Source organism: Acidovorax sp. KNOB132 (assembly GCF_057541515.1).
The window spans coordinates 1-54095 of record NZ_BAAJYT010000009.1 but is presented as its reverse complement, the minus strand read 5'-3'; the positions used below and the strand labels follow the sequence as shown (position 1 = coordinate 54095).

The 54095-nt window shown below is 68.6% G+C and carries 56 protein-coding genes, 4 pseudogenes and 1 riboswitch (1 of these 61 running past the window's edge); of the genes and pseudogenes, 35 read left to right on the top strand and 25 right to left on the bottom strand.

Annotation, left to right across the window (positions count from 1 at the left end; genetic code table 11):
- From trmB to AC27IO_RS03080, 4 genes are all read right to left on the bottom strand, one after another.
- On the bottom strand, positions 1–732 hold the 5' portion of the coding sequence (gene trmB, locus AC27IO_RS03095; protein WP_498737229.1) for a tRNA (guanosine(46)-N7)-methyltransferase TrmB. The gene continues 63 nt to the left of window position 1, outside the view; the window shows 732 of its 795 coding nt (coding positions 1–732); its start codon is at positions 730–732; its stop codon lies off the left edge, out of view.
- Entirely contained in the window at positions 702–1685 is a 984-nt protein-coding gene (gene gluQRS / locus AC27IO_RS03090) for a tRNA glutamyl-Q(34) synthetase GluQRS (RefSeq protein ID WP_498737227.1), read from the bottom strand. Before gluQRS ends, trmB begins: the two co-directional genes overlap by 31 nt.
- Positions 1682–2827 (bottom strand): NAD(P)/FAD-dependent oxidoreductase, encoded by a 1146-nt coding sequence (locus AC27IO_RS03085; protein ID WP_498737225.1) that lies wholly within the window; start codon positions 2825–2827, stop codon positions 1682–1684. The genes gluQRS and AC27IO_RS03085 overlap by 4 nt, the downstream gene beginning before the upstream one ends.
- An 88-nt stretch (positions 2828–2915) precedes the next feature.
- Positions 2916–3854 (bottom strand): LysR family transcriptional regulator, encoded by a 939-nt coding sequence (locus AC27IO_RS03080; RefSeq protein ID WP_272569350.1) that lies wholly within the window; start codon positions 3852–3854, stop codon positions 2916–2918.
- A gap of 110 nt (positions 3855–3964) precedes the next feature.
- Here AC27IO_RS03080 and AC27IO_RS03075 point away from each other — a divergent pair, with 110 nt between their 5' ends.
- The 4 genes from AC27IO_RS03075 to AC27IO_RS03060 all read left to right on the top strand — a co-directional run bounded on the left by AC27IO_RS03075 (position 3965) and on the right by AC27IO_RS03060 (position 6646).
- Complete coding sequence (locus tag AC27IO_RS03075) at positions 3965–4666, top strand: pirin family protein (protein WP_284431200.1); 702 nt, start codon at positions 3965–3967, stop codon at positions 4664–4666.
- Between the two features lie 84 nt (positions 4667–4750).
- Positions 4751–5305: a flavodoxin family protein gene (locus tag AC27IO_RS03070; protein WP_272569353.1), complete on the top strand. Its 555-nt coding sequence runs from the start codon at positions 4751–4753 to the stop codon at positions 5303–5305.
- Between the two features lie 52 nt (positions 5306–5357).
- On the top strand, positions 5358–5765 hold the full coding sequence (locus AC27IO_RS03065) for an OsmC family protein (protein ID WP_498737222.1): 408 nt from the start codon (positions 5358–5360) through the stop codon (positions 5763–5765).
- Complete coding sequence (locus tag AC27IO_RS03060) at positions 5762–6646, top strand: pirin family protein (RefSeq protein WP_498737220.1); 885 nt, start codon at positions 5762–5764, stop codon at positions 6644–6646. Before AC27IO_RS03065 ends, AC27IO_RS03060 begins: the two co-directional genes overlap by 4 nt.
- A gap of 55 nt (positions 6647–6701) precedes the next feature.
- On the opposite strand, the gene AC27IO_RS03055 is transcribed toward AC27IO_RS03060, so the two are convergent.
- The 4 genes from AC27IO_RS03055 to AC27IO_RS03040 are packed head-to-tail and all read right to left on the bottom strand — an operon-like array spanning position 6702 to position 10898.
- Positions 6702–7484 (bottom strand): sulfurtransferase, encoded by a 783-nt coding sequence (locus tag AC27IO_RS03055; protein WP_498737218.1) that lies wholly within the window; start codon positions 7482–7484, stop codon positions 6702–6704.
- Between the two features lie 43 nt (positions 7485–7527).
- Positions 7528–8379, bottom strand: coding sequence for a MinD/ParA family protein (locus AC27IO_RS03050; protein WP_272569360.1), 852 nt, complete (start codon positions 8377–8379; stop codon positions 7528–7530).
- 10 nt (positions 8380–8389) lie between these two features.
- A complete protein-coding gene (locus AC27IO_RS03045; RefSeq protein WP_372588176.1) occupies positions 8390–9172 on the bottom strand; it encodes a GGDEF domain-containing protein in 783 nt (260 codons plus the stop codon).
- A 55-nt stretch (positions 9173–9227) separates the two neighbouring features.
- Positions 9228–10898 (bottom strand): SulP family inorganic anion transporter, encoded by a 1671-nt coding sequence (locus tag AC27IO_RS03040; RefSeq protein WP_498737215.1) that lies wholly within the window; start codon positions 10896–10898, stop codon positions 9228–9230.
- Between the two features lie 149 nt (positions 10899–11047).
- Between AC27IO_RS03040 and AC27IO_RS03035 the strand changes: the two genes are divergently transcribed.
- From AC27IO_RS03035 to AC27IO_RS03025, 3 genes are all read left to right on the top strand, one after another.
- Positions 11048–11509 (top strand): BON domain-containing protein, encoded by a 462-nt coding sequence (locus tag AC27IO_RS03035; RefSeq protein ID WP_284431196.1) that lies wholly within the window; start codon positions 11048–11050, stop codon positions 11507–11509.
- Between the two features lie 112 nt (positions 11510–11621).
- On the top strand, positions 11622–12845 hold the full coding sequence (locus AC27IO_RS03030; protein ID WP_498737213.1) for a PLP-dependent transferase: 1224 nt from the start codon (positions 11622–11624) through the stop codon (positions 12843–12845).
- 109 nt (positions 12846–12954) lie between these two features.
- Positions 12955–13131 (top strand): hypothetical protein, encoded by a 177-nt coding sequence (locus tag AC27IO_RS03025; RefSeq protein ID WP_284399897.1) that lies wholly within the window; start codon positions 12955–12957, stop codon positions 13129–13131.
- Positions 13132–13215: 84 nt separating this feature from the next.
- Here AC27IO_RS03025 and AC27IO_RS03020 read toward each other — a convergent pair whose 3' ends face one another.
- Complete coding sequence (locus tag AC27IO_RS03020; RefSeq protein WP_498737210.1) at positions 13216–13875, bottom strand: arylesterase; 660 nt, start codon at positions 13873–13875, stop codon at positions 13216–13218.
- Between the two features lie 15 nt (positions 13876–13890).
- Here AC27IO_RS03020 and AC27IO_RS03015 point away from each other — a divergent pair, with 15 nt between their 5' ends.
- The 4 genes from AC27IO_RS03015 (at position 13891) to ribB (ending at position 17367) form a co-directional block, all read left to right on the top strand.
- Positions 13891–14586 (top strand): ABC transporter ATP-binding protein, encoded by a 696-nt coding sequence (locus AC27IO_RS03015; protein ID WP_272569367.1) that lies wholly within the window; start codon positions 13891–13893, stop codon positions 14584–14586.
- Between the two features lie 114 nt (positions 14587–14700).
- Entirely contained in the window at positions 14701–15450 is a 750-nt protein-coding gene (gene rlmB / locus AC27IO_RS03010; RefSeq protein ID WP_317354365.1) for a 23S rRNA (guanosine(2251)-2'-O)-methyltransferase RlmB, read from the top strand.
- Between the two features lie 15 nt (positions 15451–15465).
- Positions 15466–16284 (top strand): SIR2 family NAD-dependent protein deacylase, encoded by an 819-nt coding sequence (locus AC27IO_RS03005; RefSeq protein ID WP_487089606.1) that lies wholly within the window; start codon positions 15466–15468, stop codon positions 16282–16284.
- Between the two features lie 3 nt (positions 16285–16287).
- Positions 16288–16494, top strand: a riboswitch (FMN riboswitch).
- A gap of 198 nt (positions 16495–16692) precedes the next feature.
- Positions 16693–17367: a 3,4-dihydroxy-2-butanone-4-phosphate synthase gene (gene ribB, locus AC27IO_RS03000; protein WP_498737236.1), complete on the top strand. Its 675-nt coding sequence runs from the start codon at positions 16693–16695 to the stop codon at positions 17365–17367.
- Positions 17368–17383: 16 nt separating this feature from the next.
- Here the strand turns inward: ribB and AC27IO_RS02995 are convergent, their stop codons facing one another.
- From AC27IO_RS02995 to AC27IO_RS02985, 3 genes are all read right to left on the bottom strand, one after another.
- Positions 17384–18343 (bottom strand): aldo/keto reductase, encoded by a 960-nt coding sequence (locus tag AC27IO_RS02995; protein ID WP_498737207.1) that lies wholly within the window; start codon positions 18341–18343, stop codon positions 17384–17386.
- 217 nt (positions 18344–18560) lie between these two features.
- A complete protein-coding gene (locus tag AC27IO_RS02990; protein ID WP_498737205.1) occupies positions 18561–19160 on the bottom strand; it encodes a chromate transporter in 600 nt (199 codons plus the stop codon).
- A complete protein-coding gene (locus AC27IO_RS02985) occupies positions 19157–19765 on the bottom strand; it encodes a chromate transporter (protein ID WP_498737203.1) in 609 nt (202 codons plus the stop codon). Before AC27IO_RS02985 ends, AC27IO_RS02990 begins: the two co-directional genes overlap by 4 nt.
- 208 nt (positions 19766–19973) lie before the next feature.
- Between AC27IO_RS02985 and AC27IO_RS02980 the strand changes: the two are divergent.
- The 4 genes and pseudogenes from AC27IO_RS02980 to AC27IO_RS02965 form a co-directional block, all read left to right on the top strand.
- Positions 19974–20750: pseudogene (locus AC27IO_RS02980) on the top strand (hypothetical protein); the annotation flags it as partial.
- Between the two features lie 34 nt (positions 20751–20784).
- A complete protein-coding gene (locus AC27IO_RS02975; protein ID WP_487089612.1) occupies positions 20785–21210 on the top strand; it encodes a hypothetical protein in 426 nt (141 codons plus the stop codon).
- A 2-nt stretch (positions 21211–21212) separates the two neighbouring features.
- Positions 21213–21509, top strand: a complete 297-nt coding sequence (locus AC27IO_RS02970) for a hypothetical protein (RefSeq protein ID WP_284431188.1) — start codon at positions 21213–21215, stop codon at positions 21507–21509.
- A 63-nt stretch (positions 21510–21572) separates the two neighbouring features.
- Positions 21573–22418, top strand: coding sequence for a fumarylacetoacetate hydrolase family protein (locus tag AC27IO_RS02965; protein ID WP_487089609.1), 846 nt, complete (start codon positions 21573–21575; stop codon positions 22416–22418).
- 33 nt (positions 22419–22451) lie between these two features.
- Here AC27IO_RS02965 and AC27IO_RS02960 read toward each other — a convergent pair whose 3' ends face one another.
- Positions 22452–24551 carry a TonB-dependent receptor family protein gene (locus AC27IO_RS02960; protein WP_498737201.1) on the bottom strand — a complete coding sequence of 700 codons (2100 nt, stop codon included), beginning with the start codon at positions 24549–24551 and terminating at the stop codon, positions 22452–22454.
- A complete protein-coding gene (locus AC27IO_RS02955; RefSeq protein ID WP_498737199.1) occupies positions 24551–25252 on the bottom strand; it encodes a superoxide dismutase family protein in 702 nt (233 codons plus the stop codon). The genes AC27IO_RS02960 and AC27IO_RS02955 overlap by 1 nt, the downstream gene beginning before the upstream one ends.
- A gap of 286 nt (positions 25253–25538) precedes the next feature.
- Here AC27IO_RS02955 and AC27IO_RS02950 point away from each other — a divergent pair, with 286 nt between their 5' ends.
- Entirely contained in the window at positions 25539–26114 is a 576-nt protein-coding gene (locus tag AC27IO_RS02950; RefSeq protein ID WP_498737197.1) for a retropepsin-like aspartic protease family protein, read from the top strand.
- A gap of 37 nt (positions 26115–26151) precedes the next feature.
- On the opposite strand, the pseudogene mmsB reads toward AC27IO_RS02950, so the two are convergent.
- The 4 genes and pseudogenes from mmsB to AC27IO_RS02930 form a co-directional block, all read right to left on the bottom strand.
- A pseudogene (mmsB, locus tag AC27IO_RS02945) lies at positions 26152–27047 on the bottom strand (3-hydroxyisobutyrate dehydrogenase).
- An 88-nt stretch (positions 27048–27135) separates the two neighbouring features.
- Complete coding sequence (locus AC27IO_RS02940) at positions 27136–28302, bottom strand: acyl-CoA dehydrogenase family protein (protein ID WP_498737195.1); 1167 nt, start codon at positions 28300–28302, stop codon at positions 27136–27138.
- Positions 28303–28382: 80 nt separating this feature from the next.
- Positions 28383–28808: a lysozyme inhibitor LprI family protein gene (locus AC27IO_RS02935; protein WP_284425624.1), complete on the bottom strand. Its 426-nt coding sequence runs from the start codon at positions 28806–28808 to the stop codon at positions 28383–28385.
- A 53-nt stretch (positions 28809–28861) separates the two neighbouring features.
- Positions 28862–30400, bottom strand: coding sequence for a CoA-acylating methylmalonate-semialdehyde dehydrogenase (locus AC27IO_RS02930; protein WP_498737193.1), 1539 nt, complete (start codon positions 30398–30400; stop codon positions 28862–28864).
- A gap of 242 nt (positions 30401–30642) precedes the next feature.
- Here AC27IO_RS02930 and AC27IO_RS02925 point away from each other — a divergent pair, with 242 nt between their 5' ends.
- The 3 genes from AC27IO_RS02925 (at position 30643) to cycA (ending at position 34131) form a co-directional block, all read left to right on the top strand.
- On the top strand, positions 30643–31551 hold the full coding sequence (locus AC27IO_RS02925) for a LysR family transcriptional regulator (protein WP_284425623.1): 909 nt from the start codon (positions 30643–30645) through the stop codon (positions 31549–31551).
- Positions 31552–31658: 107 nt separating this feature from the next.
- Positions 31659–32114 (top strand): DUF2846 domain-containing protein, encoded by a 456-nt coding sequence (locus AC27IO_RS02920; RefSeq protein WP_284431181.1) that lies wholly within the window; start codon positions 31659–31661, stop codon positions 32112–32114.
- Between the two features lie 565 nt (positions 32115–32679).
- Complete coding sequence (cycA, locus tag AC27IO_RS02915; RefSeq protein WP_498737190.1) at positions 32680–34131, top strand: D-serine/D-alanine/glycine transporter; 1452 nt, start codon at positions 32680–32682, stop codon at positions 34129–34131.
- 141 nt (positions 34132–34272) lie between these two features.
- Here the strand turns inward: cycA and AC27IO_RS02910 are convergent, their stop codons facing one another.
- The gene (locus AC27IO_RS02910; protein WP_498737188.1) at positions 34273–34488 is read right to left on the bottom strand and encodes a hypothetical protein; all 216 of its coding nucleotides are present in this window, start codon (positions 34486–34488) and stop codon (positions 34273–34275) included.
- Here AC27IO_RS02910 and AC27IO_RS02905 point away from each other — a divergent pair.
- Together AC27IO_RS02905 and AC27IO_RS02900 are read left to right on the top strand one after the other, a co-directional pair.
- Positions 34481–34876 carry an EF-hand domain-containing protein gene (locus AC27IO_RS02905; RefSeq protein ID WP_487088304.1) on the top strand — a complete coding sequence of 132 codons (396 nt, stop codon included), beginning with the start codon at positions 34481–34483 and terminating at the stop codon, positions 34874–34876. The genes AC27IO_RS02910 and AC27IO_RS02905 overlap by 8 nt on opposite strands.
- A gap of 127 nt (positions 34877–35003) precedes the next feature.
- Positions 35004–35267 (top strand): hypothetical protein, encoded by a 264-nt coding sequence (locus AC27IO_RS02900; RefSeq protein ID WP_487088302.1) that lies wholly within the window; start codon positions 35004–35006, stop codon positions 35265–35267.
- Between the two features lie 82 nt (positions 35268–35349).
- Here the strand turns inward: AC27IO_RS02900 and AC27IO_RS02895 are convergent, their stop codons facing one another.
- The gene (locus AC27IO_RS02895) at positions 35350–35508 is read right to left on the bottom strand and encodes a DUF3309 family protein (protein WP_284404388.1); all 159 of its coding nucleotides are present in this window, start codon (positions 35506–35508) and stop codon (positions 35350–35352) included.
- Positions 35509–35722: 214 nt separating this feature from the next.
- Here AC27IO_RS02895 and AC27IO_RS02890 point away from each other — a divergent pair, with 214 nt between their 5' ends.
- The gene (locus AC27IO_RS02890) at positions 35723–36346 is read left to right on the top strand and encodes a hypothetical protein (protein WP_487113982.1); all 624 of its coding nucleotides are present in this window, start codon (positions 35723–35725) and stop codon (positions 36344–36346) included.
- The gene (locus tag AC27IO_RS02885; RefSeq protein WP_487088298.1) at positions 36312–36674 is read left to right on the top strand and encodes a hypothetical protein; all 363 of its coding nucleotides are present in this window, start codon (positions 36312–36314) and stop codon (positions 36672–36674) included. The genes AC27IO_RS02890 and AC27IO_RS02885 overlap by 35 nt, the downstream gene beginning before the upstream one ends.
- Positions 36675–36688: 14 nt before the next feature.
- On the opposite strand, the pseudogene metE reads toward AC27IO_RS02885, so the two are convergent.
- Positions 36689–39080: pseudogene (gene metE / locus AC27IO_RS02880) on the bottom strand (5-methyltetrahydropteroyltriglutamate--homocysteine S-methyltransferase).
- A gap of 108 nt (positions 39081–39188) precedes the next feature.
- Between metE and AC27IO_RS02875 the strand changes: the two are divergent.
- Complete coding sequence (locus AC27IO_RS02875) at positions 39189–40115, top strand: LysR family transcriptional regulator (RefSeq protein ID WP_272563647.1); 927 nt, start codon at positions 39189–39191, stop codon at positions 40113–40115.
- Here the strand turns inward: AC27IO_RS02875 and AC27IO_RS02870 are convergent.
- Complete coding sequence (locus tag AC27IO_RS02870) at positions 40102–40530, bottom strand: nuclear transport factor 2 family protein (RefSeq protein WP_498737184.1); 429 nt, start codon at positions 40528–40530, stop codon at positions 40102–40104. The two genes, AC27IO_RS02875 and AC27IO_RS02870, sit on opposite strands and share 14 nt — an antisense overlap.
- Before the next feature lie 98 nt (positions 40531–40628).
- Here AC27IO_RS02870 and AC27IO_RS02865 point away from each other — a divergent pair, with 98 nt between their 5' ends.
- The 7 genes from AC27IO_RS02865 to AC27IO_RS02835 all read left to right on the top strand — a co-directional run bounded on the left by AC27IO_RS02865 (position 40629) and on the right by AC27IO_RS02835 (position 46851).
- Positions 40629–41516 (top strand): LysR family transcriptional regulator, encoded by an 888-nt coding sequence (locus AC27IO_RS02865; RefSeq protein WP_487088291.1) that lies wholly within the window; start codon positions 40629–40631, stop codon positions 41514–41516.
- A 90-nt stretch (positions 41517–41606) separates the two neighbouring features.
- Complete coding sequence (locus tag AC27IO_RS02860; RefSeq protein WP_487088289.1) at positions 41607–42896, top strand: M20/M25/M40 family metallo-hydrolase; 1290 nt, start codon at positions 41607–41609, stop codon at positions 42894–42896.
- A 114-nt stretch (positions 42897–43010) separates the two neighbouring features.
- Positions 43011–44324: a type II toxin-antitoxin system HipA family toxin gene (locus tag AC27IO_RS02855; RefSeq protein ID WP_487088287.1), complete on the top strand. Its 1314-nt coding sequence runs from the start codon at positions 43011–43013 to the stop codon at positions 44322–44324.
- 31 nt (positions 44325–44355) lie between these two features.
- Positions 44356–44679, top strand: coding sequence for a helix-turn-helix domain-containing protein (locus AC27IO_RS02850; protein ID WP_284399824.1), 324 nt, complete (start codon positions 44356–44358; stop codon positions 44677–44679).
- Positions 44680–44841: 162 nt separating this feature from the next.
- Positions 44842–45402, top strand: coding sequence for a sugar O-acetyltransferase (locus AC27IO_RS02845; protein WP_498737181.1), 561 nt, complete (start codon positions 44842–44844; stop codon positions 45400–45402).
- A 77-nt stretch (positions 45403–45479) separates the two neighbouring features.
- Entirely contained in the window at positions 45480–45941 is a 462-nt protein-coding gene (locus AC27IO_RS02840; RefSeq protein WP_272569551.1) for an Rrf2 family transcriptional regulator, read from the top strand.
- The gene (locus AC27IO_RS02835) at positions 45931–46851 is read left to right on the top strand and encodes an NAD(P)/FAD-dependent oxidoreductase (protein ID WP_498737179.1); all 921 of its coding nucleotides are present in this window, start codon (positions 45931–45933) and stop codon (positions 46849–46851) included. Before AC27IO_RS02840 ends, AC27IO_RS02835 begins: the two co-directional genes overlap by 11 nt.
- Positions 46852–46946: 95 nt before the next feature.
- On the opposite strand, the gene AC27IO_RS02830 is transcribed toward AC27IO_RS02835, so the two are convergent.
- Both AC27IO_RS02830 and AC27IO_RS02825 read right to left on the bottom strand, forming a co-directional pair.
- Positions 46947–47138, bottom strand: coding sequence for a hypothetical protein (locus tag AC27IO_RS02830; RefSeq protein ID WP_498737178.1), 192 nt, complete (start codon positions 47136–47138; stop codon positions 46947–46949).
- Between the two features lie 234 nt (positions 47139–47372).
- Positions 47373–49207 (bottom strand): annotated as a pseudogene (locus AC27IO_RS02825) (ABC transporter ATP-binding protein).
- Positions 49208–49451: 244 nt separating this feature from the next.
- Here AC27IO_RS02825 and AC27IO_RS02820 point away from each other — a divergent pair.
- On the top strand, positions 49452–50717 hold the full coding sequence (locus AC27IO_RS02820) for an SLC13 family permease (RefSeq protein WP_284425607.1): 1266 nt from the start codon (positions 49452–49454) through the stop codon (positions 50715–50717).
- Between the two features lie 41 nt (positions 50718–50758).
- On the opposite strand, the gene AC27IO_RS02815 is transcribed toward AC27IO_RS02820, so the two are convergent.
- Positions 50759–51430, bottom strand: coding sequence for a hypothetical protein (locus AC27IO_RS02815; RefSeq protein WP_284404359.1), 672 nt, complete (start codon positions 51428–51430; stop codon positions 50759–50761).
- Between the two features lie 177 nt (positions 51431–51607).
- Between AC27IO_RS02815 and AC27IO_RS02810 the strand changes: the two genes are divergently transcribed.
- The 3 genes from AC27IO_RS02810 (at position 51608) to AC27IO_RS02800 (ending at position 54010) form a co-directional block, all read left to right on the top strand.
- On the top strand, positions 51608–51907 hold the full coding sequence (locus tag AC27IO_RS02810) for an iron uptake protein (protein ID WP_272569545.1): 300 nt from the start codon (positions 51608–51610) through the stop codon (positions 51905–51907).
- A gap of 88 nt (positions 51908–51995) precedes the next feature.
- A complete protein-coding gene (locus tag AC27IO_RS02805; protein WP_498737174.1) occupies positions 51996–53678 on the top strand; it encodes a PepSY-associated TM helix domain-containing protein in 1683 nt (560 codons plus the stop codon).
- A gap of 125 nt (positions 53679–53803) precedes the next feature.
- A complete protein-coding gene (locus tag AC27IO_RS02800; protein ID WP_498737172.1) occupies positions 53804–54010 on the top strand; it encodes a DUF3325 family protein in 207 nt (68 codons plus the stop codon).
- Positions 54011–54095 lie beyond the last annotated feature (85 nt).

The window sequence follows — 54095 nt, the reverse complement described above, 5'->3', positions numbered from 1 at the left end:
GAACTTGGTGAGGGGGCGGTAGTCGGGCTGCGGCGCGTAGCCGTCAGCGGTATTGGCCAATTGGGGCTCGGCCGACAGCACCTCCAGCATCTGTTCGGCGTACGGCTGCCAGTCCGTCGCGCAATGCAGGTAGCCGCCCGGCTTGAGCCGGGCCGCCAGCTTGGCCACCAGCGGCGGCTGGATCAGGCGGCGCTTGTTGTGCTTTTTCTTGTGCCACGGATCGGGAAAGAAGATGTGGATCCCATCCAGCGTGCTAGGCGGCACCATGTGGTCGATCACCTCGACCGCGTCGTGCTGCAGGATGCGGATGTTGGCCAGGCCCTGCTCGCCAATGCGTTTGAGCAGCGCGCCCACGCCGGGCTCGTGCACCTCGCAGCACAGGAAGTTGTCGTGCGGGCGCACGCCGGCAATGTGCGCGGTGGCCTCGCCCATGCCGAATCCGATTTCCAGCACCAGCGGGGCGCTGCGGCCGAACACGGCGGGTGCGTCGATGGGTTGGGGCGCGTAGTCCAGCACGAAGCGGGGGCCCAGCTCTTCGAAGGCCTTGGCCTGGCCGGTGGTGGTGCGGCCTGCGCGGCGCACATAGCTCTTGATGGTCTTGGGATAGGGGACGTCGGCGGGGGCACCGCCGCCCGCGCGCGCAGGGCGCTGCTCGGGGGGATTCGTCGGGCCGGCATCGGCCAGGGGCAATTGCGTTTCTGTCACGGTGAGCGATTGTAGATTCCGGACCATGCCCGCGCCCAGAGCTCCAGCGCATGGCCGACCGGGGTGTCGTTTGGCCGCACCAGCGGCGGCAGGCCCAACTGGTGCGCGGCGGCAGCCAACGCCTTGACGGGTTCGCGCGTGTCCACCGGCGGCGCGCCGTGCTGCTTGGAGAGCTTGGCACCGTCGGGCGCATACACCAGCGGCGTGTGCAGGTAGCGCGGCGTGGTCAGGCCGAGGGCGTGCTGCAGCAGGATCTGTCTCGGCGTGTTGTCGGCGAGGTCTTCCCCGCGCACGACGTGCGTGATGCCCTGGTCGGCATCGTCCACCACCACGGCGAGCTGGTAGGCCCACAGCCCATCGGCGCGGCGCAGCACGAAGTCGCCGACCGTGCCCGCCACGTCCTGCGATTGCACGCCCAGCCGGCGGTCTTCCCATACCACGCCGTCCCGCGCGACCGAAGGCCCCGCATCGCGCTCGCACGGCCCTGAACGGGGCGGTGATTTTTTCTGAATTTCCGATGCGCGGAACCGCCAGGACCGTGCCGGCCGACCCTGCAGCCCCCCGCGGCAGGTGCCGGGGTAGGGCAATTCCACGTGGGGTTGGCGCACATGGCCGAGCCGGGCCTGGGCCTGCTCGATGTCGCTGCGCGAGCAGGCGCAGGGGTAAGCCTGTCCCTGGGCAAGCAGGCGGTCCAGCGCTTGCTGGTATGGCAGGCCACGCTCCGATTGCCGCATCACCGGACCATCCGGCAGCAGGCCGCAATCGGCCAGCTGGGACAGGATGATGGCGTCGGCCCCGGGCGCGCAGCGCGGGGTGTCGACGTCTTCGATACGCACCAGCCATTGCCCGCCGCGCCCCCCGTGCGCCGAGCGCGCGTCCAGCCAACTGGCCAGCGCCGCCACCAGCGAGCCCGCATGCAGCGGGCCTGTGGGCGACGGCGCGAAACGGCCGATGTAGCGGGAGAGGGCGCCCAGCGTCATGCCACCGCGAGGGCGAGTTCCAGTCCCGAGACGAACGCATCTTCCAGGCGATGGCCCAGGCACCAGTCGCCGCACAGGCCGATGCCGGCCTTGGCATCCCACAGGTGCGAGCGGCCCAGCGGCGCGAGCGTTTGCGCATAGCGCCAGCGGCAGACCTCGGCGTGCGCGGGCTCGGCGCGGATGCCGGTCACTTCGGAGAACGCTTTGGTGAGCTTGGCCTGCACCCGGGCTTCTCCGTCCTCCAGGTGCTCCCGCGACCACGCGGGGCTGGCCTGCACGGTCCAGCGCTCCACCGGGCCGCGCCCGGGCTTGGAGGACTCGCGCGCCAGCCAGGCGATGCGGTGGTGGGTGCTGCGCGCCGCGTTCCACTGCGGTCCCAGCGTGGTCAGGCCCGGCCGCACCGCCTGGGGAAACGCCATCATGAGGGTCCAGCAGGGGGCGATGGTGACCTGGGCCAGCGGTGCGTGCAGCGACGGCGCAACGGTCGTGCCCGACGCGGTGCCGGAGGCCTGCAGCAGCGCCAGCGCCGGCACCGAGGGTTGCGCGAGCAGCACCGCGTCGAACCCCGCGTGCACCTGCGCCGCGCCATCGGGCGACTCGGTGCGCAGTTGCCAGCGCTTGCCGTCCATGGGGTCGCGTTCGATGCGGGTCACGCGGCAGCCGGTGAGCAGGCGGCCGGCCTGCGACAGCGGCCGCGACCACGCATCCATCAGCGATTGCATGCCAGGGCTGGCAACCCAGTGCGGCTCACCGGGCGGGGGTGCTGCGGCGGCCACGCGGCCAGCCGCGTCGAGCACGCGCACGGTGTTGGCGCTCCAGGGCCGGCACAGGCCGGGCACGGTTTCCAGGGCCCGTTCGAAGCGCGAGTCGCGCACGGTGAAATACTGCGCGCCGGCATCGAAGCTGCCGAAGGCCGTATCCAGCGTGGTGGTGCGTCCACCGGCATGGGGGGCCTTCTCGAACACCGTGACCTCATGGCCTGCCTGGACCAGCGTGCGGGCGCACACGATGCCCGCCATGCCGGCACCGATGACGGCGAAGCGGCGGGCCTGCGCCGAGGGCGGCGTCTGGGGGGATGGGGTCTCCGTGGAGGGGCTGCGTCGCAGCCGTTGCTTGGATCGTTGGGCAGGTGCTGGGGGCATGGGGCCGAGCCTTTCGGAAGCGAAGTTCAGGAGCAGTGAAACAAGGCCCACTCTACACGCGCCGCCCTTGGCCGCGCGGCTTCGTGCGCTAGAAATGATGATGGTTTTCGAGCAGTGCCTTGCGCGTGGCGGGGCTTTGCAGTTGGGACAGCCACCACTGCAGCGCCCGGCCCGGCGCGCTGTGGCCCGGTCCGCCCCAGGCGTAGTGCAGCTGCACGTTGCGCCGTGCGCGGGCCACCCGGCGTGTCACGAGGCGCCCCGCCTCCAGATAGGGCCGGGCCATGGGCTCTGGGATGAACCCGCCGCCCAGCCCGCGCAGCTGCGCCTGCAGCTTGGCCTGCATGCTGTCCACGGTGAAGACATCCTGCCCCCCGAGCAGGCCCATGGTCACGCTGCCGCGCTGCGCGGAATCGGCCACGGCCACGGCGCGGTGCATGCGCAGCACGGTGTCGGTGATGGGCTCCTGCGCAGCGGCCAGTGGGTGGTGGGGCGCGATGGCGTAGAGAAACTCCACCTCTCCCATCGTCTCCTGCTGCAGGCCGGAGACGGTGGAGGCGTTGACCGCCACGCCGATGGCAAGGTCGGCCCGGCCCGAGGTGAGCATCTCCAGCGTGCCCGACAGGATGCCGGTGCGCAGCTTGAGCCGCGTGGGCGGCTCCATGGCGTAGAACGCCTCGGTCAGCTCCAGCAGCGTGGTGGGCGAGATGATGCCGTCCACGCTGATGGTCAGCTGCGGCTCCCACCCCGTGGCGACGCGGCGAACGCGGTGCGCCACCGCGTCCACTTCTTCGAGCAGCCGAGCGCCTTCGCGTAGCAGTTCGGTACCGGCCTCCGTCGGGCGCGCCTGCCGCGCGCTGCGGTCGAACAGCAGCACGTCGAGGGCGTCCTCGATCTGGCGCACGCGGTAGGTGAGGGCGCTGGGCACCAGCCCCAGCCGACGCGCCGCCGCGGCGAAGCTGCCGGTGTCGGCAATGACCTGCAGCATCGCCAGGCTGTCGGGGGTCAGGGCATCGCGGGCGTTTTGCATGTTGGGTGCGGCTGGGCTTCAAAGATTTTGAATGATGCCTTCAATCCGCTTGGGCTTGCAAGCCGCACCCTGCTCCTAAAGTCGCTGCACCGAATGAACACCTGCTGCCCATGCTGACCGTCCGAAAATCCCAAGACCGGGGCCATGCCGACCATGGCTGGCTGCAGTCGTACCACAGCTTTTCGTTCGCCGGCTACTACGACCCCCGCTACATGGGCTATGGCAGCCTGCGCGTCGTCAACGAAGACCGCATCGCGCCGGGCACCGGCTTCGGCACCCACGGCCACCGCGACATGGAAATCCTGAGCTACGTGCTGTGCGGCGAACTGGCGCACAAGGACAGCCTGGGCAACGTGCGGGGCATTCCCCAGGGCGACGTGCAGCGCATGAGCGCCGGCACCGGCGTGACGCACAGCGAGTTCAATCATGCCCCCGGGCGCTCCACCCATTTCCTGCAGATCTGGTTGGAGCCCGATGCCCGCGGCATCGCCCCCGAATACGAGCAAAAGACCTTCGCCGATGCGGACAAGCGCGGCGTGCTCCGGCTGCTGGCCTCGCCCGATGGCGCGTGCGGCTCGCTCACCGTCCACGCGGATGCCCGCCTGTACGCCGGCCTGTTCGATGGGTCGGAGGCCGCCACGCTGGCGCTACCACCCGGCCGCAAGGGCTACGTGCAACTGGTGCGCGGGGCGCTGCAGGTCAACGGGCTTGACCTGGCGGCCGGCGACGCGGCCTTTGCCGAGCAAGAGCCCCTGCTGGCGTTCGGGCAGGGCACGCAGGCGGAAGTGCTGGTGTTCGACCTGGCGGCCTGAGAATCGGCCGACTTTCGTTTTCTTTTTCTCCCTGTCCCCTCTCTTTTTTCTTTATCCAACCACCCGTTCGAGGAGTTCTTCATCATGGCAAAAATCGCAGTGGTCTTTCATTCTGGCTATGGCCACACCCAGCGCCTGGCCCAGGCCGTGGCCGAAGGCGCGAACGCGCAGCTCGTCGCCATCGATGCCGATGGCAACCTGCCCGAAGGCGGCTGGGACACCCTGCAGGCGGCCGATGGCATCCTGTTCGGCACGCCCACGTACATGGGCGGCCCGAGCTGGCAGTTCAAGAAATTCGCCGATGCCTCCTCCAAGGCCTGGTTCGGCCGCAGCTGGCAGGACAAGGTGTTCGGCGGCTTCACCAACAGCGCCAGCCTGAACGGCGACAAGCAGGGCACGCTGGCCTACCTGCACACCCTGGCGTCGCAGCACGGCGGCATCTGGGTGAGCCTGGGCCTGCTGCCCAGCAACTCCAAGGCCGCCACCCGCAACGACCTGAACAACCTGGGCGGCTCGGTCGGCGTGCTGGCCCAGTCGCCCTCCGACGCCAGCGTGCAGGAGATGCTCCAGGGCGACCTGGACACGGGCCGGTCGTACGGCGCACGCGTGGCGGAGATTGCGCGCCGCCTGCACGGCTGATAGATTGGCCGGCCCATCCCCTCTCGATCCCTCCCCTCACCGGAGCCTTCCCATGACCCTCGAATTGCGGCGCATTGCCGGCGCACCGCTGGCGCAGACCCTGACGGTTCGCGGGCATCGCCTTGTCGTGGACGGCACCGTGGCCGAGGACGGCGATGACGCCGGCCCCAATCCGCACGACCTGTACGACGCCGCGCTCGGCGCGTGCAAGGCGCTCACCGTGCTGTGGTACGCGCGCCGAAAGGGCATGGCGGTGGACGACGTGCGCACGGTGATCGACCGCGACGCGTCGGCCGAGCGCAGCGGCACCTACCGCCTGGCCGCCCGCCTGCAGGTGAGCGGCGATCTCACCGACGCCCAGATCGCGGAGCTGGAAGCCGTGGCCGCCAAGTGCCCGGTGCACAAGCTGATGACCAGCGTCACCACCGAGATCACCACCGCCGTGGAGCGCATGCCATGAGCGGGCCGGCCATCCTGAAGGGGCACGACAAGGACCTGGGCGGCGGATTCACCGTGCGCCGGCTCCTGCCATCGCTGCAGCGGCGCTCCGTCGGGCCCTTCGTCTTCTTCGACCATTTCGGGCCGGTGACCGTGGAGCCGGCGTCCGAATACGACGTGCGGCCCCACCCGCACATCGGCCTGGCCACCGTCACCTACCTGTTCGACGGTGCCATCGTGCACCGGGACAGCCTGGGCTCGCTGCAGCAGATCGAACCCGGTGCCATCAACTGGATGACCGCGGGGCGCGGCATCGTGCATTCCGAGCGGCGGCCCGATGCGCTGCGCGACCGCAGCTACGTGAACCATGGCATCCAGCTGTGGGCGGCGCTGCCAATGGCCAGCGAGGACGACGCACCCAGCTTCGTGCACACGCCGGCCGCCGACATTCCCGAGCTGTCGCACGAGGGCGCCATGGTGCGCGTGCTGATCGGCCGGGCGTTCGGCCATGCCTCGCCCGTGGCGACGCTGTCGCCCACGCTGTACCTCGACGTGCAATTGGCCGCCGGCGGTGCGCTGACCCTGCCGCCCCTGGCGCAGGAAATGGCGATCTATGCGGTGGACGGCGACCTGCTGCTCGACGGCGAGCCGTTCGCGGCACACACGCTGGCCGTGCTGGAGACGGGCGCCGGCGCCGCGCTGCGCGCGCCGGACCGGGCGGTGCGGCTGATGGTGATCGGCGGCGACGCACTGGATGCCCCGCGCCACATCTGGTGGAATTTCGTGTCGAGCCGCAAGGACCGCATCGTGCAGGCTGCCGACGACTGGGACGCCCAGCGCATGGGCCACGTGCCCGGCGAGACCGAATGGATTCCGCTGCCGGAGCGGCGCTTCAAGCCTTGAACTGAAAAATCGGGCCAAAACAGCCCGATGCCCTAGAAAATCATGCCCAGGTAGCTCATATTTTGATAGCGGCGGGCTCTGCGGCTGATTCCGGCTGCGTCGACAGGTCGTTCGCCAGCACCCGGCGCTCGTCGAACACGAAGCAGCCGCCGTGGTAGTGCGCCCCGTCGGTTTCCTCGAAGTACTTGAGGATGCCGCCTTCGAGCTGGTAGACGTTCTCGATGCCTTCCTCGCGCATCAGGATGGCGGCCTTTTCGCAGCGGATGCCGCCCGTGCAGAAGCTCACCACCGTCTTGCCCGCGAACTCGGCCTTGTGCTCGCGCAGCGCCGGCGGAAACTCGGTGAACTTGTCGATGCGCCAGTCGATGGCGTTGTCGAACGTGCCCTGGTCCACCTCGAAGGCATTGCGCGTGTCCAGCGTCACCACCGGCCGGCCCGCGTCGTCGTGCCCCTGCGCCAGCCATCGGCGCAGGGTGGGTGCGTCCACCGCGGGCGCCCGGCCGTTCGACGGGCGGATGGTGGGGTGGTCCATGCGGATGATCTCGCGCTTGACCTTCACCAGCATCTTGCGAAACGGCTGCTTGGCCGACCAGCTTTCCTTGGGGGCCAGGGGTTCGAAGCGTTCGTCCGTCTTCAACGCCTCGATGAAGCCGCGCACCGCCGTCGCCGGCCCGGCCAGGAACAGGTTGATGCCTTCTTCGGCCAGCAGGATGGTGCCCTTGAGGTGGGCCGCCTCGGCCCGCGCGTGCAGCACGTCGCGCAGCTCGGCCGCGTCCGGCAAGGGCACGAACAGGTAGCAGGAGATATTGAGAACGTCGTTCACGGTGGACTCGGGCATGGCAGGCGGGCCGGACGGCCAACGGCGTGGCCCCGGCGTTCGGCTAACTGGCGGGGGTGAGCAGCGCGGTGTCGATCTTGTTGGCCAGCTGGGCAATGGCCAGCGCCGCGGGGCAGCCGGGCATCTGCATCAGCAGCAGCTGGCGCCGCATGACGGCATCGCGCACTGACGTGTCGGCCGGGATGTCGCCCATGTGCAGCAAGCGCATGGAGCGGCCCGATTCGGTGCTCACGAAGCGGTCCAGCACCTGCTGCAACTGGCTTGTGATGGCGCGGCCGTCGCCGGGGCGCGCGGCCTGGTTGACCACCATGCGCACGTGCTGGCGCTTTTGCTGCGTGGCCAGCACCTTGATCGCGGCGTAGGCGTCGGTGAGGGAAGTGGGCTCGGGCGTGGCGACGATCAGCACCTCGGACGCGAGCGACACCGAGAACAGCACCACGTCGGAGATGCCGGCGCCGGTGTCCAGCAGGATCACGTCGAAGCGCGGTGCCAGCGTCTGGATCACGTTCAAAAATTCGCTGCGCACTTCGGGGGTGAGGCGCGAGTACTCGACCATGCCGGAGCCGGCCAGCACGACCGAAAAGCCGCCGGGCGCGTCGATCACGGCATCGTCCAGGTCGGCCTTGCCGGTGAACACGTCGTGCAGCGTCACCTTGGGGTGCAGGTTCAGCACCACGTCGAGGTTGGCCAGGCCCAGGTCGGCATCGAGCACGAGCACACGGTGGCCACGGCGGGTGAGGGCGGCCGCCAGGTTGGCGGAAACGAAAGTCTTGCCCACGCCGCCCTTGCCGCTCGTGATGGCGATGATGCGGGCGCCAGGCGGCGGGCTAGCGGTGCGCGCAGGCATGTTGGGGCCGGCGGGTGTGGTGGGTTGCGGGGACAGCGCGTCGGTCATCTCTGGGCTTTCAATAGGCGCTGCCTGTGGAATCCATGGGCGGTGGCAGATCGCCCCATCCCGACGGAGTGTATAGCGGGCCGAAGAGCAGGCTCTTCTCCTCGGCACTGACGGTGCTGTCCGGCTGTTCTTCGATGCTGACGCGGTTGCGGCCGGCCATCTTGGCTTTATAGAGCTGGCTGTCGGCACGTTCGCTCCACAGGAGCGTCGTGCTGCGGATCCACTGCAGGGCGAAAGCCCCGCCGATGCTGACGGTGACGTTGAGGTCGACGGAGGGCGAGATGCGCACCGGCGTGCGCTCGATCGCGCGGCGGATGCGTTCCGCCACCACGCGGCCGAAGCCCGCCTGGCAGGCCGGCAGCACCACGGCGAACTCTTCGCCGCCGTACCGGGCCAGGGTGTCCATGGGGCGCACGCAGCCGTTCAGGGTGCGCGCCACCGACTGCAGGACGATGTCTCCGGCCAGATGGCCGTAGGTGTCGTTCACCCGCTTGAAATTGTCGATGTCGAGCATGAGCAGCAGCGCCGCCTCGCCCGCGCGGGTGACGCGGTCGATCTCGCGCTCCAGCACGGTGCGGAAGTGGCGCCGGTTGGCCAGCCCGGTGAGGGGATCCTTGAGCGACAGCTCGCACAGGCCATCGATCAAGCCCTGCAGGTAGTGCAGTGGCGTGTCGGAGGGCAAAGCAGCTTCCGAGCCCGCGGCCTGTGCAACCAACGCATGCGCTGTCGTCAGGCGCAGGTCGCGCAGGTTCACGAATTGAGGGGTCGCAGATTCAGTCACAAAATGCAACAAACAGTATGCACCGAGTGTAGCAGCGGGGGTGGCTTCTGGCCTCTGCGATCCTGGCTCATTCCGTTAATTGTTGCAACACCGCCAGTGCCTGCGCATCCGTGCGGTAGAGCGCGAGGCCCGGTCCCGCCTCCAGAAGCCCCGCCCGGCGCAGCACTTGCTCCACGGGCAGCTTGATGCCGCTCACGTGCAGTTGCCCCCCGCGGGAGGCGGCCAGTGTGCGCAGGCGGGCGAAGGTTTCCACGCCGGTCACGTCGATGCGGTTGATGGGTTGCGCAAAAAGGCACAGGTGCCGAATCTCCGGATGGGCAGCCCAGTGCTCGGCGATGCGGCGTTCCAGGGCCGCGGCGGACGCGAAGTCCAGTTCGGCATCCATCCGCAGGGCGAAGAGCCCCGGCGCGATGGGGGGCAAAAGCCACAGATGGCGGTCGCGCAGGCTGCCGTCCGGGTGCGGGGACACCTCGATGATGCGCGGGTGCAGGCGCTGGTAGAGAAAGAGCCCCAGGTTCAGCACCAGGCCGACCAGCACGCCCCAGTACATGCGGGGGGCCGTCGCCAGGGTCAGCGCGAAGGTGACGCCGCCGATGACCGTCTCCACCCGCGACACCCGCCACAACCGCAGCAGCGTGCCGGGCTTGATGAGGCTGGTCACCGCCGTCACCACCACCGCCGCCAGCACCGAATGGGGCACGTGGTACAGCGCCGGGGTGAGCCACAGCAGCACCGCCAGCACCAGCGCCAGGGCAAAAAGGGTGGCCCAGCCGCTCTTGGCGCCCGCGTAGAGGTTGATCGCCGAGCGCGAGAACGACGCGCTCGTGGCGAAGCTGCCGCACAGCCCCGAGCTCATCTTGGCCAGGCCGTGGGCGATCAGGTCCTGGTTTTCGTTCCAGCGCGTGCCGCCCTGCTGGTGTTCGACCTTGGCGCTGGAGGCGGTCTCCAGGAAGCTCACCAGCGTGACCACCAGCACTGGCAGCACCAGCGCGCCGAACTCGTCCCACGACAGCCAGCCGGGCCAGTAGGGCTGGGGCAGCCCGGCGGGCAGGTGGCCGACCACGGCGCCGTCGTGATCGGCATAGCCGATGGCCCAGCTGACCAGGGCCGCCAGCCCGACGATCACGATGGCCGCCGGAAACGTGGCGCGCCAGCGCCGCGCGGCCACCAGCAGCCCCAGGCTGCCCAGGCCGAAAGCCGCGGCCGTCAGGTCGAAATGGTGCAGCGACGGCGACACGGCCAGCGCGTTCCAGGTGGTGCGCAGCCCCAGCAGGTCCGGCAACTGGGAGGCCAGGATGAGCAGAGCCGCCGCCTGGGTGAAGCCGTTGAGCACGGGCGAGGTGACCAGATTGAGCAGCCAGCCGAACCGAGCCACCCCCAGCAGCATCTGCAGCAGGCCCGACAGCAGCGCCATCCAGGCGGCCAGCGCCACCCAGTGCGCACTGCCGGGCTCCGCCAGCCCGGTGAGCGAGGCGCCGATCAGCAGGCTGGTGAGCGCGGTGGGCCCCACGCCCAGGCGGGTGGAGGAGCTCCACAGCACCGCGATCAGCGCGGGCACCAGCGACGCGTAGATGCCGGTGATGACCGGCATGCCCGCCAGCGCTGCGTAGGCCACCCCCTGGGGCACCAGCATCAGGCCGACCGTCATCCCGGCCCAGAACTCCCCTCGCATCAGGTGGCGGCCCGGACGGGGCCAGGCCAGGAAAGGAAACCATCGGGAAAGGGACTGCAGACGCATCCCGCGATTGTCGCGCGGCGGGAGCGGGGCGCCAGCGGCCTCTCGACTGCCTTGTCCTACGCGAGCTTCGGCGCCTTCCCACCGGGTGCAGGGCGCTGCCAACCTAAAGTGCCCACCAGATTCCCCCATTTCCTGCAAGGAGGCCTCCCATGAACGAAACCCGTACTCCCCAAAGCCCCTCCCACCGGATGGTGAGCATTCTTTCGGCCACGCTGCTGGCTTTCGGACTGGCCGCCTGCGACAAGGCCGATGACCGCACGGTGGGCCAGCAGATCGACTCCGCCGTCGCCAAGAGCGGCCAGGTGGCCTCCGACGCCCAGCGCAAGATGGAAGCCGCCGCCAACGAGGCTGGCGATGCGACCCGCCAGGCCGCCGAGCGCGCCGCCGCGGTGATGGACGATGCCGGCATCACGGCCAAGGTGTCCGCCGGCCTGGCCCAGGACGCGGAACTGAGCGCCGTCAAGATCGACGTGGACACCCGCAACGGCATCGTGACGCTGAACGGTCCGGTCAAATCCAAGCAGGCCAGCGAGCGCGCCACGAACATCGCCCAGAACGTGCAGGGCGTGAACTCGGTGGTCAACCAGCTCACCATCTCCAGCGCCGGCTGATCTCCGGCCCGGCTTCTGCCAACCCAGCACGGGTGCCACGGCCATTCCACCGCGCGCATCCAGCCCACCCTCGGCGGGTGCGGCGGGTGCGCCGGGCGCTACCATGGCGCCCATGACTTCACCCGCCGACCTCGCCACCCGCATCGTCCACCACGACTACGTGCCCCCTGCGGGCTTCGCCGCGCCGCAGCCTGCGGTCTACAAGGCCTCCACGGTCATTTTTCCCAATGTGGCGGCCATGCGCGCCCGCGAGTGGAAGGACAAGACCAGCTACACCTACGGCCTGCACGGCACCCCCACCAGCTACCAGCTGGAAGAGCGACTGTGCGAATTGGAGGGCGGCAAGCAATGCCTGCTGGTGCCCAGTGGCCTCGCCGCCATCGCCAATGTCTCACTGGCGCTGCTGCGCGCCGGCGACGAGGTGCTCATTCCCGACAACGCCTACGGCCCGAACAAGGCGCTGGCCGAGGTGGAGTTGGCCCACTACGGCATCCGCCACGTGCTGTACGACCCGATGGACCCTGCCGACCTCGCCGCCCGGATCACGCCTGCGACGCGGCTGGTGTGGCTGGAGGCGCCGGGCTCGGTGACCCTGGAGTTCCCCGACCTGGTCGAGCAGGTGCGCATCTGCCGCGAGCGCGGCGTGGTCTGCGCCTTGGACAACACCTGGGGCGCGGGCCTGGCGTTCGCGCCCTTCGACCTGCGGGGCGACGGCCAGTGGGGCGTGGATGTGTCGGTGCATGCGCTCACCAAATACCCCAGCGGCGGCGGTGACGTGCTCATGGGCAGCATCGTCACGCGGGACCAGGCCCTGCACCTGCGCATGAAGCTGTGCCACATGCGCCTGGGGCTGGGCGTGGGCGCGAACGACGTCGAATCCGTGCTGCGCTCGCTGCCCAGCATCGGCCTGCGCTACCGCGCCCACGACGTGGCGGCGCGCGCGCTGGCCCGCTGGATGGGGGAGCAGCCTGCGGTGGCCCAGGTGCTGCACCCCGCGCTGGCGGGATCGCCCGGGCACGACCAATGGCGTGCGCTGTGCGCGGCCGATGGCGGGGAGGGCGGCGCGGCGGGCCTGTTCAGCGTGGTGATCGACCCCCGGTACTCCCAGGCGCAGGTGGACGCGTTCTGCGACCGGCTGCAATATTTCAAGCTGGGCTACAGCTGGGGTGGACCGATGAGCCTGGTCGTGCCGTACGAGCTGGCGACCATGCGCAGCCGCCCGACGCCGCAGCTCGTGCCCGGCACCGTGGTCCGTTTTTCGATCGGGCTGGAGGCCGAAGCCGATCTCCGCCGCGATCTGGCGCAGGCCCTGGCGCATGCCTTTCCCGCACCCTGACGCCCTGAGGAGTCCGGTGGCTGCGCCCGGTGCGGCGCAGTGGCCGGAAGACCCGGGGCCTTGAGGGCATGCTGTTACATTGACCGCTTCAATTCAGGAAGGTACTACCTTGGCAACACCCAACTACGGATACGAAAAGCGCCAGCGCGAGCTCGCCAAGAAGAAGAAAAAGGAAGAGAAGGCGCAAGCCAAGTCCCACCGCAAGGACGACCCGCGGGAAGGCCCCGCGCAGGACGACGGCCAGCAGAGCGCACCGCCCGCCGACGGCAACGCACCTGCGGCCTGATCTCTTAACGGCCCGCTGCAGCCGCACCGCCGGCCCAGGTCCAGGCGCTCCGCCCGGCGACCGGGCCCGCCAGGGCGCCGCCCGTCAGCGCAGCAGCTTGCGCAGCTCGGGCCACACGTTGGCCAGCATGGCCGGGTGGGCCTCGGCCTTGGGGTGGATGCGGTCGGGCTGGAACATGGCGGTCGGGTCGGCCGCATCGGCCACGCCCTTGAGCAGGAAGGGCACCAGCGCCGACTGGGTGTCCTTGGCCACGCTGGCGAAGGTGCCGGCAAAACGTTTCGCGTAATCGGTGCCGTAGTTGGGCGGCACCTGCATCCCCACGATGAGGACCTTGGCACCCGACTGTTTGGCCGCCTGGGCCATGGCCTTCAGGTTGTCGGCGGTGTTCTGCAGCGGCAACCCGCGCAAGGCGTCGTTGCCGCCCAGCTCGATCACGACATGGCTGGGCCGGTGCTGGGTCAACAGGGCCGGCAGGCGGGAGCGGCCCCCAGAGGTGGTGTCGCCGCTCACGCTGGCGTTCACGACCGTGGCGTCGATCTTCTCTTCGGCCAGCTTCTTTTCCAGCAGCGCCACCCAGCCCGTGCCGCGGGCCAGTCCGTACTCGGCGCTCAGCGAATCGCCCACCACCAGGATGACCGGCCTTGCCGCCGCAGCGGCCAGCGCAGCAGGGGCACAAAGCCCTGCGGCCGCGCCGGCCGCCAGGGCCGCGATAAAGTGACGCCGGTACAACAGATTTCGATTCACAGCAAAGCACCTTTCATGTCGGAAACTCCTTCCTTGCCCACCCACCCCATCATCGCCGTGGAGCACGTGCACAAGTCGGTGACGGACTCGACCGGCACCCTCGACATTCTGCGGGATATCGATTTCCGGCTGGCTGCGAGGGAAACCGCGGCCATCGTGGGCGCCTCGGGCTCGGGCAAGAGCACGCTGCTGTCAATCATCGCGGGGCTCGATACGCCCACCCGCGGCACCGTGCGCCTGGATGGGCAGGACCTGTTCGCCATCGACGAAGATGCCCGCGCCGCGCTGCGCGCGCAGAAAGTGGGCTTCGTGTTCCAGAGCTTCCAGCTCATGGGCAACCTGACCGCGCTGGAGAACGTCATGCTGCCGCTGGAGCTGGCCGACCGCCGCGACGCACGCAAGCTCGCAGCCGACATGCTGGGGCGCGTGGGGCTGGGCCAGCGCCTGTCGCACTACCCCAAGGTGCTGTCGGGCGGCGAGCAGCAGCGCGTGGCGCTGGCGCGGGCCTTCGTGGTCGAGCCGGCCGTGCTGCTGGCCGACGAGCCCACCGGCAGCCTGGACTTCGCCACGGGCGAGACCATCATGCGGCTGATGTTCGAGTTGAACCGCGAGCAGGGCACCACGCTCGTGCTCGTCACGCACGACCGGGGCATCGCCGCGCAGTGCGAGCGGCGCATCACCATCGACGCGGGGCGCGTGTCCGAGGCCTGAGGCTTTCGTAGGGGCTTTGGGCCGTTTGTGCCCTGTGCCGGGATATTGCATGCCTTGGTTGCTATCAAATAAATAGCAATCGGTCGCTCGGCCCGTGGCGCGGATAATCCCCGCATGTCCAGCCCCAAAGTCCTCTTCGGCTTCCACGCCGTCGGCGTGCGCCTGAAGACTGCGCCGCAATCCATCATCGAGATCTACTACGAGGCCACGCGGCGCGATGCCCGCATGCGCCAGTTCCTCGACCGCGCCAACGCCGCCGGCGCGCGCCTCATCGAAGCCGACAGCGCGCGCATCGCCAAGCTGGCGGGCAGCCAGGGCCACCAGGGTGTGGCGGCGCGGGTGGAGCCGGTGGCCCTGGCCACCTCGCTCGACGAGCTGCTCGAAGACCTGGAAGCCTCCGGCGTCGCCCAGCCCCTGCTGCTGGTGCTGGACGGCGTGACCGATCCGCACAACCTGGGCGCCTGCCTGCGGGTGGCCGACGGCGCCGGCGCGCAGGCCGTGATCGCGCCCAAGGACCATGCGGTGGGCCTGAACGCCACGGTGGCCAAGGTGGCCAGCGGTGCCGCAGAGACGGTGCCGTATTTCATGGTGACCAACCTCGCGCGCACCCTGAACGAGCTCAAGGAGCGCAACATCTGGTGCATCGGCACCAGCGACGATGCGCCCAAGACCATCTACCAGGTGGACCTGAAAGGCCCCGTGGCCCTGGTGCTGGGCGCGGAGGGCGACGGCATGCGCCAGCTCACGCGCAAGACCTGCGACGAGCTGGTCTCGATCCCCATGAAAGGCGCGGTGGAGAGCCTGAACGTGTCGGTGGCCAGCGGCGTGTGCCTGTACGAGGCGCTGCGCCAGCGTACGCCTTGAACCGGTCTTTTCGCCATGCCGCGCTTGCCGCAGCCTGATCCTGAAGGCGCCTGGAGCGGCTCGGGCGACCTGCATACCGCCATCGCCTGGGTCGACGCAGCGCAGCGCATCGTGGTGCTGACCGGCGCGGGCGTGAGCGCCGAGTCCGGCGTGCCCACATTCCGCGATGCGCAGACCGGACTGTGGGCGCAGGTGCGCCCCGAAGATATGGCCAGCGAGCCCGGCTTTCGCGCCGATCCCGCGGGTGTCTGGGCGTGGTACGAGCACCGCCGCGCGCTGCTGCAGGGCGTGCAGCCCAATGCGGGCCACCGGGCGCTGGCGGACTTTGCCCGGCGCCATCCCGGCCGCCTCACGCTCGTCACGCAGAACGTGGATGGCCTGCACCAGATGGCCGGCAGCGAGGGCGTGCTGTGCCTGCATGGCGAGCTGCGCGGCAACCGCTGGCTGGACGATCCGCGCGGCTGCTGCGACATGGCCCACGCCGAGGCCGGCGCACCACCGCGCTGCGCCACCTGCGGCAATCTCGTGCGCCCGGCCGTGGTGTGGTTCGGCGAGTCGTTGCCGATCGACATCCTCGGTCAGGCGGAGGAGGCGGTCAGCGCCTGCGACCTGATGCTGGTCGTGGGCACGGCCGGCGCCGTGTATCCCGCGGCCGGCCTCGCCCACATGGCCCGGCGCATCGGGGCGCGCGTGGTCATCGTCAACCCGGCGCCGAGCGAACTCGACGGCACGGCCCATGCGGTGCTGCGCGGTCCGTCGGCTGAAGTCTTGCCCCTGCTGCTGGGCCGGGATCGCCCGGCAGGCGACACGCCACCGGCGGCAGCGCCGCGATAATCGCACGGTCTTCAGGGCGGGGTGGAATTCCCCACCGGCGGTAGGCGGTGCGGGAGGTCTCCCCGCGCCGCGAGCCCGCGAGCGCTCCGCATGCGTCCTTCGGGATGGGCGGAGGTCAGCAGACCCAGTGCGACGCGGCTCCAAGGAACACGGTTCCTGGCCCGTCCAGTCTGGGGCCGACGGTCACAGTCCGGATGAAAGAAGATGGGGCGCGCAGCCATGCGCGCCCTGGTGCCTGCGCGCGCCTGCCATTCGGGCGTGCGCCGGTGCTTCTTGCATGCCTTGAGGCGTTTCCTCACCTTCCAGGAGCGTTTCATGAACACCGCCGTTTCCGTTTTTTCTTCCTTTTCCTCTTTCCCTTCCACGCCTGTGGCCGTGGCCGTCGATCACGGCGTGCAGCTGGCGCCCATGCCCGAGGTCATCGCCGCCATTGCCGCGGGCCGTCCCGTGCTCGTCATGGACGATGCCGACCGCGAGAACGAGGCCGACCTCGTCTGCGCGGCCGACAACCTCACCGAAGCCACCATGGCCCTGATGATCCGCGAGGGCAGCGGCATCGTCTGCCTGTGCCTCACGCCCGGTCATGCGGGCGCCTTGGGCCTGCGGCCGATGGTGGAGGTCAACCGGTCCTCGTTCGCCACCGCCTTCACCCAGTCCATCGAGGCGGCCCATGGCGTGAGCACGGGCGTGTCGGCGGCCGACCGGGTGCAGACGATCCGCTGCGCCCTGCAGGTACCGGCGCCCGGCGGTGCCCCGCAGATCGTCAGCCCCGGCCATGTCTTTCCGCTGGTGGCACGCCCGGGCGGGGTGCTGGAGCGCACCGGCCACACCGAGTCGGCCGTGGACCTGGCGCGCCTGGCCGGCCGCGCACCCGCCGGGGTGCTGTGCGAGCTGATGAATCCGGATGGCAGCATGGCCCGCGGTGCGGACGTGGCGCGGTTCGCCCAGGCCCACGGTCTGCTGTGCACGACCGTGCAGGCGCTGGTGGCGCATCGGCAGGGATTGCAGGCCTTCGCGGAAGAATGCGGGCAGGGCGGCGGCAGAGTGCCCGCCGCCCATGCGGCGGTCGGCGAACCCGCTTGATGGCCTCCGGGGCCCCTCAGGCCGCTTCGGCGCTGGCCTGGCTCAGCGATTCGAGCGCATCCGCATCCAGCTTCAGACTGGCGGCCTGCACCAGTTCCTGCAGTTGGTCCAGCGACGATGCGCTGGCGATGGGCGCGGTGATGCCGGGCTGCGCCATCTGCCACGCGATCGCCACCTGGCCGGGAGTGACCTCATAGCGCTCGGCCACCTGGTCGAGTTCGGCCAGGATGCGCAGGCCCCGGTCGTTCAGGTAGGTCTGCACCACCTTGGCGCCGCGCGGGCTCTTATCCACGTCCGCCGCGCTGCGGTACTTGCCGGTCAGGAAGCCGGCGGCCAGCGCGTAGAAGTTGATCACGCCCACGCCCTTTTCCAGGCACAGGGGGCGCAGCTCTTTCTCGAACACGTCGCGGTCGTACAGGTTGTACAGCGGCTGCAGGCTTTCGTAGCGCGGCACGCCCAGGCGCTCGCTGGTGTCCAGGGCCTCGGCCAGGCGCTTCGCGGAATGGTTGGAGGCGCCGATCGCGCGCACCTTGCCTTCGCGGATCAGGTCGGCGTAGGTGCCCAGGGTTTCCTCCAGCGGGGTACCGGCATCGTCATCGTGAGACTGATAGAGGTCGATCACGTCGGTGTGCAGGCGCCGCAGCGAGTCGTCCACCGCGCGGCGGATGTAGTCGCCGCCCAGACCCACCTTGCCACCGCCCATGTCCTTGCCCACCTTGGTGGCCAGCACGATGCGGTCGCGCTTGCCGCTGCGCTTGAGCCACTGGCCGATCATGGCTTCGGACTCGCCGCCCATGTGCCCCGGCGCCCAGCGCGAGTACACGTCGGCGGTGTCGATGAAATTGAAACCCGCGTCCACCCAGGCATCGAGCAGCGAGAACGTGGTGGGCTCGTCCACCGTCCAGCCGAACACGTTGCCGCCGAAGCACAGTGGCGAAACCTGCAGGCCCGAACGGCCGAGGGGGCGAAATTGCATGGGGGACTCCTTGGATTGCGGAAAAGACAGGCCCGATGCGAATCGGGCCACGAAGAAAACGGGGTGCGGCAGCAGGCCCGGGGATGCCCGGCCAACGCCGATGGCGAAGGTGCCAAAGCCATTGTTGCGGCATACGCCACCCGGCGCGGTAAGACGACCGCTGAATCTTCACGCCCCTGGAGTCAGCACGGACTGTTAAATCCACGGGCGCGCCTGGTCATACCACGCCCAGCGCCCCCAGCACCGCACCCGCCGCCAGCAGCCACAGCAGGTGAAGCCGGGTGCGCCATACCACCAGCGCGCACGCGCCACTCAGCAGCCACAGGCGCAGGTCGGTGCCGGCGCCATGGTGCACGCTGCCCAGCAGCCAGGCGGTGGCCAGCAGCAGGCCGATCACCACGGGCGCCAGCCCCTGCTTGAAGGCGCGCACGCTGCGCCGGTGCCTGTTGCGGTGGCCCCAGCGCGTGGCCAGCCAGGTCAGCACCGTGCTGGGCAGCATGATGCCCACCAGGCTCAGCGCCATGCCCAGCGTGGCCGCGGCCCAGCCCGCCGCGCCCGGCCCGCCGGCGTTCAGGCCCACGTTCCAGCCCAGCAGGCCGACGAAGAGCACGTTGGGCCCCGGCGCGGCCTGGGCGATGGCGACCGAGGCGTTGAACTGCACGTCGGTGATCCAGCCCTGCCGTTCCACCAGATACCGGTGCATGTCGGGCGCGGCGGCAATGGCCCCACCCACTGCCAGCAGCGAGATGGAGGCGTAGTAGAGGAACAGATTCAGCCAGTCCACCGGCTGCAGGGCGAGCATGGGGGCCGGCGTCATGGGGCGATCTTCCGCCAGGTCACAGCGCATGCCGCGCCGCCCACCACGGGCAGCACCCAGGCCAGCGGCCAGCGCAGCAGCGCCATGGTGCCGAAGGTCGCGGCCACGAAGGCCCACCCGGCCACCGGGCCCAGCGGGTGCGTGCGCAATGCCCCCGCCATCCGCAGCGCCACGCCGCCGACCAGGCCAGCCGCCACCGCTCCCATGCCGCGCAAGGCGCCACTCACGGCGGGGTGGCCGGAAAACTGCGCATACACCACGGCCAGCGCCAGCACCAGCAGCAAGGGAAACAGCAGCATGCCCGCCAGTGCCACCAGGGCGCCACGCAGTCCGAAATAGCGATCGCCGACCACCACGGCGAGGTTGACCACGTTGGGCCCCGGCAGGATCTGCGCCACGGCCCAGTCTTCGAGAAATTCCTCATTGGTGAGCCACCCCTTGCGGTCCACCAGCTCGCGCTGCACCACGGCCAGCACGCCGCCGAAGCCCTGCAGCGCCAGGAGGGTGAACGACCAGAACAGGTCGGCCAGATGGGCCGGGCGGGGCCGGTCGGCCGCTGCAGGCGGCAGCGTGGAGGGGGCCGGGGGTGCGGGTGAACGGGGCATGGCGGATTCGGGGCGGAAAGGAGCCGGGAGCGGGTGGTGGTTCGGGCCGATATTACGGCGCATGGCGGATGCCCGCCCTGGCGATGAGCGAAGTTTGGTGTGGCACCCTGGCCCCGCGCTGTGAGGGCGGGCAGGGGTTCGCGGAACCTGCCTGATCTTCGCGCGTGGGATGGCACCGCCGAGTGGCTGCCGCTAACTTGCCGGGCCTATGATTCATCGCCTTGCCGCTCGGGCGCGCGTGCCGCGCCATCCCCTCGCCAGACTGACATCGGGGCCCCCGCTGCCGGCGGGCTCCACGCTGAAATCGCAGAGCGGCTCCCCTGAGTTGAAGGCAGCCCCTCGCAGCGCAGGCCACGGGGCCCTGTCCCCGGTCCGTTCCGCGGCCTCGGCACTGCGAAGCCTGTCTGCCAGGCGAACCACCCATTCCGCGGCCTCCAATGGCGCATACGCCAACGGCTCCGTGGAGATGTTCGCGGTCGGCACGCTGCCGCCCGTCGGGCCCGGGCGATGGGCCTACCTGGCCGATCCGGCCCACTGGCAGCCCGAGCGCCGCAAGCTGCACGATGCGCTGATCGATGACTCCTTTCGCAAGGCCTCTGTCTTCGCGGAATGCGTGGAGCGGTCGGGCTGCGATCCGACACTGTTCGCCTTGCGCGGCAATACGGCTGCCGGAAAGACCCGGCTGGCCCGATCGGCCGTGCCGGCCCTGGCCGACGCCCTGCAGGAAAGCGGCGGGGGCAGCATCAATCCGGACGCGTTCAAACCGCGGCTCAGGAAGGCGCACGGCCAGCCCCGACTGACCCCGGCCAACGTGCACGCGGAGTCGTGCGTGCTCGCCGACCGGCTGGAACGCCAGATCGCCACAAGGAAGACCGCGAGCGGAAAGCCGGCCAGCATGCTGGTCGACAAACGGCTGGGCGGAGCGCACGAAGTCGCCAGCTACATCGCACTGTCCGAGCACACCGGCCGCCAGGTCGAGATGTACGACATCGACACCCCTCTGGAGCGTTCGCTGCTGGGTGTCCTGCAACGCAAGCCCGACGGGGACGATCCGCGCCCCCCCCTATGCCGCCGTCGTCGCCGGCTACTCCGCCGTTCGCGGCAATCGCCTGGACGTCATCGACCAGTTCCTGGCGAAGCCGCAGATCGGCACCTACCACCTGATGGGCACGTTGGCGACGGGAGAGAAGGCGCCTGTCGCGACCGTTGCGAACGGGGAGCTGACGATCCACGACGCGGACCAATACGCCGAGATCGTGGCGCTCTCCGACTTGCCCGCCAGCGACATGGGCGAACAGGTGATCGACGACGGGACGATCAGGCAGCTGACGCACGCCATGCCCGCCGCCATCGCCGAGACCGCTCGCGAAGCCTTGCAGAAATATGCCGGCCTGTCGTGGTCCCAGGCGCTGGGAATCCACTGCACGCTGAATGGACAAGATTGAAGATGACCCAACTCAAAGGCGAAGCCGCCCTGGCTTTTCATCGGCAACTCAGGGAACGTGCACAGCAGCAGCGGACGGCGCGGCTGCAGGCCGCCAAGGCGCAGGCCGCATCGAGCGGCAAGGAGGCCTTCGACCTCGGGAAGCTCCAGACGCTTTACGATACGACGCAGCGCGGCCGCTGGATCGATCTCGCGCAGCAGGCGGTGGGCTACGAGTACCTGTACTACGTGGAGTATCCGCAGGTGTCTGACCTGCAGGCATTTGCCCGCAGCCTGGACGAGATCGACTACTGGTCGTGATGCTTCGGACGGGCGCCCGCCGCCCGCTTCCGCGTCTGGAATCTTCCACCGGTAGGAGACACTTTGAAACTGATCCGATATGGCCAGCCGGGCGCGGAGCGCGCCGGGCTCGTCGATGCGCAAGGCATTGTCCGGGACCTGTCCATGCTGCTGCCCGACATCGGCCCCGCCCAGCTGTCGCCCCGCACCCTGGCCGCCCTCGCGGCGCTGGACACGTCGCGCCTGCCCGTGGTGCCCGAATCGGAGCGCCTGGGCTGCCCGGTGGCGCGCGTGGGCAAGATCGTGTGCGTGGGGCTCAACTATGCCGACCATGCGGCCGAAGCGGGCCTGGCTGCGCCGGCCGAGCCCGTGCTGTTCATGAAAGCCACCACCGCGCTGAGCGGGCCCACGGACCCGGTGCGCATCCCGCCCGGCGCGCTGAAGGCCGACTGGGAGGTGGAGCTGGGCATCGTGATCGGCACGCGCGCGCAGCATGTGGCCGAAGACGCGGCGCTGCAGCATGTGGCGGGCTACGTGCTGGCCAACGACGTATCCGAGCGCAGCTACCAGATGGAGCGCGGCGGTCAGTGGGACAAAGGCAAGGCCTACGACACGTTCGCGCCCATCGGACCCTGGCTGGTCACGGCCGACGAGGTGCCCGACCCGCACGCCATCGGCCTGTGGCTGGAGGTGAACGGCGAGCGCATGCAGGACGGGAACACGCGCAACTTCATCTTCGGGGTGCCCCGGGTGCTGTCGTACATCAGCCAGTTCATGACGCTGGAGCCGGGCGACATCGTGCTCACCGGCACGCCGGCGGGCGTGGGGCTGGGCAAGAAGCCCGCACCGCGCTTTCTGCGGCCGGGCGACGTGATGCGGCTGGGGGCCACGGGCCTGGGCGAGCAGCGCCTGGTGTGCGAGGGCGGCTGAGCCGATCCGGGCCCTGCGCCCCGGGCAGGGCGGCTACAGGAACTGCGCGCGCAGCCCTACCATGATGCGCCGTCCCGCCGCGGGCTCGAAGAAGCGCCCGTTGCCGTCGTTCACGATGAGCGAGCCCGCGTAGCGGCGGTCGAACAGGTTGTCCAGCCGCGCCCAGGCCTGCCAGCGCGTGTCCCCGGTGCGAAAGGCATAGCCCGCCCGCAGGCCCGCCACGGCGAATCCGGCGGCGGCCTCGGTGTTCACATCGTTGGCGTACACCTTGCCGGACACGTCCAGCGTCGCGCCCCATTGCCATGCCGGCGACAGGGCGTGGTCCAGCGCCAGTTGCACGGTCTGGCGCGCCGTGCCCGGCAGCCGGTTGCCCGAGGGCACGGTGGCGCCGCCCGCCACGGCGTAGGGACTGTCGAAGGACGCATCGAGGTACGTGTAGGCCACGCGCGGCTTGAAGGCACCGGACTGGGCGCTCCACGCCAGCTCCAGCCCGCGCCGGCGCACCCGGTCGGCGTTCTGGTACACGGTGCGCCCGTTCACGGTGGCCGCCGGCACGATCTCGTCCCGGCTTTGCGCGTCGAACCAGGCCGCGTCGATGCGGTACACCGTTCCCTGCCACTTGGCGCCGACCTCCATCTGCCGGCTGCGCGAGGCGTTCAGGCCGTAGTTGGGGCCGGTGTTGCCGGTGCTGTAGGCCATCTCGGCCAGGGTGGGCGTCTCGAAGCCTCGGCCGATGTTGGCGTACAGGTTGAGCTGGTCGGTGGCACTCCATACCAGGCCCAGCACGGGACTAGTCTGCCGCCAGGTGCGCTGGCCGCTGTCGTCAGGGTTGGCGGCGGTGATGAAGCGGTCGTTGACGCTCGCGCGCACGCGGCTGGCGCGCACCCCGGCCACGGCGCGCCAGGTGGGTGTGAGCCAGGCGTCCACTTGGGCGAACCAATCGGTGTTGCCCGCGCGGTCCTGCTCGTCGCGCCGCAGCGCGCCGGGCGTGCCGTTGTTGTTGACCCGGCCCTGGCGGTGCTCGGACAGGCGGTCGGCGTCCAGCCCCAGCGTCCAGGTCAGGGGCAGGCCGGAGGCGCGCCGCACGGTGTGCGTCCAGGCCATGCCCAGGCCGTAGTAGTCGCGGTCCAGGTCCACGACGCCGCCTGCGCTGCTGGCCGCGGCGCCGCTGAACGACAGGAATTGCGTGAGCGTGCGCGTGCCGCCATAGGCGCGCACCCGAACGCTGTCGGCCGCGCCGAGTTGCCGCTCCAGCACCACGCCGAACTGGTTTTGCGCCACGGATTTGCGCGTGCCGAAGTCCGTCGCCACGGCCGGTGCCTGGCGCGGATCGGCCTCGAACTGTGCCCGGGTCAGGCCCAGCGGGTCCTGCGCCAGGGGCTGGTCATAGAGATTGAGCAACGCGGTGATCCGGGTGTCGGCATCGGGCCGGGCCACCAGCTTGCCGTTGAGGTGCGTGCGCCGCGCCGCGCTGTGGTCGCGCGCGCCGTCGGTCTCGAAGTGCGACACATCCACCAGCCCGCCGAGCGTGCGGTCGCCGAAGTCGAGCGAGGCATCCACCAGCCGCTGCCCGAACGAGCCCGCCGCCACCGACGCGCCGGCACCGCCGCCTTCGCGCGGCTCCCGGGTGGTGACCTGCAGCACGCCGCCCGCCGCGTTGCCGTAGAGTTGGGCCAGCGGCCCGCGCAGCACCTCGACCTGCGAGGCCGACTGCAGTTGCGCCGTGGCCGCCTGGCCCTGGCCGTCCGGCATGGTGGCCGGAATGCCGTCCACCAGGATGCGCACCCCGCGCACGCCGAAGGTGGAGCGCGCACCGAAGCCGCGCACCGCGATCTGCAGGTCCTGCGCGTAGTTCTGCCGGTCCAGCGCCACCACGCCCGCCTGGGCCGCGAGCAACTCGGACAGGTTCACCAGCGGGCTGGGGGTGGAAAACGCATCGACCGCCACGCTGGTGTGGCTGGCCGCGGCATCGAAGCGGCGCTGCGCCTCGGCCTGGCCGGGCACCTGCACGGCCGGGAGCGTGGCCGTTGGCGGGTCCTGCGGAGGAACGTTTTGGGCCCGTGCGAACCCGGCAGATGCCAGCGCGCAGCACCACAAAGCGGCCTGGGGCACCGCGCGCCGCGCGCGGCGCATCAACGGACCAGCAGGGAGGGAGCCGCGGCCTTGTCGCCCACCACGGTGCTGGCCGGTGCGGGCTGGACCAGGCCGCACAGCAGCCGGCCGCCGGAATTGCCGGCAGGGTTGGTGGTGTAGTCGTCTTCCTTTTCGTGCACGACCAGTGAGCGGCCCACCACCGAGGTCTTGCCCGGCGTGAGCGAGACGTTGGCGTTCACGAAACGCACGCTGCCCCGGCCGTCGTCGCCCACGGTGATGTTGGGCAGTTCGCCCGCATGGGCCTCGTGCGAGGGCTGGCCGGGATGGCCGTGCTTCTTGGCCATGCCGGGGTCGAAGTGGCCGCCGGCACCGCCGAACGCGATGGTCTGGCCGGTGGTGGCGTCCGGTCCCGGCGAACAGGCGCCATTGGCATGGATGTGAAAGCCGTGCTTGCCCGGCGACAGGCCCTGCACCTGGATGGCCACCTCCACGCCCGCGGCGGTTTCGGTCAGGACGGCATTGCCGGCCGGCGCGCCTTCGGGCGTGACCAGGCGTGCGGTGGCGGTGGCGCGTTCCAGGCCCGGCACGGGGGTCTTGGCGACGGCGGAGCGGGAGTTGTCCGAGGCGCTGCCGGCGCAGCCCGCCAGGAACAGGGCGGCCGCCACGGCGGCAGTGCTGGCAGCGAGGGTGCCGCGGCGTTGGAATGAAGCGCGGGATGGGCTGGAAGGAAGAGGGGCCATGGAATTCTCCTGGGAAGGGTGCGTCGGGATCGACGAAAAGAATGGTGAAGGAAGCGGCAGGGACGTGTGTCGTGTGATGCGTTGCGCGGTCCTGGCGCCAAGGGTGGATCAGTGGCCGCAACCGTGGTCGCGCGGTGCCCTGGCGGCGCCGCGGGCGAAGGCCCGAGGATGACCGCATGCATGCCCGCAAGGCGTAGGACAACGGCGGCGATGCGCCTGGCGCGGCGCGGCAACGTACGGTGCCTGGGCCATACTCGCCCCAAGCACATTTCCGGAAGGACAACGAATGGCATCGGATGGCGAAGATCGCCAGCGCCTGGTCTCGCGGGGCGGTGGCGACGTGGAAGACGCACACGTGCCCGGCGAGCGCCGCACACGCGCGCTGGCCCGTCGGGGCATGTGGGGCATCCTGGCCTTCTGGCTCGCACTGATGGGCGTGCTGTACGTGGCCATGGACCACTACCTCAAGCCGCGCGGCGCCAGCGTGACGGCGGAGGGTGCCCTGGTGATCCCCCGGCACCGAGACGGGCACTTTCGCGTGGCCGGCACGGTGAACGGCCAGCCCGTCATGTTCATGGTGGACACCGGCGCCAGCCTGGTGGGCGTGACCGATGCAGTCGCGCGCAAGGCCAGCCTCACGGGCGGGGAAGCGACGCAGTTCCGTACCGCCAACGGCACGCGCCAGGGCCGCGTGGTAGTGGCCGATTCGGTCACCGTGCGCTCGCTGGCCGTGTCCGGCCTGCGCGTGGGCACGGGGTACACGGGCGACGATGACGAGGACGCGCTGCTGGGCCAGAATTTCCTGCAGCACTTCGACGTGGAGATCGGGCGCGACCGCATGGTGCTGCGGCCACGCCGCTGAGGGCAGGCCCGGGGGCTGGGCGCTGACCCGCTGCGGGTCAGCCCTTCTTTTGCACCGCCTGGATGATGCTGGAGAAATCCAGCGCCCCCTGGCCGGCCAGGCTGTGCGCCGCATACAGGCTGCGCGCCAGTCCGCCCAGTGGCGTGGCGGCCTTCACGGCCATGGCGTTCTCCTGCGCCAGGCCCAGGTCCTTGAGCATCAGGTCGGTGCCGAAGCCGCCCGCGTAGCCCTTGCTGGCGGGGGCGGTTTCCATGACGCCGGGGTAAGGGTTGTACTTTTCCAGGGCCCAGTTGCCCCCCGAACTGCGGCGCATGATCTCGGACAGCACCTTCGGATCCAACCCGTTGCCACGCCCAGGGCGATGGCCTCGCTGGTGCCCGCCATCAGGATGCCCAGCAGCATGTTGTTGCAGATCTTGGCCGTCTGACCCGCGCCCACGGCGCCGGCGTGGAACAGGTTGGCGCCCATCTTTTCCAGGATGGGGCGGGCGCGCTCCAGGTCGGCGGCATCGCCCCCCACCATGAAGGTCAGCGTGCCGGCCACGGCGCCGCCGGTGCCGCCCGAGACGGGCGCGTCGATGAACGCCAGGCCGCGCGCCTGGGCGGCCTCGGCCACCTTGCGCGAGGTGGCGGCGGCGATGGTGGAGCAGTCGATCACCAGCGTGCCGGGCGCCAGCAGCGGCAGCAGTCCGGGCTGCTGCCCGTTGCCCAGGTACAGCGATTCCACGTGCTGGCTGGCGGGCAGCATGCTGATGAGCACCTCGGCGCCCTGCACAGCCGCCGCCGCATCGGCCGCAATGGCCACGCCGCCTTCGGCCAGCTTGTCGCGCGCCGGCTGGGACAGGTCGAAGGCGCGGACCTCATGCCCCGCCTTGTGCAGGTTCAGCGCCATGGGGCCGCCCATGTTGCCCAGGCCGATGAATGCGATCTTCATGGAAGTGTCTCCTTTGGTTTTGAATGAAACAGGCCTCTGGCGCAATAAGTACTAGGGCGTGTTGCTATGAAATTAGTAGTGAATTCGGTCAGCGGATGGCGTCGGGCGCGTCGCCCTCCAGCATGCGGCGGGCGATGATGACCCGCATGATCTCGTTCGTGCCCTCCAGGATCTGGTGCACGCGCGCGTCGCGCATCAGGCGCTCCAGCGGGTACTCGCGGATGTAGCCGTAGCCGCCGTGCAGCTGCAGCGCCTCGTTGCACACGTTGAAGCCCGCATCGGTGGCGAAGCGCTTGGCCATGGCGCAATAGGTGCTGGCATCGCGCGCGCCCGCATCCAGCTTGGAGGCCGCCAGCCGCACCATCTGGCGCGCGGCCACCAGTTCGGTCGCCATGTCGGCCAGCTTGAACTGCAGCGCCTGGAAGCTCGCAATGGGCTTGCCGAACTGCTTGCGGTCTTGCATGTACTGCTGCGCCTGGGCCAGCGCGCCTTGCGCCGCGCCCACCGAGCAGGTGGCGATGTTGATGCGCCCGCCGTCCAGGCCCTTCATGGCGATCTTGAAGCCCTCGCCCTCGCGCCCCAGCAGGTGGTCGGCCGGAATGCGCACGTTGTCGAAGCTGATGGTGCGGGTGGGCTGGCTGTTCCAGCCCATCTTTTCTTCCTTCTTGCCGTACTGGATGCCCGGCGCATCGGCCGGCACCGCGAAGGCGCTGATGCCCGCCGCGCCCGATGCGGCGTCGCCGGTGCGGGCCATCAGCACCAGCACGTCGGTGCTGCCCGCGCCGCTGATGAACGCCTTGGCGCCGTTGATGACGTATTCGGCGCCTGCCAACTCCGCCCGGGTCTTGAGCGAGGCCGCGTCCGAGCCCGCGCCGGGCTCGGTCAGGCAGTACGAGGCGAGCTTCTCGCCGCTGGCCAGCAGGGGGCCCCAGCGGTCGCGCACGGCATCGGTCGCCCAGGTGCCGAGCATCCAGGTGGCCATGTTGTGGATGGTGATGAAGGCCGTGGTGGAGGGGTCCACCGCCGCCATTTCCTCGAACACCAGGGTGGCGTCGAGCCGGGGCAGGGCGAGGCCGCCCGCGTTCTCGGGGGCGTACAGGCCGCAAAAGCCCAGGGCGCCGGCCGCGGTGATCGCCTCGCGCGGGAAGATGCCCTCGGCGTCCCAGCGGGCTGCGTGCGGCGCCAGTTCGGCGCGCGCGAAGTCGCGGGCCGTCTCGGCGAAGGCGCGCTGTTCTTCGGTCAGTTCAAAGTCCATGGGTCGGGTCTCGCTGGCGGTCGTTCGTTGTTCTGCTTTGTCTCGTTGCGGGCGGGGCGGGGTGGACGGTGGCGGATGCGTTACGGCTTGGCGGAGGGATGGTCCAGCGTCAGCCAGCGCATCAAGCCCTGGCGGCGCGCCTCGGTCTCGGCGGTCAGGCAGGCGTGATACAGGCGCGGCCACTCGGGCAGGCCCTCGGTGGACTGGGTGCCCTGCTTGCACAGCATGGTGCGCTGGCGCTGCCAGGCGGTCTGCTCCTGCCGCAGCTGCGGCCGCTCGTGGGCCGACAGCGCGCGCATCACGTCGCTGTAGAGAATCGCAATGGCCGTGTCCGCCTGCTGGTAGGTTTGCACCGCGCAGGCATTGGTCTCGGCCACCGTGCCCTCGGGTCGGCAGGGTGCGCCCGCCTGGGCGTGGGCCCCCGCGCTGAACAGCAGGGCGCAGGCCGCGCCGCCGCCCCAGGCGAGCGCCGCCCACCGTTTCGTCGTGATCTTGAGAATGTGCATCCTTGGCGTTGTAGCACCGCGCGGCCCCGGCCGGCCGCTCCCGCGCCAGCGGGCTACTTCAGGCTGATGGTGGTGTTCACGCCGTGCGAGATCGTGCTGTCGTCGAACCAGCGCGCCGTGACCGTCTTGGTCTGCGTGTAGAACAGCACGACCTGCTTGCCATACGGCCCCAGGTCGCCCAGCTTGGAAGCGCGCGAGCCCGAGAACGAGAACAGCGGCACGGGCACGGGAATCGGCACGTTGATGCCCACTTGGCCCACGTCGATCTCTTCCTGGAACTTGCGCGCTGCCGCGCCCGACTGCGTGAAGATGGCCGTGCCGTTGCCGTTCGGGTTGTCGTTGATGAAGGCGATCGCTTCATCGATGTCGGCCGCCGCGCCCAGGCACAGCACCGGGCCGAAGACCTCCTGGTCGTAGATGGACATGCCGGGCTTCACGCCGCTGAACACCGTGGGGCCGACGAAGTTGCCTTTTTCGTAGCCCGTCACCTGCGGTTTGCGGCCGTCCAGTTCCAGCGTGGCGCCGTCGGCGATGCCGCGCTCGATCAGGTGTTCCACCCGGTCCTTCGCTGCGCACGAGACCAACGGGCCCACGTCGGTGCCCTTGTCGGTGCCGCCGCTCACCTTGAGCGTCTTGGCCTTGGCGACGAGGTCGGGAATCCACTGCTGGGCCTCGCCCACCAGCACCACCACCGACAGCGCCATGCAGCGCTGGCCCGCAGCGCCGAAGGCGGCGCCCGCCAGGGCGTTGAGCGTCTGCTCCTTGTTGGCGTCTGGCATGACGATGGCGTGGTTCTTCGCGCCCATCATGCATTGCACGCGCTTGCCGTTCAGGCTGGCGCGGTTGTACACGTGCGTGCCCACCTTGGTGCTGCCCACGAAGCTGATCGCCTTGATGTCCGGGTGGTCGCAGATGGCGTTCACCGCGTCCTCGCCGCCGTGCACCACGTTCAGCACGCCCGGGGGCACGCCGGCCTCCAGCGCCAGCTCGCACAGGCGCATGGTCACCATCGGGTCCTGCTCGGAGGGCTTGAGCACGAAGGTGTTGCCCGTGGCGATGGCCATGGGGAACATCCACAACGGGATCATGGCGGGGAAATTGAACGGCGTGATGCCCGCGCACACGCCCAGCGGCTGCATCAGCGTGTAGGTGTCCACGCCGCCGGCCACGTTGTTGGCCAACTCGCCCAGCTGCAGGTTGCCGATGGCGCTGGCGTGCTCCACCACCTCCAGGCCGCGGAACACGTCGCCCTCGGCATCGGGCAGCGTCTTGCCTTGCTCGGCTGTCAGGATCGCGGCCAGTTCGGCCATGTTCTCGCGGATCAGCTGCTGGTACTTGAGGAAGATGCGCGCCCGGGCGCCGATGGCCGTTTTCTTCCAGGTCTTGAAGGCTTCCTTGCCCGAGGCGACGGCGGCGTTGATCTCCTCTGGCGTGGCAAAGGGCACGCGCGCCAGCACTTCCTGCGTGGCGGGGTTCACCACATTGCGCCACTGGGTGGTTTGGGACTCGATGAACTGGCCGCCGATCAGCAGCTTGACGGTGGGGGCCAGGGCGGCCTGTGGGGCCTTTTGAGCGGTGATGGATGCGTCCATGGTGTCTTGTCTCCTGTGTGTGTATGTCATGCGGGGCCGGGACAATGGCCTGAGCGGGCGGCCGGGCAGGGCGCCCGGGCCGCAACCGCGGGCAAATCCCGGTGGCCTGCGCATCCTAGCTGTGCGAAATTGCCAGCACAAGGCGCATGCATGCACCTTGGATTTGCAAATTTGCACAGGCTGCGGCTGGCCGGCCAGCACGCGCCCCACGAAGAACACATGGATGAGAGGGCCTCACACGAATGGAATGGGACAACCTGCGCTACTTCCTGGAGCTGGCGCGCTCCGGCACCCTGGCCGGCGCGGCACGCCGTACGGGCGTGGAGCACACCACGGTGGCCCGCCGCATCCAGTCGCTGGAAAAGCAGATGGGCGCACCGCTGTTCGCACGCGAGGCCGGCGGGCACCGCCTGACGGAGGCGGGCCGGCAACTGCTGCCCGCCGTCGAGGCCATGGAAACCGCGGTGCTCGGCCTGGAGCGCGCGGCCCCGGCCAATGCCGCGGCGGGCCTGTCCGGGGTGGTGCGCGTGGGCGCGACGGAAGGCTTCGGCACGCTCATCCTCGCGCCGCACCTGTCACGGCTCACGCAGAAGAACCCCGGCCTCACCATCGATCTGCTGGCCTTGCCGCGCATGCTGCACCTGTCCCGGCGCGAGGCAGACATCGTCATCTCGCTGGAGCGCCCCGCGCGGGGATCGGTCATCGTCGCCAAGCTGGCGGACTACACGCTGCACCTGTACGGCCAGCGCGAGTACCTGGCCCGTCGCCCGCTGGTCTCGACCCGGGACGATCTGCGCCACCATGCCTTCGTGAGCTATGTGGACGATTTGCTCTTCACCAAGGAACTGCAGTTTCTGGACGCACTGCACCGGCCAGCGCGGTTCGCGTTTCGCAGTACCAGCATCACGGCCCAATACGAAGCGGTGCGCGCTGGCGCGGGATTGGCCGTGCTCCCGGCCTTTCTGGCCGACCGCGATCCGGTGCTGGCCCGGGTGCTGCCCGAAGAAGCCCGATTCACGCGGACCTTCTGGATGAGCATGCCGGCGGAGGCCAAGCACCAGGCACGCATCCAGGCAGTCTGGACCTGGCTGAAAGAGGTTTCTTCCGACAAGACGCTCAAAATCATTCACGCGCCGGATGCGTCGGAATAATAAGAACGTAACTGAATGTATGATTTCGCCGCCTCGGAACCACATGAGTGGTTTGACCGTTTGCATGCCCGAGAACATGCCCTGCGAATTTTGTTGATAAGAAACCCATGAAGAAATTGGCTTTGATTGTTTTAGTGTCCGCTCTGTTTACTGGATGCGCTTCCGTGAAGATGGAAAGTAGGGAAGCTTCGGCAAAGTCAAAGGAATTTTCGCAGCCCAGCGAAGGCCATTCAGGGCTTTATGTCTATCGAGACAGTTTTATAGGCAAAGCAGTCACGAGAAATGTTTGGCTGGATGGGAAATGTCTGGGGGAATCTGGTCCGGATGTCTTCTTTCACACGGAAGTTGCCGGTGGACAAGAGCACGTGATTGCCACGGATTCCGAGTTCTCGCCCAACGAGTTGAAGGTGATGTTCGAGAAAGGCAAAAACTACTTCATCCGGCAATACATGCAGTTCGGTGCGTTCACTGGGAGGACCTACGTCGAACTGATCCCCGAGGCTGAAGGCAAGGCCGCCGTGGCGAAGCTTGAAATGGCTACGGCAGGCACCTGCAGCAGATAACGCCGCCGGACCGATTGCAGCGCGTCGGCTGCACCCTGCGGGCTGCCGGCGCCCGCGATCGGCGCGGCCGTTTATCGATCAGACGATCGTGCTGACTCGGCGGCCCTCCGTCGCGGTGATTGACCGGCGCGAGGGCCTGCTGGATTCGCCTCGAAAAATCGCTCCTTCGGATAATCGGTCCAGCCTGTTTGAATAATCGCCGATTCAAAACCCCGGATTCGAGCCAGAAATAGTCCGGGCCGATGAGCGACCTACCCCCCTGATACACCACACCATGGCGGGCCCTCGTTGCGGATCCACTGCTCGGCTTGCCCTTGGGTCCCACAGCCACGCGGCTGACCGGATCCGCCAACCTTTGGATGCAGCGCTGCACCCATTTGGGGCGTGACTGGTTTATCCTCCCGCCCTTCCATCGGTCAGGGAGGGAATACCCTTAGCCGGGCCAGTCCGGCGTACCGCGCCGTGCGTCTTGGGAGAGAAGCCCGGAAGCGCGATCCATCCAGACACGGCAGTGGCCGCCCTGAATGCCCTTCGCGAGGAAACAACATCAATCAGGAGGTTTTCCATGGCAAACCAGGTTTCGCCCGACATTCCGGGCCGGCACGACAGCGACCATCTGCAGCGCAGTTTGTCCAAACGGCACATCCAGCTCATTGCCATCGGCGGGGCCATCGGCACCGGCCTCTTCATGGGCTCTGGCAAGACGATCAGCCTCGCGGGGCCGTCGATCGTGTTCGTCTACATGATGATCGGCTTCATTCTGTTTTTCGTGATGCGGGCCATGGGCGAGCTGCTGCTGTCCAACCTGCAGTACAAGTCCTTCATCGATTTCGCGGCCGATCTGCTCGGCCCCTGGGCCGGGTTCTTCACCGGCTGGTCTTACTGGTTCTGCTGGATCATCACAGGCATTGCCGACGTGATCGCCATCTCGGCCTACTCGCAGTTCTGGTTCCCCCACCTGCCGCAGTGGGCGCCGGCGCTGGCCTGCGTGGGGCTGCTGCTGTCGCTCAATCTGCTCACGGTGAAGCTCTTCGGCGAGATCGAGTTCTGGTTCGCCATGATCAAGATCGTGGCCATCATGGCGCTGGTGGCGACCGGGTTCTACATGGTCTACGCCCATTTCGTCTCGCCCTCCGGTCGCACGGCGAGCCTGGCCAACCTGTGGAACGACGGCGGCATGTTCCCGCACGGTTGGATGGGGTTCTTCGCCGGCTTCCAGATCGCGGTGTTTGCCTTCGCGGGCATCGAGCTGGTGGGTACGACCGCCGCGGAGGCCAAGGACCCGGAGCGCACGCTGCCGCGCGCGATCAACTCCATTCCGCTGCGCATCATCGTGTTCTATGTGTTCTCGCTGGTGGCCATCATGGCGGTCACCCCGTGGCGCGAAGTGGTGCCCGGCAAGAGCCCGTTCGTCGAGCTGTTCGTGCTGGCCGGGCTGCCCGCGGCGGCCAGCGTGATCAATTTCGTGGTGCTGACCTCGGCGGCCTCGTCGGCCAACAGCGGGGTGTTTTCCACCAGCCGCATGCTGTTCGGTCTGGCCGAGAAAGGCGTGGCGCCCGGCCGCTTCGCGAAGCTGTCGCGCCGGGGCGTGCCTTCGAGCGGACTGCTGTTCTCCTGCTCCTGCCTGCTGGCCGGCGCTTTTCTCATGTGGGTGATTCCGGACCTGGTGGAGGCCTTCACGCTGGTGACCACCGTCTCGGCCATCCTCTACATGTTCGTCTGGTCGATGATCCTGCTGTCCTATATGGCCTACCGTCGCCAGCGGCCGAAGCTGCATGCGGCCTCGCTGTACAAGATGCCGGGCGGCGCCTGGATGTGCGGCGTGTGCCTGGCGTTCTTCGCCGGCATCGTGGTGCTGCTGTCGTTCGAGGCAGACACGCGGCAGGCCCTGCTGGCCACGCCCGCCTGGTTCGTGCTGCTGGCGCTGGCGTATCAGTTCGTCCGGCGCCGGCAGCCGGTACCGGGCCATGCCCCGACGGGGGCGCTGGGTGCCCGCGTGGTATCCGAGCGGGTCTGATTTCCCGATCGCTGGCCGCCATTGCGCGTGGCACCGGAGGGCCATCAATGGGGCGGCTCGGGTGGGCGGCTCGGGTGAGCCATGACAGTTAATGGCCTGGAGATCGGGGCTTTTTCGCCCCATTGGAATTTTCGCCAGGGCCTACCCTGCATGGGCCGGGCGAAGGGCGTTTTCTTGTGTGGACTGCTTCGCCACCGACAGGAGTACTTTGGCGATGACACCCCTTATTTCCGGCCTTGCATCGGTCGCATCCCTGCTGTTCAACGCGTCGTCTTCCGGGGCGGCGAAACCCTCGGCTTCCGCGCGGGACAGCGGCGCTTCGCCCGCCGAGCCCTCCACGCAGATCACCTTGAGCAAAGAAGCCGAGGCGCTGTCCGGCGTCGCGGGCCAGAGCGCGGCCGCATCCGCCCGGGGCCTGGCGGCGCGGTCTTCCCTCGCGTCGTCGCAGGGCGGGTCGGTCTCCACAGAGAATTTTGGAGAGCTGCTCACCCAGTTCGGCGCGACCCAGGCGCAGAAAGAGCAGCTGACGGCCGGGTTCGATGCCAACCACGACGGCAAGATCTCCCAGGAAGAATTCATGAAGGGCCTGGGAGACACATCTGGCGCCAAGACCGCCAACAGCGAACTGTCGCAGGCCATCCTGCAGTTGATGGATCAGGGGGGCAATGCCAATGGGGTGGTGGACGGCAAGGAGTTCGCCCGATTCTCGATGGCATTCATCGCGGCGGAGAAACGGCCTGCGTGATCGGTGGTGAGAGCCACGGGGGCCGTGGGCAAAGGGCCGCACTTGCGAACATTTGCCGGCTCAGGACTGAATCGCAGCACCTGCAATACTCAGCATCCTTGCTGGCTTCCGCATTAGGACTTCGCTCGTGGGTGATCTGATTGGTTTTTTTCTTTGGTCGGTCTTCGAACTCCTCTTCGTGTTCACAGGCCGGCTGGTGATCGGCTTTGCCAGTGGGGGCCGTTGGCGCGGAGAGCGAATGCAAGCCAAAGAAAGCCGCATTCATGGCCCGTCGGGCGCTCTGTCGTTCAAACGAGACGGGGAACGCGTCTTTACGACTGCCGGATTGGGAATCGTCGGTCTCTCTTTTTATGGGTTGTTGGCTTTGGCCCTGTTCTGGGGTGTTTCTTAAGCCGAACAGACGAAAAAAAAGCGGCCTTGGTAGGCCGCCTTTTTGAAAAATCGACACCGCGATAGCACGGCGTCGATCGGGCTTATATCCGGCCCATCAGCAGCAGGACCAGCAGGATCACCACCACCAATCCGATACCGCCGCTGGGACCGTACCCCCACGAGCGGCTGTGGCCCCAGGTAGGCAGGGCACCGATCAAGATCAAGATCAGCACGATGAGCAGGATGAGAGAAATAGACATGGTTTCCTTTGGAGTAGGTGAGTATCGGTAGACCAAGTGTCGAATGCTGAAACAATTGTTTCGGCAGGACTGGGGGCCCTGCACTCGTAGGAGGGGTCCGATGCAAAGTTGTGCTGCCGCCTTCGCTTCGAGGGTGATGCCTTCGCTACTTTTGGGGGAAGGGCGGCGGGCTTGCGCACACTTCGATCACCATCGATCCACGCCCAGGCTTGCCATGACTACTTCTGTGAATAACCTTTCCTCCAATAAGCTGGGAGGGCTTCCCGGCCTGAAGGATTCAGGTTCCGTCAAGGAGCCGACCCTTCAGAGGTCGGAATCGCGCAAAAGCCTGGGTGGCCCCGACGGCCTGCAGGCCAATAGCCAATCGAAAGGGGAGCTTGGAGGCAGCTTGGCACCGCGCTCCAACATCAATTTGCTGCGAAAGAACTCGCTGATTCAGAGCCAGAAGCGAGAACTGAGTGCCGAAGCGGTACGCGACAGCCTGATCAAATCGCGCGATGGTAAAAATTCCGATGACGGTAAAGCCTCCCTGCTGAATGACATTCACAGCAGCCCGCTTTTCCAGAAAATGCAGAAGACCAATAGCGGTAATGAAGACGCGATCATCACGATGACGCCTCCTTCCAAGGAGCAGGTACCTGCCGAAGCGACCGAGGTGCCTGTCAGCGGCCCGCCCACGCCACCCCCGCCACCACCGTTGCCGGTGAAGCCGAGCCACAGCAGCCCGGAAGAAATCAAGTTGGGTATGGACGCGCCCTCTCCTTCGGACACCGATTCCGACAGTGAGACTGAGCTGGACCTGGATGTCCACATCAGCACCGCGCCGAAAAAATCATGACACCCATGAAGAAATCGATGTGCACATGGAAGGGCCGCCTCCTTCGGACAGCGGCTCCGACGATGAGCGCGACATCGATGTCGATGTGCACATCAATGCTGGTCCAGGAAACCAAGGTTTTCATGAAGAAATCCAGGTTGACGAAAAGACGCAGCGGCTGATACGGATGCAAGAACAGCAGGAGGCCAACGCGAACGCGCTGACTGAGTTGAATGTCAGGATTCAGGAACAAGCGGCTATTCGCGACGTGATTGCCAAAATGGCTGAGGCTAATCGCAAGACCGTCGAAGCTGCGGCCAAAGCGATGGTCGACGCAGCACCCAAATAAGCCATCAAAAGTTCTCAGGCGCTGGCTGCCACCTCTGGCTCTGCCACGTTCAAGGTTGCCCACTCGCGTCGCAGCGAGCGAGTGGCGTCCACCATGTTGCGCAGCGCGGCTTCGGTTTCGGGCCAGCCGCGGGTTTTCAGGCCGCAGTCGGGGTTGACCCAGAGGTTTTCCACCGGAACGACCTGCGCGGCCTTCTCCAGCAGGCGCCGCATTTCCTGCACGCCGGGCACGCGGGGCGAGTGGATGTCGTACACGCCAGGACCGATCTCGTTGGGGTACTGAAACTCCCCGAACCCCCGCAGCAGCTCCATGTCGGAGCGGCTGGTCTCGATGGTGATCACGTCGGCATCCATGGCCGCGATCTCGGGCAGGATGTCGTTGAACTCGCTGTAGCACATGTGGGTGTGGATCTGCGTGGTCGAACGCACGCCCGATGCGCTGATGCGAAACGCCCGGGTCGCCCATTGCAGGTAGGTCTTCCAGTCCGCGCGGCGCAGCGGCAGGCCTTCGCGGATGGCGGGCTCGTCGATCTGGATGATGCCGATGCCGGCGCCTTCCAGGTCGGTCACCTCGTCGCGGATCGCCCAGGCGATCTGCTCGGCCGTGCGGCTGCGCGGCTGGTCGTCGCGCACGAAAGACCACTGCAGGATGGTGATGGGCCCGGTCAGCATGCCCTTCATGGGGCGCGGGGTGAGGCTTTGCGCGAAGGCGGTCCAGTCCACCGTCATTGGCCGAGACCGGGCGACGTCGCCGAAGAGGATGGGGGGCTTCACGCAGCGCGATCCGTAGCTTTGCACCCAGCCGTTGGCGGTGAAGGCGAATCCGTCGAGCTGTTCGCCAAAATATTCGACCATGTCGTTGCGCTCGGCCTCGCCATGCACCAGCACGTCCAGGCCCAGGGCCTCCTGCGTGCGCACGGCCCGTTCTATCTCGGCCTGCATGGCGGCGCGGTAGGTGTCCGGGGCCAGTTGGCCGCGCTTGACGGCGGCGCGGGCGGCGCGGATCTCGGCGGTCTGCGGGAACGAGCCGATGGTCGTGGTGGGCAGCAGCGGCAGTTGCAGCCGCTGGCGCTGCGCGGTCTGCCGGACAGGGAAGGGGGGCGGTGCGCTGGTCGGCGCCGGCCGGGGCACTGTCCAGGCGCCGGCCCACATCGGGGCGGTGCACGCGCTGGCTGGAGCGGCGGCTGTCGATGGCGGCGCGCGCGCTGGCCAGGGCCGCCGCATCGGGCTGTCCGTTGAGGGCGCTCTGCAGGGTCTGCAGCTCACCGAGCTTTTCCAGGGCGAAGGCCAGCCAGGATTTCACCTCGGCATCGAGCCGGTCTTCCGACGCCAGGCCGAAAGGCACGTGCAGCAGGGAGCACGAAGGCGCGATCCACAGCGGCCCCCGGTGCTTGGCGGCGATGGCGGCCAGGCGCTCCAGCGCGGCGTCCAGATCGGCCCGCCAGATGTTGCGGCCGTCCACGATGCCGACCGACAGCAGCTTGTGGCTGGGCAGCCAGTCGGTCACGGCGACCAGGTCCTCCGGCGCCCGCACGGCGTCCACGTGCAGGCCGGCCACGGGCAGCTGGCACGCGAGCCGGGTGTTTTCCTGCAGGGGCGAGAAGTAGGTGGCCAGCAGCACCTGGGCGCCGGCGCGGTTGAGCTGCCAGTACGCCGGCTCGAACGCGTGTCGCCAGGCATCGGGCAGGTCCAGGCCCAGGATGGGCTCGTCGATCTGCACCCAGGCCACGCCCTGGCGCTTGAGCCGCGCGAGGATCTGTTCGTACACGTCCAGCAGCGGCTGCAGCAGCGAAAAGCGGTCGAAGCCCTCGGCCTTTTCCTTGCCCAGGTACAGAAAGCTCAGGGGCCCGAGCAGCACCGCCTTGACAGGGTGGCCCAGGGCCTGCGCCTCGGCCACCTCGTCGAACAGGCGCTCGCTGGCCAACCGGAAGGTGGTGGACGGCGTGAATTCCGGCACGAGGTAGTGGTAGTTGGTGTCGAACCACTTTGTCATCTCCAGCGCGAACTGGCTGGCGTGTGGCGTGGCGGGCGCGTGGCCGCAGGCGCCCTGGCCCGACTCGCCCTGGCAGGCGGCCGCGGTGGCGGTGGACTCGCCACGGGCCATCTTGAAGTAGCGGGCCAGTTCGGGCTGGCCGGGCACGAAGCCGTAGCGCGCGGGCTCGGCACCCAGCAGCTGGATGTGGTTGGCCACATGGTCGTAGTAGGCGAAGTCGCCCACGGTGACGAAGGCCAGGCCCGCGTCGCGCTGGGCCTGCCAATGGCGGGCGCGCAGATCGGCGCCCACGGCCTCCAGCGCCTCAGCGGTCAGGTCGCCGCGCCAGTGCTTTTCCAGCGCGACCTTGAGTTCCCGGTGTGCGCCCATGCGCGGAAAACCGAGGGTGTGGGTGGAGATGGGTGATTGGGCCATGGTCGAAATTCCTTTGAATGGGTGGTGCGCTGAGGCAGGCCGCCATGGTCCGGTGATTGCCTTTATTATTCAAACGAAAGTTTTGTGCCCTCATCTTGAGAATATCTAATGAACCAGTCGATCCTGGAAATCCGCCACCTGCGCACCCTGGCCGCCCTGCGCGACAGCGGCAGCTTGGTTCGCGCCGCGCAACTGCTCAATCTCACCCAGTCGGCCCTGTCGCACCAGATCAAGCTGCTGGAAGACCGCTACAACGCGCCCCTGTTCGAGCGCAAGTCCGTGCCGCCCCAGTTCAGCGCCACCGGCACGCGGCTGCTGGCGCTGGCCGATGCCTTGCTGCCCCAGGTGGAGGCGGCCGAGCGCGACGTGGCGCGGCTGTCGATGGCGTCCGCCGGTCAACTGCGCATCGCCGTGGAATGCCACACCTGCTTCGACTGGCTGATGCCCGCGATGGACGCTTTCCGCAGCCGCTGGCCCGAGGTGGAGATGGACATCGTGAGCGGCTTTCACGCCGATCCGGTGGGCTTGCTGCACCAGGACCGGGCCGACCTGGCAATCGTGTCGGAGGTGGACGGCGACGAGGCGGGCGTCGACCACCACCCGCTGTTCGGATTCGAGATCCGCGCGCTGCTGGCCAACGGGCACCCGTTGGCCGACAAGCCGTGGCTGGCCGCGCAGGACTTTGCCGACCAGACCCTCATCACCTACCCGGTGCCTGACGAGATGCTGGACATCGTGCGCCAGGTGCTGGAGCCCGCCGGCATCCGCCCGCCCCGGCGCACCACGGAACTCACCGTCGCCATGCTGCAGCTCGTGGCCAGCGGCCGCGGCGTGGCGGCCTTACCGCTCTGGGCGGTGCAAAGCTATCTGGACCGCGGCTATGTCACCGCCCGGCCCGTGGGCGAACAGGGCCTGATGGGCGAGCTGCACGCGGCCTGCCTGCCTCAGTTGTCGGGCCGGCACTACCTGCAGGACTTCGTGGGCGTGATCCGCGAGACGAGCTTCGTTGCGCTCAAGGCCGTCACGCTGCTGTAGTCGGCGGCGGTGCCGGTGCGTATTTGTCGCCGACCTGTTCGCGCAGGGGATGCGTGTCGTAGACGATCTGCATGGCCCGGATGCGTGGGCTGCCGGGGTCAAAGGTGAAGACATCGACGCAGGTGAAGGTCACCTCGCGGCCGTCGCTCAAAGTCCAGTCGTAGCGGAAGTAGGCCGCGATGCGCACGGCGCCGCCGTCCTGCGGTGCCACCGAGGCGAAGAGGTCCAGCACGGTGATCACGCTGCCATTCGAGGCCTGCGCGAGCCGGTGGAAGAACTCGCGGGCGCCCAGGGTGCCGAGAAAAGGCGAGTGCACGAGCCCGTCGTCTTCGAAGCAGGCGATCAGGCCCTTGGTATCGCTGGCGTGGAGGTGGCCCAGGTAGGCCTTGACGGTGTCGAGCGGGTGCGTGGTCATGCGGTGTCCTTGGTGGGTCGCTGGGGAGATCGCCGTAGCTTGGCGGCGCCGGCACTGTCCGGCAAGCCACAATCGGTGCCAATACATAAAGGGTGCTTATGTATCTGCGCCATCTGCAATACCTTCGGTCGGTCGTCGAGCATGGCTCTTTTGCCCGGGCCGCACAGGCCTGTGGCGTCTCCCAGCCTGCCATCAGCCAGGGAATGAAGGCGCTGCAGGCGCACTTTTCCGCCCCTTTGCTGGTCCGAGCGGGGCGCCGCTATGTGCCGACCGAGTTGGCGCGATCGGTGGCGGCGCAATCGTCGTCGCTGGGGCAGCGCATGGGAGCGCTGGGGTTCAAGCCAGTGCCTGCACCCGACCGGAACGTGCTGCGCGTCGGGCTGACGCCATCCGCCGCCCTGGTCTGGGGCCCCGTGCTGTATGCGCGCTGGTGCCTTCCTAATCCCCGGCGCAGCCTCGACATGGCGACGGCGGACGAGGGCGCGTTGCTCGCCGGGCTGCTGCAGGGGCGGTTCGATGCGGTCATCGCGCCCAAGCCGCGCCAATTTGCGCACCCGGACCTGTCCGAGCGCCTGCTTTACGAGCTCCAGCCGCAGGTCTATGCCCGCCGCGGCCATCCCCTGGCACGGGCCCGAACGTTGGCGCAGCTGCAGGGCGCTGCGTGGGCCTGCGTCGGGCCCAGCGTCAAAGGTCCCGTCGATGTGCTCACCGAGGCGCACCGCGTGCGCCGCATGCCTGTGCCCAAGATCGCGGTGCGCTGTCCCGATTTCGCCAGCATGCTCCATCTGGTGGGGCAATCCGAGCTGTTGGCCGTCGTGCCCCATCCGGCACTGCTCGGCGCCGCGACGCCGGTGGTTAGGGCGCTTCAACTCGCCGAGGCCTTGCCGCTGTATGGCATGTGGCTGTTCGAACTGCGTACCCGGCCATCGCGCATCGATCCGCAGTGGGTCGCAACCGATCTCTCCCTATCGCAGTCCCGCAGTTGAATGGGATATTGCAAGAAATCAGAGGGCGTGAAGTTTTCGTTGCAGCGGCCCATAATGGCTTTTCTCCCATTCATGCCCACTGTTGCCACCATGCATTCCTCGCAGACCCCTTCATCGTTCGTGCGTCCATTGATCGCATTCCTGTCCCTCGCTTTTGCCGGCACCCTGGTCCAGGCCGCACCGGTGCCCGACGTGCACGCCCTGGCGCAAAAGGAGCAGCAACCGTTGCTGGACACGCTGCGCGACCTGGTGCACATCGAATCGGGCAGCAAGGACATCGACGGCCTGAACCAGATCGCCGCGCGCATTGCCCAGCAACTGAAGGCCCAGGGTGGCACCGTGGAGATCCTGCAGCCCACCGACATCTATCGCCTGGACGACACGCCCGAGAAGGTGGGCCCGGCGGTGCATGCCGAGTTCAAGGGCTCCGGCACGAAGAAGATCCTCTTCATCGCGCACATGGACACGGTGTATCTCAAGGGCATGCTCAAGGACCAGCCCTTTCGCATCGATGGCGGCAAGGCCTACGGCCTGGGCATCGCGGACGACAAGCAGGGCGTGGCCACCATCCTGCACACCGTGGGCCTGCTGCAAAAACTCGGCTTCAAGGAGTACGGCACGCTCACCGTGCTGATCAACGGCGATGAGGAAATCAGCTCGCCCGGAGCGCGCAGCACCATCACCCGCGTCGCGGCCGACCAGGATGCGGTGTTTTCCTTCGAGGGCGGCGGCACGGACGGCAGCCTGCGCCTGGCCACCAGCGGTATCGGCGCGGCCTACCTGACGGTGCAGGGCCGGGCCTCGCACGCCGGCGCCGCGCCCGAAAAGGGCGTGAATGCGCTCTACGAGCTGTCGCACCAGCTGCTGCAGCTCAAGGACCTGTCCAGGCCCGAGCAGGGCCTCAAACTGAACTGGACGGTGGCCCAGGCCGGCACCAACCGCAACGTGATTCCCGCCGAGGCCACGGCCCAGGCGGACGCCCGCGCCCTGCGCGTGGCGGACTTCGACGGGTTGGAAAAAGAACTGCAGGCCAAGGTGCAGACCAAGTTGCTGCCCGAATCCAAGGTGTCGGTGAAGTTCGAAGTGCGCCGCCCGCCGCTGGAGGCCAACGACGCCTCGCGCCGCGTGGCCGGCCACGGCAAGGCCATCTACCAGGAACTGGGCCTGCCCCTGAACGTGGTGGACAAGGCCACCGGCGGCGGCACCGACGCGGCGTTCGCCGCGCTGAAGACCCGCGGTGCCGTGGTGGAGGGCATGGGCCTGTCGGGCTACGGGGCACATTCCAACAACGCCGAATACGTGCAGATCGACACCATCGTGCCCCGGCTGTACCTGGCCACGCGCATGGTGATGGATATTTCGCGAGGCGTGCTCAAGTAAGCCAGTGGTGTCGCGGGGCAAAGAAGGTTCCGCTCCGCAATTACCCATTTTTTGGCAGAAAACTATCCATATTGCATGGCTAAAAGGCAGCAATATTGATATATTTCTGTGCATATGCAGCCGCAATGCACGCTCCAGATCCACGCCCAAGGCCGGTGGCACGACGCCGCCAGCGTCCTGCTGCTGGGTGATCCCGCCCAGGGCTGGCGCACACCCAGCTACACCGGTTATGCGGTGGAATGGGCTGTGGAGCACGGGGGCCGGCGCGATGCCTGGGCGCTGGCCAGCGGCTTCGCCACCGGGCTGGAGCCGCTGGAGCTGCGCCAGTGGCCCGGCTTTCTGGCGGACCTGCTGCCACAGGGCCATGGCCGCGAAGAGCTGCTGCGCCAGCTGGGCCTGCCCGAGGCGTCGGAAGCCGTGGCCGACTGGCCGCTGCTGCTGGCCGGGGCCGGCAACCCCATCGGCCACCTGCGGGTGAAAGAGGCGGCCGACTGGCTGCAGGCGCGCACCGGGCCGCGCCGCGGCTTCACCGATGCCGAGGTGGCCGAGCGGTCGTCCGACTTCATGGACTACCTGGGCCGCCACGGGCTTTTCGTGGCCGGGTCGTCGGGCGTGCAGGGCGAATGGCCCAAGGTGCTGCTCACGCGCTCGGCCAGCGATGGCCTGCTGCACCTGGACCATTCGCTGCCCGATGGCGAGGCGGCAGCGCATTTCATCGTCAAGTTCGGCCGCGGCACGAACGAGCGACTCGCGGCCATCCTGCGGCACGAGGCGCCCTACATGGACATTGCCCGGCACCTGGGGCTGCGAGTCCACGCGCCGCTGGTGCTGCGCGACCGGGCGCTTTTCATTCCGCGCTTCGACCGCATCGCCGGCGACGCGGCGCGTGGCTCGGGACAGGGCGGCGGCGTGGTGCGGCTGGCGCAGGAAAGCATCGCCACGCTCACCGGCCGGGCGGGCTTCGGCGCCGTGCCCTCGCACGAGGAAGTGTGCCGCCAGCTGGCCCGCGTGTGCACCGATCCCGCTGCCGAAGTGGCGGAGTACCTGCGCCGCGACGTGGCCAACCTGGCCCTGGGCAACAAGGACAACCACGCGCGCAACACGGCCGTGCAGCGCGGTTTCGACGGGCGCATCGCCCTCACGCCGGTGTTCGACTTCGCGCCCATGTACCTGCACCCCGATGGCATCGCGCGGCGCATCCGCTGGGCGGTGGGGGACGACGGTGCGCCGGACTGGCGCCGGGTGCTGGACGCCGTCGCCGCCGAATGCGGACTGCCGCGCGCCCCGCTGGCCCAGGCCTTGCGGGACCTGGCCGGCCCCCTGGAAGCAGTGGCGCGCGACGGCGGTGGCTTCGGCCTGGAGCCGGAGGTGCACCGCTTTCTGCAGCCCGCCATCGCGGCCCAGGTGCAGGCGCTGCAGGCCCTGTGACATCAACACTTGAAAAGCGGGCCCCTTTCGCATGGACAAACGCTACACCCCCCTTCCACTGGCACAGCAACTGCTGCTGCGCCGCCAGGCCGTGCAGGACCTGCTGGACCACCCGCAATGGACCCTGCGCGAGTCCATCCGCCACCTGCGCAGCACCTTGCGGCTGACCTCGGCCGAACTGGCGCGCCTGGCGGGCATCTCGCACCGCGCGCTGCAGGACATCGAGCAGGGCCGCAGCCCGGGCACGGTGCAGACGATGAACCGCATCCTGGGCGTGCTCGGTCTGCGGCTGGGGGTGGTGCGGGCACCGGTGGAGCCCGTGGCGCCGGACGACGGCGGTGGCCCCGTTGCCTGACGGGCCACAATGCGCGGCACACAACGCGCGGCATTCTGTTTGCTATCAATTTAATAGCTGTATGCCCTAGTGTTGATTGTGCTGGTGGCCATTTTGGCTTTAACCCCTCCGCGGGGTCACCCGGGCGACCGCCTGCGCCCGCGGCGCCTTCACAATGGCCCGATGACCTCACAGAAAGAACACATGCTGGCCGGCCGGCTCTACCACGCCGGCGATCCCGAACTCCAGGCCGACATGGCGGCCAACAAACGCTGGCTCGTGCGCTACAACGCGGCACTGGCCGCAGACCCCGCCGAGCGGCGCGCGCTGCTGGCCGAGCACCTGGGCTCGGTGGGCGAGGGGGCCGTGGTGCGCCCGCCGTTCCACTGCGACTACGGCTTCAACATCCACCTGGGCACGGGGGTGTTCCTCAACTTCAACTGCGTGATCCTGGATGTGGTCGAAGTGCGCATCGGTGACGGCACGCAGATCGGGCCGGGCGTGCAACTGCTCGCGGCGGACCACCCGCGGTCGCCACAGGAGCGGGCCCAGGGCCTGGAGTTCGGCCGCCCGGTGACCATCGGCCGCAACGTGTGGATCGGTGCCGGCGCCCTGGTGATGCCCGGCGTGACGGTGGGCGACGACGCCATCATCGGCGCGGGCAGCGTCGTCACGCGCGATGTACCTGCCGGCGCCACCGTGGTGGGCAACCCGGCCAGGGTGCTGCCGCCGCGCCAGGGCTGAAACATCGGCGCGGGGAGACGCCCGCCTCGCATGCCCCTTCGCTTGCCAGATCTTTTTCATGCAACTAATAATGTTGCATGAAACAAGACAGCAAGCTATCCGGCGTTCTCCACGTGCTGCTGCACATGGCCGAGAACGACACTCCGTCCACCTCCGAATCGCTGGCCCAGGCCATGCACACGCATCCCGTCGTCGTGCGGCGGGTGATGGCGGGCCTGCGCGAGGCGGGCTTCGTCGCCTCTGCCAAGGGCCATGGCGGCGGGTGGGTGCTGTCGTGCCCGCTGGAGGAGGTGAGCCTGGCCGACATCCACCGCGCCGTGGGCGAGCCGCCGTTTCTCGCAGTCGGCCACCGCACCGAGCGCCCGGAATGCCTGGTGGAGCAGGCGGTGAACGCCGCGCTCGACGGCACTTATCGAGAGGCCGAGGCGCTGCTGCTGGCGCGCCTGGAGCAGATCACCCTGGCCGATCTGTCGCGCGACTTCCACCGCCGCTTCGCCCAGAGTGGCCTGTCGATGAAGGAGGTGTCCCATGCGGTTTGATGCCTTGGTCATCGGCGGCAGCTTTGCCGGCCTGTCCGCCGCCATGCAGATCGCTCGCGCCCGGCGCAGCGTGTGCGTGGTGGATGCGGGCGCGCCGCGCAACCGCTTCGCGGCGGCGTCGCACGGGTTCTTCGGCCAGGACGGCGAGCGGCCGCAGGACATGATCGCGCTGGCGCGCCGCCAGCTCCTGGCCTATCCGTCCGTCACGTTCAATGCCGGAACGGCGACGCAGGCGCGCGCCACCGGCCCGCTGGCCGAAGGCGATAACGGTGGATTCGCCGTGACGCTGGATTCGGGCGAGTCGCTGGCCGCCCGCAAGCTGCTGCTGGCCACCGGTGTGCGCGACGAGCTGCCTGCCGTCGATGGCCTGCGCGAGCGCTGGGGCGCCACCGTGCTGCATTGCCCGTATTGCCACGGCTACGAGGTCGGTGGCCGGCCGCTGGGCACGCTGTACGCCGCGCCCGCCTCGGTGCACCACGCGTTGCTCGTGGCCGACTGGGGCCCGATGACGCTGTTCCTGAATGGCCACGAGGCGCCCGATGCCGAATCGCTGGCGCAACTGGCCGCTCGCGGCATCACCCTCGAGCCGGCGCGCATCGCGGGCCTGGAAGGGGACGCACCCGCCTTGTCGGGCGTGCGCCTGGAAGATGGCCGCCGGGTGCCGATCGAGGCGCTGTTCGTGCCGCCGCGCACGCACATGGCCAGCCCGCTGGCCGAGCAACTGGGCTGCGCCTTCGACGAGGGGCCGGCCGGCCTGGTGATCCGCACCGATGCCACGCAGCAGACCATGGTGCCCGGTGTGTTTGCCGCGGGAGACGCGGCCATGCCGGGCCACAACGCGACGCTGGCATCCGCGAACGGGCTGATGGCGGGCGTGTGGCTGCACAAGGCGCTGGTGTTCGGGACGTGATGCCCGGGCGCCGGAGGACGGCCTGAAAGCGTGGGAGGGTAGACGGGAAGAAGGGAAGGGGGGCGGCGCTGCGGCGGCCGCCTCGCCATGGGCTGCTAGGCCCCGCTGCCGCAGCGCGGGGCCGCCGCGCCGCTCAGAGAATGATCTTGAGCAGCACGAAAAACGACGACGCCGGCGCCCACGCACATGAGCACGCGCTTGCCCTGCGGCATGGGGTTCTTCTTGAGCGAAAAATAGGTGCCGACGCCTGCGCCGATCGAGATGCCGAGAATGGATGCAACGGACATGGGATTCCCTCTGAAGAGTGATGAATGGGTGGGAAGGGGAGGGAAGGTGCGGCCTGCGGCGTCAACCGCATTGCGCAAGGAAAGGCGGGAGTCTAAAGAGCACGGCGCCGCCGACCTGTAACCTCCGGTAATGCGCTCGGACATGGTTGCCAGATTGCTATATGAATGATAGCTATCTGCCGGCGTGGAATCTGCGCCGGGGCCCTGTCGAGGCAAGGCCCCGGCGCGCCGCGCTCAGTCCTCTTCCGACTCGCCCAGGAATCCGCCGCTCTGGTGGCCCCAGAGCCGGGCATACACACCCCCTTGTGCCAGCAGCTGCGCGTGCGTGCCTTCTTCGATGACCTGCCCGGCATCCAGCACGATGAGGCGGTCCATCGCGGCGATGGTGGACAGGCGGTGGGCGATGGCGATCACCGTCTTGCCCTGCATCAGCCCGTCCAGGCTCTGCTGGATGGCGGCCTCGACCTCGGAGTCCAGCGCGCTGGTGGCCTCGTCCAGCAGCAGGATGGGCGCATCCTTGAGCATCACCCGCGCGATGGCCACGCGCTGGCGCTGGCCGCCCGAGAGCTTCACGCCGCGCTCGCCCACGTGGGCGTCGTAGCCGCGACGGCCCTGCAGGTCGGTCAGCGTGTCGATGAAGTCCGCGGCCTGCGCCCGAAGGGCGGCCGCGTGCAGGTCCTGCTCGCTCGCGTCGGGCCGGCCGTAGAGGATGTTGTCGCGCATCGAGCGGTGCAGCAGGGAGGTGTCCTGCGTGACCATGCCGATCGCCTGGCGCAGGCTGTCCTGCGTCACGTGCGCGATGTCTTGCCCGTCGATCAGCACGCGGCCGGTCTGCACGTCATGAAAGCGCAGCAGCAGGTTCACCAGCGTCGATTTGCCGGCGCCCGAACGGCCGATCAGGCCGATCTTCTCGCCCGGCCGGATGGTGAGGTTCAAGCGGTCGATGACCGGCTTGCCGCCCTGGTAGGCGAAGGTCACGTTGTCGAACCGCACCTCGCCGCGCGGCACGGCCAGGGGGCGCGCATCGGGCGCGTCCACCACCGTGTGTGGCCGGGTGAGGGTGTTGATGCCGTCCTGGATGGTGCCCACGCTCTCGAACAGCGTGGTCATCTCCCACATCACCCAGTGGGCATGGCCCGACACGCGCAGCGCCATCGCGGTGACGGCCGCCACCGCGCCCGCGCCCACCTGGCCCAGCGACCACAGCCACAGGGCCGTGCCGCAGGCGCCCATCATCATGGCCACCACCAGGATGTGGTTCACGATCTCGAAGCGGCTCACCAGCGCATCTGCGCGTAGCCCGTGTGCTTGAACGCATCCATGGCCGCGCGGGCGAACTCGGCCTCGCGCCGGGTGTGCGAGAACAGCTTGACGGTGGCGATGTTGGTGTAGGCGTCGGTGATGCGCCCGGTCATCACCGACCGCGCATCGGCCTGCGCCTTGCCCACCTGGCCCAGGCGCGGCACGAAGTACCAGCACGCCAGGCCGTAGCAGACGATCCACACCAGAAAGGGCACCAGCAGCCGCAGGTCGAAGCCGGCGGCCAGCAGCAGGATGGTGAACAGGTACACCCCCATGCCGATCACCACGTCGGTCGTGGTGAAGATCATGTCGCGCACGGCCAGGGCCGTCTGCATGATCTTGGTGGTGATGCGGCCCGCGAACTCGTCGGCATAGAAGGCCATGCTCTGGCCCAGCATCAGCCGGTGGAAGTTCCAGCGCAGGCGCAGCGGGAAATTGATGGCCAGCGTCTGGTGCTTGACGCTGGTCTGCACCGCCACCAGCACGATGCTGCCCAGCAGCATGCCGATCACCAGCGCCAGCGTGCCCCGGCGCTCGGCCCACAGCGCCGCGGGGCTGACCTGGGTGAGCCAGTCCACCACATGGCCCAGCACGGCGAACAGCAGGGCCTCGTACACCGCGATAGCGGCCGACAGGCCCGCCATCATCACCACGTAGCGGCGCAGCCCGCGTGTGCCGGACCACACGAAAGCCATGAAATCCTTGGGGGGCAGGGTGGGTTCGTTGCCGGGGTAGGGGGGAAGTCGCTTTTCGAAAAACTCAAACACAGGCTCAACTCCTTGGGCCGCCATCGTAAGGGGCCGCCGTCGGCCGTGTGCCCGCGGGGTCTTGGCGCTGCCGTTTCGCCATCCCGATCCTTCGATCGTGTCCGACGTGGTGCGCTTAGGGCCGCTGCATAGAATCCCCCGCAGAGCGGCCTGGGCGAACGGCGGGCGCGCCCCCCGGGTCCTGGGCGCTCCTTCTTTTGCCCTCTTTCCTGCCGTCGATCAATCTTTTGGAACAAAGGCTTTCATGCTTGCACCGCAGCAGTGGATTTGGGGCGTGGTCGCCGTGGCGACCAGTGCGGTCATCCTTCGCCCCTGGCGCCTGCCCGAAGCGGTGTGGGCCGTGGCGGGCGCGCTGGCGCTGGTGGGTTTCGGGCTGCTGCCGGCCAGCCAGGCCTGGAAGGGCGTGCTGCGCGGCGAAGACGTATACCTGTTCCTGGCCGGGATGATGCTGCTGTCGGAGATGGCGCGCCGCGAGGGCGTGTTCGACTGGCTGGCGGCCCTGGCGGCCCGCCGTGCCGGCGGCTCTGGCAGCCGGCTTTTCACCTGGGTCTATCTGGTGGGCACGCTGGTCACCGTGTTCCTGTCCAACGACGCGACCGCGGTGGTGCTGACCCCCGCGGTGTTCGCCGTGGCCCGCGCGGTGGGTGCCTCGCCGCTGCCCTACCTCTTCATCTGCGCCTTCGTCGCCAATGCGGCGAGTTTCGTGCTGCCCATCTCCAACCCGGCCAATCTGGTGCTCTGGGGCGGGCACATGCCGCCGTTGCCCCAGTGGCTGGCGCTGTTCGCGCTGCCTTCGCTGGCGTCCATCGCCGCGACCTTCCTGGCGCTGCGGTTCGCGCTGCGCCACCGCATCGACGCCACCATCCGCACCGAAGTGCCTCCCAGCCCCTTGAGCCGCGGCGGCGCCCTGGCGGCCGCCGGGCTGGCCGTGTCGGTGGTGGTGCTGGTGGCCTGCGCGTGGTTGCGCGTGCCGCTCGGCTGGCCCACGCTGGGGGCGGCCTTGGTGACCTTGGCGCTGCTGCGCATCGGGTGCGGCAGCGCTGTCTGGCCCACGGTGCGCTCGGTGTCCTGGAGCGTGCTGCCGCTGGTGGCGGGGCTGTTCGTGTTCGTGCAGGCCCTGGAGTACACCGGCGTGGTGGGGCTGCTGGCCGATGCCTTGCGCAAGGCGGCCACGGCCTGGCCGGGCGGCGCGGACGTGGGGGTGGGCGCCTTGCTGGGCATCGCCGCCAATCTCGTCAACAACCTGCCCGCCGGCCTGCTGGCGGGGGCGGCGCTGGATGCCGCGAACGCCTCGCCGTCGATGCGGGCCGCGGCCCTGATGGGCATCGACATCGGGCCCAACCTGTCGATCACCGGTTCGCTGGCCACACTGCTGTGGCTGGCCGCATTGCGGCGCGAAGGCCAATCGGTCAGTGGCTGGCAGTTCCTGCGGCTGGGCGCCTGGGTGATGCCCCTGGGGCTGGGCGCGGCGCTGCTCACCCTGTGGATCACACACGTCGCGCTGCGCTGACCGGCTGTGTCAACGCGGCCGTCCGGCCGCTGCGCGAAGGCCTATCGGTACACCACCGTGATGCGCGGCACGGCCTTGACCCCGGGCTGGCGCGAGAGGAAATCCGACAGGAACGCGATCAGGCTCTTTTCGCACAGCGCCATCACGGCTGGGTCCGACGCCATGGCCGCGCCTTGCTTGGCAGCGCGCTGCGACGCCTCCTGCGTGAGGCGGATGACCGCACCCTTGTTGTCGGTCAGCAGGCCGCCCGACAGCACGCGGTGGCGCAACTGGCTGATGGCCGGGGTCGCCACCAGCGTCGGCTTGGCCAGGTGGATCTCGATGCCGGCCGGGGTGCTGCGCAGTTCGTAGCTCTGGGGCCGCAGGTCGTAGCCGAACGAGTATTCGGCCGAGTACCAGATCGCCACCACGCCTGTGGAGGCCAGGCCCAGCACGGACTTTTCGACGATCTGGGTGGTGCCTTCCTCGCGCACCACGGTGGCCGCCATGAGCTTCATCTGCTCCGACAGCGATTGCTTGCCCACCGTGAGGTAGTCGGTATAGCGCGTGTAGCCCAGCAACTGCTCGGTCTTCTGGCTCACCTCCTGCTGCAGCTGCGCGACCTGGGCGCGCGCGGCGCGCATGCGTCCCTGCGCCACCCACCAGGCCGTGGCGGCGATGGCGGCCAGCATGGCCAGCAGCAGGGTCAGGAGGGTGAGGCGGGCACGTGACATAAGCAAGGAAGGGGCGAAGAAGGTGCGAAGAAGGCCGGGCAGGACAAGGCGCAGAGCATAGCCGGCCGCCGCGACAGGCCTGGCCGCGCGGGTGGGCCCATGCCGCGCATGGGTTTTCGGAGGACGCATCCGCAGGCATAATTGAGAACCAATCGCATTTTGAAACCGAGGCAAACGATGGCTGGCAGCACTGCAGCGTCCCGCCTGCATGTCGTCTCGCGCATCGCGGCCGGCATGCTGGGCGGCTACGCATTCACCTGGGGATTCATCGCGCTGTGCGTGGGCCTGGCATTCGCGGCGGGCATGCCATTCCACGATGCCGAGGCCATGGGCTACATCGTGGGCTTCATCGTGTTTCTGGTGGCCTTCCTCTGGGCCTTTTCGGATTCCCGGCTCGGCCGTGTCTGGCTGGTGCTGGCGGGTGGCGGCGCCCTGATGGCCGGCACCGCGTCGCTGGTGCAGATGGCGCTGATCTGACCGGCCCCCTGTGCCGGCGGTTTTCGTGTCCGTCCCGTTGCCTTGTCGGTCCTGTCTGTGCTGTCTTTAGCGGAAAGGCATTCGTCCCGTGTTCCAGAACTTTCGGCTCACCATGGCCTGGCTGCACACCTGGTTCGGCCTGGTGCTGGGCTTCGTGCTCATGGTCGTTTTCTTCTTCGGCTCGCTGTCGGTGTTCGACCGCGAAATCGACCGCTGGGCCATTCCCGAAACCCGGTTCGCCCCGCAGCCCATGCCGTCGTTCGACCGCGTACTGCAGCCGGCCTTCCAAACCATGACGCGGCCCGATGCCGCCAACCTCGAGGCGGCTCGCAGCCGGGTGAACGGCCCGCTGGCCGATACCTTCCCCATCGTGAACAGCTGGGGCGCCTACACCACCCACCGCGATCCGGTGCTCGGCATGTTCACCAGCTTCGCCCTGCCCAATGCCAAGGATGCGGACGACCAGGTGTGGGGCACGCGCACCATCGACCCACGCAACGGTAATCCGCTGCCGGACGACCACCTCAAGATCGGCAGCCGGTTCTTCTACCCGCTGCACTACAGCCTGCACCTGGAATGGAAAAGCCTGGGCTACTGGATCGTGGGCTTCGCCGCGCTGATGATGCTGGTGGCGCTGGTCAGCGGCGTGGTCATGCACCGCAAGATCTTCCGCGAGATCTTCACCTTCCGGCCGCGCAAGCACACCCAGCGCAGCGCCCTTGATCTGCACAACCTGACCGGCGTGGTGGCGCTGCCGTTCCATTTCATCTTCGCGCTTTCGGGCCTGGTGATCTTCGGCGGCATCTACTTTCCCGTCACCGAAACCCAGTTGCATCCGCTGCACGAACTGCATGAGCAGCATGAAGCGCTGGAGACCGGCCTGCCGGCCAAGCGCGCGGGCACGCCCGGCATGCTCGCCTCGGTGGACGCCATGGTGGCCGAGGCCCAGCGCCGCTGGGCCGCCAAGGGCATGGCGGGCGAGGTCGGCTATCTGAACGTGCAGCACGTGGGCGATGCCAATGCCTATGTGAGCGTGTTCCGCGCCGGCACCGACCGCGTCACGCTCACGGGGGAGGGCATCCACTTCAAGGGCGCCACCGGCGAGGTGTTGCGCGAAGACCCGCCGCCCACGGCGATCGCGGGCATCAACAACTTCCTCACCGGCCTGCACCTGCAGCATTTCCGGCACTGGCTGCTGCGCTGGCTGTACGTGCTGGGCGGCCTGTCGGGCTGCGTCTGCATCGCCACCGGCTTCATCTTCTTCGTGGAAAAGCGCAAGCGCCAGCACGCCAGGCAAGGTCTCTCCGGCGCGCGCTGGGTGGACGCCTTCGCGGTGACCACCGTGACCGGCATGCTCATCGCCACCTTCGCCATGCTGATCGGCAACCGGGTGCTGCCGACCGATCTGCCGGGCCGGGGCACCTGGGAGCAATCCGTGTTCTGGGGCGCCTGGGTGCTGGCTTTTCTGCATGGCGTGTGGCGCACGGCGCCGGTGGGGCAGGGCCGGATGGCGCCCGCGTGGGCCGAGCAGTGCTGGGCCGCGGCCGCGTTGGCGGTGGTTGCCGTGCTGCTGAACTGGACCACGACTGGCGACCATCTGCTGCGCACACTTGCTAACGGCTATTGGCCCGTGGCGGGCATGGACCTGGCCCTGCTGACTGCCGCCGCTTTGGCCCTGGTAGCGGCCCGCAGGCTTCGCCAGCGAGCGCGGAGCGCTGCCGCAACGGTGGGCCGCACCGCCCAGGGCATACCTGGGGCTTCTCGTGCTTGACGCATTGCTTTTGCTGGCCGCCGTAGCGGCCAACGTCGCCGGGATGGGGTGGCTGGCACTGTCCATGGAAGTGCACTGGGACGAGGCACTCGGCAACGCCCCCCCCCCAGTCCCGCCGCACGGCAGTGGCGCTGCGCGTGGCAGGCGCCGCCGCGTTGGTTGGATCGTTGGCTTTGTGTCTGAGCGTGGACCACGGCTCGATGGCTTCGCTGGTGTGGGTGATGGCTCTGGCGGGGGCTGCCTTCGGCATCGCCCTGACACTGGCCTGGCGCCCGCGAACACTGGGAATTCTGGTCCCGTGGGTGCCGGCCGCCACGGGTACGGGCCGCTGAGTGAACGAGCGAACTGCGACTACAAAAAGAAACCCGCCGAAGCGGGCTCGAAAAGTAGCCAGGAGGGAGGAGGAGATCGATTGAT

What these genes read in the sequence shown, in the direction of transcription:
- AC27IO_RS03070 (WP_272569353.1), top strand. Translation starts at nt 4,751, where the DNA reads ATGGCAAAAATCGCAGTGGTCTTTCATTCTGGCTATGGCCACACCCAG.
- AC27IO_RS02895 (WP_284404388.1), bottom strand. Translation starts at nt 35,508, where the DNA reads ATGTCTATTTCTCTCATCCTGCTCATCGTGCTGATCTTGATCTTGATC.
- AC27IO_RS02860 (WP_487088289.1), top strand. Translation starts at nt 41,607, where the DNA reads ATGCATTCCTCGCAGACCCCTTCATCGTTCGTGCGTCCATTGATCGCA.
- AC27IO_RS02990 (WP_498737205.1), bottom strand. Translation starts at nt 19,160, where the DNA reads ATGACGCCGGCCCCCATGCTCGCCCTGCAGCCGGTGGACTGGCTGAAT.
- AC27IO_RS02935 (WP_284425624.1), bottom strand. Translation starts at nt 28,808, where the DNA reads ATGCACATTCTCAAGATCACGACGAAACGGTGGGCGGCGCTCGCCTGG.
- rlmB (WP_317354365.1), top strand. Translation starts at nt 14,701, where the DNA reads ATGTCCAGCCCCAAAGTCCTCTTCGGCTTCCACGCCGTCGGCGTGCGC.
- AC27IO_RS02970 (WP_284431188.1), top strand. Translation starts at nt 21,213, where the DNA reads ATGACCCAACTCAAAGGCGAAGCCGCCCTGGCTTTTCATCGGCAACTC.
- AC27IO_RS03075 (WP_284431200.1), top strand. Translation starts at nt 3,965, where the DNA reads ATGCTGACCGTCCGAAAATCCCAAGACCGGGGCCATGCCGACCATGGC.
- AC27IO_RS03030 (WP_498737213.1), top strand. Translation starts at nt 11,622, where the DNA reads ATGACTTCACCCGCCGACCTCGCCACCCGCATCGTCCACCACGACTAC.
- AC27IO_RS02870 (WP_498737184.1), bottom strand. Translation starts at nt 40,530, where the DNA reads ATGACCACGCACCCGCTCGACACCGTCAAGGCCTACCTGGGCCACCTC.
- ribB (WP_498737236.1), top strand. Translation starts at nt 16,693, where the DNA reads ATGCCCGAGGTCATCGCCGCCATTGCCGCGGGCCGTCCCGTGCTCGTC.
- AC27IO_RS02840 (WP_272569551.1), top strand. Translation starts at nt 45,480, where the DNA reads ATGAAACAAGACAGCAAGCTATCCGGCGTTCTCCACGTGCTGCTGCAC.
- AC27IO_RS02995 (WP_498737207.1), bottom strand. Translation starts at nt 18,343, where the DNA reads ATGCAATTTCGCCCCCTCGGCCGTTCGGGCCTGCAGGTTTCGCCACTG.
- AC27IO_RS02940 (WP_498737195.1), bottom strand. Translation starts at nt 28,302, where the DNA reads ATGGACTTTGAACTGACCGAAGAACAGCGCGCCTTCGCCGAGACGGCC.
- AC27IO_RS03005 (WP_487089606.1), top strand. Translation starts at nt 15,466, where the DNA reads ATGCCGCGCTTGCCGCAGCCTGATCCTGAAGGCGCCTGGAGCGGCTCG.
- AC27IO_RS02830 (WP_498737178.1), bottom strand. Translation starts at nt 47,138, where the DNA reads ATGTCCGTTGCATCCATTCTCGGCATCTCGATCGGCGCAGGCGTCGGC.
- AC27IO_RS03060 (WP_498737220.1), top strand. Translation starts at nt 5,762, where the DNA reads ATGAGCGGGCCGGCCATCCTGAAGGGGCACGACAAGGACCTGGGCGGC.
- AC27IO_RS02855 (WP_487088287.1), top strand. Translation starts at nt 43,011, where the DNA reads ATGCAGCCGCAATGCACGCTCCAGATCCACGCCCAAGGCCGGTGGCAC.
- gluQRS (WP_498737227.1), bottom strand. Translation starts at nt 1,685, where the DNA reads ATGACGCTGGGCGCCCTCTCCCGCTACATCGGCCGTTTCGCGCCGTCG.
- AC27IO_RS02835 (WP_498737179.1), top strand. Translation starts at nt 45,931, where the DNA reads ATGCGGTTTGATGCCTTGGTCATCGGCGGCAGCTTTGCCGGCCTGTCC.
- AC27IO_RS03015 (WP_272569367.1), top strand. Translation starts at nt 13,891, where the DNA reads ATGTCGGAAACTCCTTCCTTGCCCACCCACCCCATCATCGCCGTGGAG.
- AC27IO_RS02950 (WP_498737197.1), top strand. Translation starts at nt 25,539, where the DNA reads ATGGCATCGGATGGCGAAGATCGCCAGCGCCTGGTCTCGCGGGGCGGT.
- AC27IO_RS03065 (WP_498737222.1), top strand. Translation starts at nt 5,358, where the DNA reads ATGACCCTCGAATTGCGGCGCATTGCCGGCGCACCGCTGGCGCAGACC.
- AC27IO_RS02845 (WP_498737181.1), top strand. Translation starts at nt 44,842, where the DNA reads ATGACCTCACAGAAAGAACACATGCTGGCCGGCCGGCTCTACCACGCC.
- AC27IO_RS03080 (WP_272569350.1), bottom strand. Translation starts at nt 3,854, where the DNA reads ATGCAAAACGCCCGCGATGCCCTGACCCCCGACAGCCTGGCGATGCTG.
- AC27IO_RS02920 (WP_284431181.1), top strand. Translation starts at nt 31,659, where the DNA reads ATGAAGAAATTGGCTTTGATTGTTTTAGTGTCCGCTCTGTTTACTGGA.
- AC27IO_RS02960 (WP_498737201.1), bottom strand. Translation starts at nt 24,551, where the DNA reads ATGCGCCGCGCGCGGCGCGCGGTGCCCCAGGCCGCTTTGTGGTGCTGC.
- AC27IO_RS03040 (WP_498737215.1), bottom strand. Translation starts at nt 10,898, where the DNA reads ATGCGTCTGCAGTCCCTTTCCCGATGGTTTCCTTTCCTGGCCTGGCCC.
- AC27IO_RS02930 (WP_498737193.1), bottom strand. Translation starts at nt 30,400, where the DNA reads ATGGACGCATCCATCACCGCTCAAAAGGCCCCACAGGCCGCCCTGGCC.
- AC27IO_RS03035 (WP_284431196.1), top strand. Translation starts at nt 11,048, where the DNA reads ATGAACGAAACCCGTACTCCCCAAAGCCCCTCCCACCGGATGGTGAGC.
- AC27IO_RS02885 (WP_487088298.1), top strand. Translation starts at nt 36,312, where the DNA reads ATGTCCACATCAGCACCGCGCCGAAAAAATCATGACACCCATGAAGAA.
- AC27IO_RS03050 (WP_272569360.1), bottom strand. Translation starts at nt 8,379, where the DNA reads ATGACCGACGCGCTGTCCCCGCAACCCACCACACCCGCCGGCCCCAAC.
- AC27IO_RS02890 (WP_487113982.1), top strand. Translation starts at nt 35,723, where the DNA reads ATGACTACTTCTGTGAATAACCTTTCCTCCAATAAGCTGGGAGGGCTT.
- AC27IO_RS02815 (WP_284404359.1), bottom strand. Translation starts at nt 51,430, where the DNA reads ATGTCACGTGCCCGCCTCACCCTCCTGACCCTGCTGCTGGCCATGCTG.
- cycA (WP_498737190.1), top strand. Translation starts at nt 32,680, where the DNA reads ATGGCAAACCAGGTTTCGCCCGACATTCCGGGCCGGCACGACAGCGAC.
- AC27IO_RS02875 (WP_272563647.1), top strand. Translation starts at nt 39,189, where the DNA reads ATGAACCAGTCGATCCTGGAAATCCGCCACCTGCGCACCCTGGCCGCC.
- AC27IO_RS02810 (WP_272569545.1), top strand. Translation starts at nt 51,608, where the DNA reads ATGGCTGGCAGCACTGCAGCGTCCCGCCTGCATGTCGTCTCGCGCATC.
- AC27IO_RS02925 (WP_284425623.1), top strand. Translation starts at nt 30,643, where the DNA reads ATGGAATGGGACAACCTGCGCTACTTCCTGGAGCTGGCGCGCTCCGGC.
- AC27IO_RS03055 (WP_498737218.1), bottom strand. Translation starts at nt 7,484, where the DNA reads ATGCCCGAGTCCACCGTGAACGACGTTCTCAATATCTCCTGCTACCTG.
- AC27IO_RS02850 (WP_284399824.1), top strand. Translation starts at nt 44,356, where the DNA reads ATGGACAAACGCTACACCCCCCTTCCACTGGCACAGCAACTGCTGCTG.
- AC27IO_RS03085 (WP_498737225.1), bottom strand. Translation starts at nt 2,827, where the DNA reads ATGCCCCCAGCACCTGCCCAACGATCCAAGCAACGGCTGCGACGCAGC.
- AC27IO_RS02865 (WP_487088291.1), top strand. Translation starts at nt 40,629, where the DNA reads ATGTATCTGCGCCATCTGCAATACCTTCGGTCGGTCGTCGAGCATGGC.
- AC27IO_RS02955 (WP_498737199.1), bottom strand. Translation starts at nt 25,252, where the DNA reads ATGGCCCCTCTTCCTTCCAGCCCATCCCGCGCTTCATTCCAACGCCGC.
- AC27IO_RS02820 (WP_284425607.1), top strand. Translation starts at nt 49,452, where the DNA reads ATGCTTGCACCGCAGCAGTGGATTTGGGGCGTGGTCGCCGTGGCGACC.
- AC27IO_RS02985 (WP_498737203.1), bottom strand. Translation starts at nt 19,765, where the DNA reads ATGCCCCGTTCACCCGCACCCCCGGCCCCCTCCACGCTGCCGCCTGCA.